Annotated in this window: 48 protein-coding genes, 1 tRNA gene and 1 other RNA gene; 26 read left to right on the top strand and 24 right to left on the bottom strand. The window is 52.6% G+C overall.

Translation table 11 applies throughout. The annotated features are described in order from the left end of the window. Positions 1 to 101: 101 nt before the first annotated feature. On the bottom strand, positions 102 to 1559 hold the full coding sequence (locus THS27_RS16620; protein ID WP_246832996.1) for a TrkH family potassium uptake protein: 1458 nt from the start codon (positions 1557 to 1559) through the stop codon (positions 102 to 104). A 404-nt stretch (positions 1560 to 1963) separates the two neighbouring features. Between THS27_RS16620 and THS27_RS16610 the strand changes: the two genes are divergently transcribed. Continuing rightward, the gene (locus THS27_RS16610) at positions 1964 to 2770 is read left to right on the top strand and encodes a thermonuclease family protein (protein ID WP_085592848.1); all 807 of its coding nucleotides are present in this window, start codon (positions 1964 to 1966) and stop codon (positions 2768 to 2770) included. 37 nt (positions 2771 to 2807) lie between these two features. On the opposite strand, the gene THS27_RS16605 is transcribed toward THS27_RS16610, so the two are convergent. From THS27_RS16605 to THS27_RS16555, 11 genes are all read right to left on the bottom strand, one after another. Further along, complete coding sequence (locus tag THS27_RS16605) at positions 2808 to 4175, bottom strand: PepSY domain-containing protein (RefSeq protein ID WP_085592846.1); 1368 nt, start codon at positions 4173 to 4175, stop codon at positions 2808 to 2810. After that, the gene (locus THS27_RS16600) at positions 4165 to 6558 is read right to left on the bottom strand and encodes a TonB-dependent receptor (RefSeq protein ID WP_085592844.1); all 2394 of its coding nucleotides are present in this window, start codon (positions 6556 to 6558) and stop codon (positions 4165 to 4167) included. Before THS27_RS16600 ends, THS27_RS16605 begins: the two co-directional genes overlap by 11 nt. Positions 6559 to 6802: 244 nt before the next feature. Then, a complete protein-coding gene (locus THS27_RS16595) occupies positions 6803 to 7846 on the bottom strand; it encodes a FecR family protein (RefSeq protein ID WP_085592842.1) in 1044 nt (347 codons plus the stop codon). A 157-nt stretch (positions 7847 to 8003) separates the two neighbouring features. Next, positions 8004 to 8573 (bottom strand): RNA polymerase sigma factor, encoded by a 570-nt coding sequence (locus tag THS27_RS16590; RefSeq protein ID WP_246832995.1) that lies wholly within the window; start codon positions 8571 to 8573, stop codon positions 8004 to 8006. Positions 8574 to 8738: 165 nt separating this feature from the next. Next, positions 8739 to 8812: transfer RNA gene (locus tag THS27_RS16585), tRNA-Gly, on the bottom strand. An 81-nt stretch (positions 8813 to 8893) separates the two neighbouring features. Beyond that, positions 8894 to 10135: a sorbosone dehydrogenase family protein gene (locus THS27_RS16580; RefSeq protein WP_085592840.1), complete on the bottom strand. Its 1242-nt coding sequence runs from the start codon at positions 10133 to 10135 to the stop codon at positions 8894 to 8896. A 55-nt stretch (positions 10136 to 10190) separates the two neighbouring features. After that, positions 10191 to 10670 (bottom strand): xanthine phosphoribosyltransferase, encoded by a 480-nt coding sequence (gene gpt, locus THS27_RS16575; RefSeq protein WP_085592838.1) that lies wholly within the window; start codon positions 10668 to 10670, stop codon positions 10191 to 10193. Between the two features lie 220 nt (positions 10671 to 10890). After that, positions 10891 to 12810: a CHASE2 domain-containing protein gene (locus THS27_RS16570; RefSeq protein WP_168184923.1), complete on the bottom strand. Its 1920-nt coding sequence runs from the start codon at positions 12808 to 12810 to the stop codon at positions 10891 to 10893. Positions 12811 to 12968: 158 nt separating this feature from the next. Beyond that, the gene (locus THS27_RS16565; RefSeq protein WP_085592834.1) at positions 12969 to 14438 is read right to left on the bottom strand and encodes a M48 family metallopeptidase; all 1470 of its coding nucleotides are present in this window, start codon (positions 14436 to 14438) and stop codon (positions 12969 to 12971) included. An 18-nt stretch (positions 14439 to 14456) separates the two neighbouring features. Then, positions 14457 to 14915, bottom strand: coding sequence for a hypothetical protein (locus THS27_RS16560; RefSeq protein WP_168184922.1), 459 nt, complete (start codon positions 14913 to 14915; stop codon positions 14457 to 14459). A 179-nt stretch (positions 14916 to 15094) separates the two neighbouring features. Beyond that, positions 15095 to 16486 carry a tetratricopeptide repeat protein gene (locus tag THS27_RS16555; RefSeq protein ID WP_246832994.1) on the bottom strand — a complete coding sequence of 464 codons (1392 nt, stop codon included), beginning with the start codon at positions 16484 to 16486 and terminating at the stop codon, positions 15095 to 15097. Between THS27_RS16555 and THS27_RS26680 the strand changes: the two genes are divergently transcribed. Next, the gene (locus THS27_RS26680; protein ID WP_139835615.1) at positions 16485 to 16919 is read left to right on the top strand and encodes a hypothetical protein; all 435 of its coding nucleotides are present in this window, start codon (positions 16485 to 16487) and stop codon (positions 16917 to 16919) included. The two genes, THS27_RS16555 and THS27_RS26680, sit on opposite strands and share 2 nt — an antisense overlap. A gap of 349 nt (positions 16920 to 17268) precedes the next feature. Next, entirely contained in the window at positions 17269 to 18927 is a 1659-nt protein-coding gene (locus THS27_RS16545) for a methyl-accepting chemotaxis protein (protein WP_085592826.1), read from the top strand. Between the two features lie 293 nt (positions 18928 to 19220). On the opposite strand, the gene THS27_RS16540 is transcribed toward THS27_RS16545, so the two are convergent. Continuing rightward, the gene (locus THS27_RS16540; RefSeq protein ID WP_085592824.1) at positions 19221 to 20012 is read right to left on the bottom strand and encodes an alpha/beta fold hydrolase; all 792 of its coding nucleotides are present in this window, start codon (positions 20010 to 20012) and stop codon (positions 19221 to 19223) included. A gap of 125 nt (positions 20013 to 20137) precedes the next feature. Here THS27_RS16540 and THS27_RS16535 point away from each other — a divergent pair, with 125 nt between their 5' ends. After that, positions 20138 to 21061 (top strand): LysR family transcriptional regulator, encoded by a 924-nt coding sequence (locus THS27_RS16535; RefSeq protein WP_085592822.1) that lies wholly within the window; start codon positions 20138 to 20140, stop codon positions 21059 to 21061. A 23-nt stretch (positions 21062 to 21084) separates the two neighbouring features. Here the strand turns inward: THS27_RS16535 and THS27_RS16530 are convergent, their stop codons facing one another. The 3 genes from THS27_RS16530 to ubiE form a co-directional block, all read right to left on the bottom strand. Further along, entirely contained in the window at positions 21085 to 21522 is a 438-nt protein-coding gene (locus THS27_RS16530) for a GNAT family N-acetyltransferase (RefSeq protein WP_085592895.1), read from the bottom strand. A gap of 68 nt (positions 21523 to 21590) precedes the next feature. Then, on the bottom strand, positions 21591 to 23147 hold the full coding sequence (ubiB, locus tag THS27_RS16525) for a 2-polyprenylphenol 6-hydroxylase (protein ID WP_085592820.1): 1557 nt from the start codon (positions 23145 to 23147) through the stop codon (positions 21591 to 21593). A 12-nt stretch (positions 23148 to 23159) separates the two neighbouring features. After that, the gene (ubiE, locus tag THS27_RS16520) at positions 23160 to 23933 is read right to left on the bottom strand and encodes a bifunctional demethylmenaquinone methyltransferase/2-methoxy-6-polyprenyl-1,4-benzoquinol methylase UbiE (protein ID WP_085592893.1); all 774 of its coding nucleotides are present in this window, start codon (positions 23931 to 23933) and stop codon (positions 23160 to 23162) included. A gap of 141 nt (positions 23934 to 24074) precedes the next feature. Between ubiE and THS27_RS16515 the strand changes: the two genes are divergently transcribed. From THS27_RS16515 to THS27_RS16505, 3 genes are all read left to right on the top strand, one after another. Beyond that, positions 24075 to 24719, top strand: coding sequence for a phosphoribosylanthranilate isomerase (locus THS27_RS16515; protein WP_085592818.1), 645 nt, complete (start codon positions 24075 to 24077; stop codon positions 24717 to 24719). A 183-nt stretch (positions 24720 to 24902) separates the two neighbouring features. Then, positions 24903 to 25886 carry an ion transporter gene (locus tag THS27_RS16510; RefSeq protein ID WP_085592816.1) on the top strand — a complete coding sequence of 328 codons (984 nt, stop codon included), beginning with the start codon at positions 24903 to 24905 and terminating at the stop codon, positions 25884 to 25886. Between the two features lie 265 nt (positions 25887 to 26151). Then, a complete protein-coding gene (locus THS27_RS16505) occupies positions 26152 to 28428 on the top strand; it encodes an anthranilate synthase component I (RefSeq protein ID WP_085592814.1) in 2277 nt (758 codons plus the stop codon). 167 nt (positions 28429 to 28595) lie between these two features. On the opposite strand, the gene THS27_RS16500 is transcribed toward THS27_RS16505, so the two are convergent. Next, entirely contained in the window at positions 28596 to 29222 is a 627-nt protein-coding gene (locus THS27_RS16500) for an RNA methyltransferase (RefSeq protein WP_085592812.1), read from the bottom strand. 445 nt (positions 29223 to 29667) lie between these two features. Here THS27_RS16500 and THS27_RS16495 point away from each other — a divergent pair, with 445 nt between their 5' ends. Both THS27_RS16495 and THS27_RS16490 read left to right on the top strand, forming a co-directional pair. Beyond that, a complete protein-coding gene (locus tag THS27_RS16495; RefSeq protein WP_085584542.1) occupies positions 29668 to 29865 on the top strand; it encodes a CsbD family protein in 198 nt (65 codons plus the stop codon). Positions 29866 to 30091: 226 nt separating this feature from the next. Then, entirely contained in the window at positions 30092 to 30277 is a 186-nt protein-coding gene (locus THS27_RS16490; RefSeq protein ID WP_085592811.1) for a DUF1289 domain-containing protein, read from the top strand. 83 nt (positions 30278 to 30360) lie between these two features. Here the strand turns inward: THS27_RS16490 and THS27_RS16485 are convergent, their stop codons facing one another. From THS27_RS16485 to THS27_RS16475, 3 genes are read right to left on the bottom strand one after another with little or no spacing between them, the layout of a single operon-like run. Next, positions 30361 to 30828 (bottom strand): sensor histidine kinase, encoded by a 468-nt coding sequence (locus THS27_RS16485; RefSeq protein ID WP_085592809.1) that lies wholly within the window; start codon positions 30826 to 30828, stop codon positions 30361 to 30363. Continuing rightward, positions 30829 to 32280, bottom strand: coding sequence for a histidine kinase dimerization/phospho-acceptor domain-containing protein (locus THS27_RS16480; protein ID WP_085592807.1), 1452 nt, complete (start codon positions 32278 to 32280; stop codon positions 30829 to 30831). After that, the gene (locus tag THS27_RS16475; RefSeq protein WP_085592805.1) at positions 32277 to 34544 is read right to left on the bottom strand and encodes a bifunctional diguanylate cyclase/phosphodiesterase; all 2268 of its coding nucleotides are present in this window, start codon (positions 34542 to 34544) and stop codon (positions 32277 to 32279) included. Before THS27_RS16475 ends, THS27_RS16480 begins: the two co-directional genes overlap by 4 nt. Before the next feature lie 387 nt (positions 34545 to 34931). Between THS27_RS16475 and THS27_RS16470 the strand changes: the two genes are divergently transcribed. The 3 genes from THS27_RS16470 (at position 34932) to THS27_RS16460 (ending at position 38556) form a co-directional block, all read left to right on the top strand. Continuing rightward, positions 34932 to 35756: a HugZ family protein gene (locus THS27_RS16470; RefSeq protein WP_246832993.1), complete on the top strand. Its 825-nt coding sequence runs from the start codon at positions 34932 to 34934 to the stop codon at positions 35754 to 35756. 211 nt (positions 35757 to 35967) lie between these two features. Further along, the gene (locus THS27_RS16465) at positions 35968 to 37593 is read left to right on the top strand and encodes a phosphoenolpyruvate carboxykinase (RefSeq protein ID WP_085592803.1); all 1626 of its coding nucleotides are present in this window, start codon (positions 35968 to 35970) and stop codon (positions 37591 to 37593) included. A gap of 165 nt (positions 37594 to 37758) precedes the next feature. After that, positions 37759 to 38556 carry an ABC transporter substrate-binding protein gene (locus THS27_RS16460; RefSeq protein WP_085592801.1) on the top strand — a complete coding sequence of 266 codons (798 nt, stop codon included), beginning with the start codon at positions 37759 to 37761 and terminating at the stop codon, positions 38554 to 38556. A 269-nt stretch (positions 38557 to 38825) separates the two neighbouring features. Here the strand turns inward: THS27_RS16460 and THS27_RS16450 are convergent, their stop codons facing one another. Further along, positions 38826 to 40520 (bottom strand): EAL domain-containing protein, encoded by a 1695-nt coding sequence (locus tag THS27_RS16450; protein WP_085592797.1) that lies wholly within the window; start codon positions 40518 to 40520, stop codon positions 38826 to 38828. Positions 40521 to 40916: 396 nt separating this feature from the next. Between THS27_RS16450 and THS27_RS16445 the strand changes: the two genes are divergently transcribed. The 4 genes from THS27_RS16445 to THS27_RS16425 all read left to right on the top strand — a co-directional run bounded on the left by THS27_RS16445 (position 40917) and on the right by THS27_RS16425 (position 45239). Beyond that, on the top strand, positions 40917 to 41624 hold the full coding sequence (locus THS27_RS16445; RefSeq protein WP_085592796.1) for a pyrimidine 5'-nucleotidase: 708 nt from the start codon (positions 40917 to 40919) through the stop codon (positions 41622 to 41624). A gap of 174 nt (positions 41625 to 41798) precedes the next feature. Further along, positions 41799 to 42656, top strand: coding sequence for a 2,3,4,5-tetrahydropyridine-2,6-dicarboxylate N-succinyltransferase (dapD, locus tag THS27_RS16440; RefSeq protein WP_085592794.1), 858 nt, complete (start codon positions 41799 to 41801; stop codon positions 42654 to 42656). Positions 42657 to 42781: 125 nt separating this feature from the next. Further along, positions 42782 to 43924 carry a succinyl-diaminopimelate desuccinylase gene (dapE, locus tag THS27_RS16435; RefSeq protein ID WP_085592792.1) on the top strand — a complete coding sequence of 381 codons (1143 nt, stop codon included), beginning with the start codon at positions 42782 to 42784 and terminating at the stop codon, positions 43922 to 43924. Between the two features lie 265 nt (positions 43925 to 44189). Then, positions 44190 to 45239, top strand: coding sequence for a 2OG-Fe(II) oxygenase (locus tag THS27_RS16425; protein ID WP_246832992.1), 1050 nt, complete (start codon positions 44190 to 44192; stop codon positions 45237 to 45239). Positions 45240 to 45329: 90 nt separating this feature from the next. Here the strand turns inward: THS27_RS16425 and THS27_RS16420 are convergent, their stop codons facing one another. Beyond that, positions 45330 to 45938: a glutathione S-transferase family protein gene (locus THS27_RS16420; protein WP_085592786.1), complete on the bottom strand. Its 609-nt coding sequence runs from the start codon at positions 45936 to 45938 to the stop codon at positions 45330 to 45332. Positions 45939 to 46137: 199 nt separating this feature from the next. Between THS27_RS16420 and THS27_RS16415 the strand changes: the two genes are divergently transcribed. Both THS27_RS16415 and THS27_RS16410 read left to right on the top strand, forming a co-directional pair. Further along, positions 46138 to 47016 carry a LysR family transcriptional regulator gene (locus THS27_RS16415; RefSeq protein ID WP_085592784.1) on the top strand — a complete coding sequence of 293 codons (879 nt, stop codon included), beginning with the start codon at positions 46138 to 46140 and terminating at the stop codon, positions 47014 to 47016. 26 nt (positions 47017 to 47042) lie between these two features. Next, positions 47043 to 47465, top strand: coding sequence for a DUF1636 domain-containing protein (locus THS27_RS16410; protein WP_085592782.1), 423 nt, complete (start codon positions 47043 to 47045; stop codon positions 47463 to 47465). Between the two features lie 16 nt (positions 47466 to 47481). Here THS27_RS16410 and THS27_RS16405 read toward each other — a convergent pair whose 3' ends face one another. Both THS27_RS16405 and nudC read right to left on the bottom strand, forming a co-directional pair. After that, complete coding sequence (locus tag THS27_RS16405; RefSeq protein WP_168184921.1) at positions 47482 to 48171, bottom strand: transporter substrate-binding domain-containing protein; 690 nt, start codon at positions 48169 to 48171, stop codon at positions 47482 to 47484. A 147-nt stretch (positions 48172 to 48318) separates the two neighbouring features. Further along, the gene (gene nudC / locus THS27_RS16400; protein ID WP_085592778.1) at positions 48319 to 49245 is read right to left on the bottom strand and encodes an NAD(+) diphosphatase; all 927 of its coding nucleotides are present in this window, start codon (positions 49243 to 49245) and stop codon (positions 48319 to 48321) included. Positions 49246 to 49416: 171 nt separating this feature from the next. Between nudC and ffs the strand changes: the two genes are divergently transcribed. From ffs to THS27_RS16360, 8 genes are all read left to right on the top strand, one after another. Next, positions 49417 to 49511, top strand: an RNA gene (gene ffs / locus THS27_RS16395) — signal recognition particle sRNA small type. 285 nt (positions 49512 to 49796) lie between these two features. Beyond that, positions 49797 to 51599, top strand: coding sequence for a DNA polymerase III subunit gamma/tau (locus THS27_RS16390; protein ID WP_085592776.1), 1803 nt, complete (start codon positions 49797 to 49799; stop codon positions 51597 to 51599). Next, on the top strand, positions 51596 to 51919 hold the full coding sequence (locus THS27_RS16385; protein WP_085592774.1) for a YbaB/EbfC family nucleoid-associated protein: 324 nt from the start codon (positions 51596 to 51598) through the stop codon (positions 51917 to 51919). The genes THS27_RS16390 and THS27_RS16385 overlap by 4 nt, the downstream gene beginning before the upstream one ends. Positions 51920 to 52037: 118 nt before the next feature. After that, positions 52038 to 52625, top strand: a complete 588-nt coding sequence (recR, locus tag THS27_RS16380; RefSeq protein WP_085592772.1) for a recombination mediator RecR — start codon at positions 52038 to 52040, stop codon at positions 52623 to 52625. Between the two features lie 392 nt (positions 52626 to 53017). After that, the gene (locus THS27_RS16375) at positions 53018 to 53746 is read left to right on the top strand and encodes a Crp/Fnr family transcriptional regulator (RefSeq protein WP_085592770.1); all 729 of its coding nucleotides are present in this window, start codon (positions 53018 to 53020) and stop codon (positions 53744 to 53746) included. After that, positions 53706 to 55118, top strand: a complete 1413-nt coding sequence (locus tag THS27_RS16370; protein WP_085592768.1) for an adenylate/guanylate cyclase domain-containing protein — start codon at positions 53706 to 53708, stop codon at positions 55116 to 55118. The genes THS27_RS16375 and THS27_RS16370 overlap by 41 nt, the downstream gene beginning before the upstream one ends. 264 nt (positions 55119 to 55382) lie before the next feature. Continuing rightward, positions 55383 to 55871 carry a flagellar assembly protein FliW gene (gene fliW, locus THS27_RS16365; RefSeq protein WP_085592767.1) on the top strand — a complete coding sequence of 163 codons (489 nt, stop codon included), beginning with the start codon at positions 55383 to 55385 and terminating at the stop codon, positions 55869 to 55871. A gap of 282 nt (positions 55872 to 56153) precedes the next feature. After that, the gene (locus THS27_RS16360) at positions 56154 to 57623 is read left to right on the top strand and encodes a DUF4139 domain-containing protein (RefSeq protein WP_085592765.1); all 1470 of its coding nucleotides are present in this window, start codon (positions 56154 to 56156) and stop codon (positions 57621 to 57623) included. Positions 57624 to 57671 lie beyond the last annotated feature (48 nt).

Raw genomic sequence — 57671 nt, 5'->3', positions numbered from 1 at the left:
TCGTCATCCTCCGTTCTGGTTATTCCTAACCTTAACGCTAAAACGACGATGGGGCGAAAACAGGGCAAAGACCTGTTGATCGCGCGGCAGCCAATCCGCGATCAATCACGCCAAAAGGCGGGCATCAACAATACCAGCAAGGTTTCAAATTCCAGCCGTCCCAGCACCATGGCAATATCCAGAACCCATTTCGCCCCGTCCGGCAGACTTTGAAAATTCCCCGCCGGGCCAATGATTGGCCCCATGCCGGGGCCGACATTGGCCAGGGCCGTGGCCGATGCGCTCATGGCGGTTATCAGATCCAGCCCGGTGAAGCCCAGGGCCACGGTAACGCCGATATAGCTGATGGTTAACAGGAAAACAAAAACCGTCACCGCGCTATAAATGTCGCTGGTGATTTCGTTGCGGTCAATATAGCTAACCGTAACGGCACTGGGGCTGCGCAGGCGCAGGAAATGCGCGCGCAGGCCGCTAAACACAACATAAAGGCGGAACATTTTAAACCCGCCCGCAGTAGACCCCGAACAGCCGCCAATAAAAGTGGCAAAGAAAAACAGCATAACCGCAACCGGGCCCCATTGCAGATAATCGCCCGAAGCAAAACCGGTGGTGGTAATGACCGACACCAGATTAAACGAAGCCAGGGTAAAGCTGGCCCATAAACCATCGTTTGAAACCTGCATCAGGCGGATGGTCAGCAAGATGGTAAAAAAGGTCGATACCAACAAAAACAGGCGAATTTGCTGGTTGTCAAACAGGGCGCGAATGCTGCGTTTACGCACCATCACCGCATAAGCGGTAAAGGGCAGCCCCCCGGCAAACATGAAAACAGTGCCGACCCAGTGCAAGGGCCAGTTTCCGGCAAATTTGCCAAAGGATTGATCGGTGGTGGAATACCCGCCAGTGGCCAGCGTCGTCATGGCGTGATTGATGGCTTCAAACCACGTCATACCGAAAATGCGATACAACACCATGCAGGTCAGCGACAGCATGGCATAAATCACCACGATTTGCAGGCACATGTCGCGCATACGCGGGCTGAGTTTTTCCGACCTGTCCGAACTTTCCATCTGAAACAGCTGCATACCGCCCACCCGCATCATCGGCAGCAGGGCAAGGGCCGTCACAATAATGCCAATCCCGCCCAGCCATTGCAGGATGGACCGCCACAAAAGCAGGCCCGGTGGCATGGTATCAAGCCCGGATAAAACCGTAGATCCGGTGGTGGTCAGCCCGGAAATGGTTTCAAAAACCGCATCGCAAAAGCTGATATCGAGAGAGGAAAACCACAATGGCAACGCACCGGTTACACTTACCGCGATCCAGGAAAACCCGGTCAGAACATAGCCTTGCCGGGCAGTTACCCGCGGCCCGATATCAGACCGGCAGGCAAGACAGGTCATACCGCCCAGACCAATGCTGGTAAACGATGCTTGGGTAAAAATCAGCCAGTCGGGATTTCCGAAATACAAATCGACACTTGCCGGAATCAACATCGCAGCACCGATGATAATTACCATCAGCCCAACAACAAAAAAGATCGGTTGCAGTCGTAACAAGGCGGCATCCATGCAAGTTTGTACAATCGGCATTAACCATGCCGGGGCGTTTGGTCCGGGAGACGATCTGATTTACCCGTTATCGCGTGGGCAACGCCTGCGCGGCCATTTTATACCACGCACCTTTCCCCGATCCCTGTTTATCCTATGCTCTATAACCGTAAATTGCTTCGGGTGCATCCCGTTATCGCATGGTTTTCGCAATCAGGGCCTTAAACTGGCATCTTTTCGCCGTGTTTTCGCATCATCAGTGCTATGGTCTGCTTTCCGGGGGTTTACCGGGCCTGTCCCTGCCCGTTAACCCCGAACCATCGTGCCTTTCCCGGTGCCTTCCTATGGTGGGTGCGAGACAGGCGTGATGAAACGATGCGGCCAAAGCAAAGATAAAAGCAAAGAGAACACCCATGATCCTGCCCGCTGCTTTCTGGCGAAAATTCCTGCAATCGCGTGTTTATGTTCCGGTTCTGGCTATCGGCCTGCTGGCCGCCCCGCTTGCTCTGGGCCAGCCTGCCAATGCCCAAAACGCGGAGACGGCGCAAACAGCACAAACCGCCAAACCGGCAACCCCACCCGATGTCAGTAACCAGACCGCCTTTGAGGCCGACGGGCACAAGGTTTTTGCCATTGATGGCGACACCATCCTGATTGACGGGCATGTGTTTGACATTGCCGGGATTGACGCACCCGAACTGGGCCAGCAATGCCTGCATGACGATAATTTGCAGGATTGTGGCCTCTCCGCCGGGATGCAGTTGCAGAAATATTTTATCATGTCCCCCTTCCCCGCCGAATGCGTGCTGGCCGATGACCAGCGCAATGATGGCAGCAAGGATAGCGGGCTGGATGGCAAAAACTGGCCCCGGGTGGAATGCTCGATTGGTGATCGCGACATTGGATCAGCCATGATCGCAGATGGCGAAGCCCTGCCGATTCCTGGTTTCTCGCTGGATTATGATGACCAGGCAAAACAGGCCGCCAATGCCGGCATCGGCCTTTATGGTGCCAAAATGGTGCCCCCTGCCGAATGGCGCGAGGGCAAACGTCTGAAGGGTGAAAAACAGCGCTGCCTGTTTGTGGGTGATGGCGAAGGCCATTATATCAGCCCGCTTGATTCGCGCTTTGTCAATTTCGTGCGCAAAGATGCCCCCGTCACCTCCTGCAGCGACGAAGAAGCCCGCAAATCCGGGCTGGAATATTTGCCGCGTGAATAAGCCATCTGTTTTTAGCGAAATGCTCTGGCGGCACCTTTCATTCCGGTGGCACCTTATTTAAACGATAACAAGACCACAGCCAGATCAGTTTGATACTGAATGTCGTCAAAAGCCAGATACCAACAAAGACCGTCACCCCGATTGGCAATTCAGCCAGTTGTCTGTGGCCGTCGATCTTCGGGCCAATGCGAACCAGATACACCCACATGATAGGCAAAGAAGCCAACGGCAACAGGGTGAAGACGCCCGCCAGCATCAATGTTCCACGCCGCTTTGGGCCGGTTTTGCGTGATCTTTGACGTTTTTTCATATGCAGCCAGGCACCGCTTAGAGCCAAACCAGATAGGGTCAGCCCAAAGACAAACCACAAAACTTTGGTTAGCAAACCGCCAAACGCGCCAAAATGCAGCGGATCGGCCATGTCCGACCACCGCCAATAAGGGGACAAGTCATCTGCGTGCTGATTAAAAACAACCTCGCCTGTGCCCGGATCGAGATAGATTTTGTTTGCGCGATCACGCACCAGAATATCATCGGCCTGCCCGATCACGTAAAAATACCCGCCGCGATTGGGGTAAATCCCGGTAATGCGCATATCTGGTCGTGTTGTTTGTGCACGAACCAGCAAATCCTGAAAGGGCAGGCGTTGGCCTGGCGGTGTTTGAAGTTTTGGCAAAACATTTACCGCCAACGGAAAGGAATCGACATAGGCAAACTTGCCATCGCCCAGCTTGTAGCGCCCTTCCTCAAACAAATACCAGCCACCGGTCAGGGATATCAGCACAACGAACCACAGGCTCCAAAGACCTGCCAGCTTGTGCAGGCTGCTCCAGAAGCTGACCGATGATTTCCCCGTTCGCAGCGCAAAAAACCGGCGCCACCAGCGCCGGTAAAACAATAATGCACTGATCATTGCCAGGATGAGCGGCACGGCACACGCCGTTATGATGAATTTTCCTGCACCGTAAAAGCCAAACAGGGCTTCATGGTATTCGCGAAAAAACCTTTCGATGGTGAAAATCGACTGACTGCCGGTAACCTGCAGCGTTGCCGGGTCAACGTGAACAATCCGCCGCTCCCCCTGCTCCGTAATGATATCAACCGTAGCGGCAAAAACCGAATAAAGCGGTTGTTGCAGAAACTCGATCCGGGCATTTGGAAACTGCTGTTTAACCGCGGCAAAAATGCCCGAAAAATCGACATCCCCGGCAAAGGACGCAATGCGTGCCGAAGGCGTTACCAGCCAGTCGAATTCCTGCGAAAGAGCGGCGAAAGCGCCGCTCCAGCAAATGGTAAACAGCATCAGACCAAAGCAGACGCCAATCCAGCTATGCCAGTCAAACCACAAGGGTTTAATTGGCTTGCCTGCCTGCTTCGTGCCATAGCGCGCAGGATCAGAACTCAAACCGGATGCTCCCGAAGAACGTCCGCGGTGCGCCCACGCTCACGCGATATGTCCCACCAGAGGCAACATAATATTGTTCGTCCGTCACGTTCTTGACCCCAAGGTCAAATCTTACCCGAGACTCGTTTCGGACCGGCAAGTAATACCACATGCCTAAATCCAGCAGCGTATAGTCCCCCAGTTCAAAACTGTGCGCACTGTCCCCATAACGATTGCCAACATGGTAAAGTCCGGCCCCAAACCCCAGGCCCTTCAAACTGCTTTTGGCTTTTTGAAACTCATAGCTGGCCCACAGGCTGGTCGTAATATCTGGTGTATTGGTTGGTGTGTTGCCATTATTCGCATTCTCGCTGACAATTTCAGCATCCAGCAGCCCGACCCCGGCGCGCAAGTTCAACCCTTGAACCGGATTGGCGGTAATAACGGCTTCGGCCCCACGTGACCGAATACCACCTGTCATTTCAGGCGTCCCATTGACCGTTTCAACAACATTTTTCTGATGAATGTCAAAAAGCGCGCCGCTTAATAAAAGGCGATCGTTCAACCCTGACCATTTTGCACCAACTTCATATTGCCGACCTTTCTCGGGGGCAAACACGGCAGTGGTTTCGTTGCCGGAATAGATATTCTGAGACTGGAAAGTTTCGGCATAGGATGCATAAAGTGACAATTCCTCGACCGGTTTCCAAACCAGGGCCGCAGATTTGGTCAAATGTCCATCGGAGTCCGGATCAAAACCGCTGGCTGTATCGGTCAGGCGATCAACCTGATTATATTCGTTCGCGACAACTTCGTAACGCGCACCAAGTGTCATGGTGACCGCATCGGTCAGATGAATGTCGCCCTGGGCATAAGGACCATAGGAAAGCTGCTTGACCTCGGTATATCGACGCAGGATCGGATTGCTGTCGGTATTGTCAATCAGGGTAAAGGACGACGGGTTTGAAACGGTTCCGCCCGTTTGGTTCGCCCCGGCAAAGTTGGTCCAGCTTTCGTCCTGATGACGCAATTCAACACCTGAAACCAGATCCACAGGCAGCCCGGCGTCAAATTCACCGCGCAATTGCATCCGAACAAAGGCCGTGCTCAATTCGCGATCATCATTGCCCTGAACCCGGCGCGTCAAAATGCCCGTATTCGAAACATTAACAACTTCGTTGCGAATTTCATCAACTTGCTCGTAGGCATAAAACAGCTTGTTTTCAAACGTCCAGTCATCGTTGAAAACAGGTATCGCGGTATCGAGCTCCAAAATATGGGTCGATACGTCCCGATTATTCAAATTGGACTGATCAAACCGGGTCTCAACCGATGTGTTGACGATGTTGCGCTGCGTCCCGTTTCCCGGAACAGTAATAACACCGCGATCAATCGGACGCTCATCATGCGTATATTCGTAATTGAAGTTAACATTCGCACCATTATCGGCCTCCCAATAGAAAGAGGACGACAAGAACTGGCGATCAATGTCGGATTTGCGAAAATTGCGGCTGTTTTCTGCTGAAGTTGTCAAACGATAAGCAATTGTTTTTTCTTCATTAAGCGGCCCGGTGAAATCCGCCTGGACCTCGCGTTCACCATATTCATCAAAATCGGTCGCGATATGGTTTTCACGGATGAACTGGGGTTTTTTGGTAATGATATTAACCAAACCACCTGGTGTCATCTGCCCGATTTCGGCAACCGGCCCCTTTACAATCTGCACGCTATCGACCGTATCGGGGTTCACGCGGCCATTGGTTTTCAGGCGAACACCATTCCGGTAAATATCATCCCGGCGGCGAAACCCTCTGATCAGAAAATCCTCGCGGCTACCGCCATAACCGTCAACATTCACCACATTAGGTGACAACCGATAAACATCTTCCAGTTCGCGGGCATGCTGATCTAGCAAAAGCTGTTCGGGAATAACATCAACCGTCCTTGGAATGTCTGTCACATCCTTGGCAACCAACGTGCCCGTCTCGGAATAACGGCTGTCATAACGCGATTGGCGGGTGCCAATAACGGTAATTGCACCGACTTCAACTTCATCGTTAAGGCTTGAAGCCGCCGAGCGCTTTTCAATCGTAACAGAACGATCCGCTGTATAGCGAAACTGCAAATCGGTCCCACCCAACAAGGCCTGCAATCCGTCACTGGCCCCAAATTCGCTTTGCAGAGCCACAGAACGATAAGAATAAATCGATTTTTCGGTGTAAAGAACCTGAATACCGGTCATAGCTGAAAATGCCGCAAGCGCCTGAGGTAAAGGCTGCGACGCAATATTAAACTGATATTTTGTCTGATTTTCATCCGCGAACTGGTTTTTCTTTACCTCGTCGCCCCATGCCGTGTGGCTATTCATAAGTGCCGCAAACGACACCATAAGGCACATACTCATGCCTGTTTTTGATCTGCCCAGCGTTCCCAATTCAGTTCCCCAACTCTATACATCATCAAATTGCGAATACGGCGCATTCGCGACATATAAGTAAGACGGACCAGAAACGATTACCCCCTAGTCCAATACCTCTTTTTTAAGAAAACCTGATTTCCAACAAAAAAAATCCGTCAAAATCAACATAACCAACTGATTTACATATGTTTTTTCTGGAATCATCCGCAAGGCGTGTAGCCTTACGTGATCAGGCGTCGCCCCGCCAGACAAGAAAAACAAAATAATCCGTCAACCTGATCACACGCACGGGAAGCGTATTTTCAATCGCGCCAAGAACACGGCCTATATTGTCGGTTTGAAAAACGCCACTGATATGCAAATCGCGCAGACTACTGTTCGCAATAACAATTTTGCCCGGATAATAACGGTTCAGCTCGTTAACCACCTCGGAAACTGGTGAGTCATAGAAAACCATCTGATCATTTTGCCACGCGGTAGTCGCAAACACATCAAACGGGTGGGCGGCGGCAACGCCCTGACGCGTCAAGCTGGCCTCCATCCCTGGCGCCAGCACTGTTGTGCGAATGCGCGGCGCGGCATTGTCCCGCAATTCGACCCTGCCCTTTACCAGGCTGACAAAAACAGCATCCGCCGTTTTGCGAACGTTAAATCGCGTCCCCAAAACTGTAATATTTCCCAACGCGGTTTCCACCACAAACGGCTTTTGCGCATTGTGGGCCACATCAAACCACACTTCACCTTCCTGCAATTTCACCAGTCGCTTATCGGCGGAAAAAGCAACTTCCAACTGACTTTGCACATTCATCATGACCTTGGAACCATCCGGCAAGGTCCGGGTCATCGGCTGTTGGGTCGTGATATAAAGATCAGGGTTAAAATATTGTTCGACGTCATTTTTGACGTAACGCCCCATCACAACACACACCACTATGACCGCAGCAAGGGCCATAGCTCGCCGCCAGGAAAAATGCATTTGGCTGGCACCCTTTGATTTTCCGTCCTGTGTTATGAACTCGCCTTGCGAAACCTGCGTTTGCGCCCGCCAGATGCGTTTAATTGGTAATTCCAGCTTGCCCCATAAAAGCTCGACCTCGCAAAAAGCAGCCTGATGCAAAGAAGACTGTTCGCGCCAGCTTTCAAATTCAGCAACAACCATTTCATAACGCCCATAAGAGGCCGGTAAATCGCGCAGGCGTCCGTGCCAAAGAACGGCCTCCTGAAACAGTTCGTCCGAAATGTCTGCGGAAAAATCCGCATCGTGCTCATTCATCCCAATCTGCCCCAGCCATCGTTTTCCACGATAAAAACCGCGCCACCTTTTGCCCCAACATTAAATGCAAAGAACATCCGGGCGCCGTTCAACCTGTTCTCGCAATCACTAAAACATTGGGAAAACAAACGTATGATGCCATTTCGAGGGTGTTTAATCACAGGTCACGTCTTGCATCTTGCAGGCAACGGCGACATTCGACCATTGCCCGGGCGACATGATTTTCGACCGTCCTGATCGAAATATCCAACGTTTCGGCAATTTCCGACATTGAAAGTTCCTGACCGCGATACATCAAAAAAACCTGACGACATTTTTGCGGCAACCTTGCCACCACATCGGAAATCAACGCCAATTCCTGACGGGCCGACACCATATCTTCATGCGATGGCACAGCAAGATCATGCGAGTGCGACGGCGCATCCGGTTCCGTGCTTTCATAATCCTGTGGTTGTGAAAGTTCAACATGCTTGCGCACGGAATGACTGCGATGATGATCAACAACCAGATTACTGGCCATTCGGTACACATAAGCACGCGGATTGCCCGGCATTACCACCGTGGTTATGCAGGCCCGAATCCATGTTTCATGAACAATCTCTTCTGCCAGGGGGCGTGACCCGGTTCGACGGACGACAAAGGTCAGTAACTCGTCATAATATTCTTCAACGACTTGCGCCAAGCTGGTGAAACGTCGTCTGGTCATATAGACACGCTGTAAATCCATTCCTAAACACCTGCGGCCTCCGGGAAAACCAACCGCAAGGAATAGACACCATATAGATTATGATTATCATTCTCAATTTAATTATATGAGAATATCCCGCAAAGACAAATCACCTGTGACGGTTCACACAAGCTTTAGACTTAACCATATCTGATTGGGGAAAGCTGGAGCGGGTGAAGGGAATCGAACCCTCGTCGTAAGCTTGGGAAGCTTCTGCTCTACCATTGAGCTACACCCGCTTTGCGGCACGCTTTATAGCCTGACTGATCAGCCTGCGCAACAAATTCGCGCAAGAGATGCCGCAAATAATTTTCCAACCATCACGAACCCGGTGTTAACCGCCAGATCACCCCGGCATGATCATCGGAAACCAATATGCTGCCATCATCGCCATAGGGTTTGATATCGACCGGGCGGCCCAGAACGGCGCCATTCGTCAATAAAAACCCCGATAAAAACGGACTGGCGGAAACCGGTTTGCCATCGGTAAATTTTACCCGAACGACCTTATACCCATCGGGTACCGTACGGTTCCATGATCCATGCAGTGCCACCAGCGCATCGCCCTTATAAAAATGTATGCCTAACGGTGCATTATGGGCGTTAAAGGTGAAGGCTGGAAAAGTTACCTCGTGGGGGACAGCTTCATTTTTAAAATCTGGCGCGCGGGTTTTATTGCCGGCAAACCACGGGTAACCATAAAAATCTCCAGCACGGGTGGCGTGGTTCAACTCTTCACGCGGAACATCATCACCCAGCCCGTCACCGCCATTATCGGTAAACCACAAATCACCCCTATCGGGATCAAAAGTCAGCCCTACCGAATTGCGTAAACCCGATGCATAAATTTGCGGGGTTCCGCCTGTGACCGGAAGCGTAATGATGGTGCCTTCAAGGCCGGAAACCTTGCAAATATTACAAGGGGCGCCCACGGCAACAAACAGGGTTTCCCCGTCCGGGGACAGGGCAAGATAACGCCAGCCATGATGGCTTTTATCTGGCAGGCCATCAAACAAAACAGCCGCAGGCGCCGCCAGTTTTTTGCCATCAAACCCGGAAAGATCAAACGACACCACCCGGTCCTGATCAGCAACAAACAAAGTGCCGGGTTTATAAGCCACGCCATTGGCCGAGGTAAAATCCGACGATATTCGGGTGACTGTGGCCTTTGTGCCGTCTGCCCCCGGATCGGTCACGAAATATAAGCTGCTTTCACGCGTCCCAACAAAAATGCCACCCAGTTCCGGTGCCACAGCGATGGAACGGGCATTGGGCACAGCGGCAAAAACCGAAAGCGCGAACCCGTCAGCCACATTAAGCTGTGAGCGGGTTTTTTCCAGCATTGCCGATTTATCGGCAGCAAATGACGGGGTAACAGGTGCAATAACCGTCACCAGGGTCAGCACAACCAAACCGACATAAAGCCGGTGCCTGCTTTTTTGTATCGGGGCAAAACACCCCCGTAAAACGGATAACAACAAAAAACGCCCGCCCGCCCCAGGCGCACGAAACAGTGCGAACAGAAAGGCGAAAAGCGGGCGTAATTTACGGACTTTGGGCATCGTATACTCCCCTTGGTCACTGATGACCCTGGGAACATCACCGCCCCAAGGCAGATTAGCGTGCGCGTTCGGAAATCGGTGCGTTAACCGAAAGTTCCATATCCCACGGGAAATAGATCCAGGTGTCCTGGGATACTTCGGTTACAAAGCTGTCAACGACTTCACGGCCCAGCGGCTTGGCATAAACGGTGGCAAAATGTGCCTTGGGCAGTTTTTCGCGTACGGCTTTGGCAGTTTTGCCGGTATCAACCAGATCATCAATGATCAGCATACCTTCGCCGTCACCTTCCACGTCTTTCAACCATTCAAGATCGCCACGGCTTTTGTCAGAATAGCTGCGAACGCAGACCGTATCAATCAAACGAATATCAAGTTCGCGTGCAATGATCGCAGCAGGCACAAGACCACCACGGGTAATGGCAACAATGCCCTTATAAGGGCCTTTTTCCAACAGGCGCCATGCCAATGCGCGGGCATCGCGATGCATTTGTTCCCAGGACACCGGGAATCCCTTGTTATATGCGGCTTCGCTCACACCGTTTCTCCTGCAAAATCCACAGGGCCGATCCGCACAGAAAGGCGAAACAGGTACCCCAAAAATATCAAGGCGCTTTCCTACGCCTTGTCCGATTGAAACACAAGCCTTCGGACTTGAGGAGAGGTAATTGATGCGAAATTTTACTGCCCGGGCAATACAGGCCCCGACAAACCGCATGCGGCTTATATGATAATCCTTACATCATACACATGTACTGTCACAATGACGGAGACCTGACCGGAGACTCGTTTCCGGAACCTTCTTTGTTCACTACGTTTTCTGTGTCGGGTTGGGAAAAAAGTGCCCGGATGTAAAACGGATATGTCACCCCCGCCAGCCCCAGAATTGACAACCAGTTGGAAGGGGCAATCCGCAACACGCTAAATTCCAGCCAGAATGCGACGCCAAATACAAAAACCACGACACACATGAATTCAACAACCAGAAAAAAGCTGATCGGAAAACGATACTGGCGCAAGGCATTGGTGGTGTTCATAAACCCGATCCGCTGCCGACGAGGGAAATTGCCAAACCACACGATCAGATCGTAAAGACATTGGCGATAATACAGCACCATATCCCAACCAAGCTTGCATACAATCGGATCTGATGTTTGCCCGTCAGGCACTTCATTTGATTGCACCATGATGGGCGATTTTACCCCCCACTTCCGCACAAACAGCAAAAAAACCAGCCGCACAAGAAACAGCCCGGCCATGGTCAGCAATTCCAGATTATCCGACGTCAGAAAACCTGTAACCCGGGAAAGAACAGGCCCCGCCTGTCGTGACGTATCTGACAGATAATCCGGCCCGTAATGCAACAGGTTTTCCAACGCCATAGCATGAACATTGACCCCGGCAATATCGTCATCAAGAGTTGGCGGGTGAACCACATCCTGCAACCCCTGCAAATTGAAACTGTAAAATATTACCCGTCCACCAAGTTTGCTGATCAAGCTGTTTGCCGCATCGGGTGTTGATTTTACAGCCTGCCCGGCTGTCACCACGTCAAACGGGCCGCAATGATTAGCAACACCTTTATGGCCGATAAGGTGGGTCCCAAGGCGATGAAAAAAACCGACTAGAAACGAAAAGTCTTTTTCATCACTTGCCGGGCAGGCCGATGGAAAATGCCGTGTTGAAATTTCCCTGCCGTCCTCCGCCTTGTCCGTCGTAATCATGACCGGCCAACCGGAATAATCAGGCTGGCTATCGGGCCAAATCAGCGACATAGGCCGTTCCTGTGCATAACCCCGCCATAAATCGACTGTATCAAGCTGCCAGGCGTCGCGTTCATCAGGTTTGGGCACCGAGCCGCGAAGGGCCCCGTCGCAGTTCCAGTTTCGCCCGAAAAAGGGAGAATCTTCGATACGCCCGTCAGCCATGGCTTCCGCCCGGCGACGACACAGATCAAGATAAATCTGCAAAGCCGGCGCCGGATAATAATCGCGTGCACGCGCAGCCGTTTGTACCTGCCCGGCGATATTATTATTTGCCTCATCCTTGCCAGGACGATTGGGAAACAAACTGTAATTCAGGGCGCGAATATCAGCATTTGAAAGGGCATCCCCCCACCCTGCAACAAGTTTTACCTTGCCTTTCAATCGCGACAAAATCTCGGGAAAACGGTCATCGGTAAGTTTTCCCGCTGCCACATAAACCGGAATGCCAAGCTGGCCATAATTTTCGACGGTTTTAACCAATTCACCAAGTGTGTCATCACGCAACACAAACCGGGGGGACTTAGTCGCATCATCCTCAATCGTTACTTCGCTACTGCGTGCATCCTGCAAGGTAAAATCCATAAAAACAGCCAAAGGAAACGGACCCCTGGACCGCAAAACGGATTTTAAAACATTGCTGTGAATCAGAAAAAGCGGCGGCCAGCTGGCATCAAGATCATGCAATGATTTCTGATCAAACAGCACAATGCCGATATCGTCCTTGTTTGGCGCATCATATACAGCAGCCCCGAACAGGCGATTAAACAATTCGTAGCTATATTCGTCGACGGGTCGGGTAAATTCGTCGGGTTCAAAAATGATCACCAGCGCAGCCAACATAAACGTAATTAACGCCCAGTTAAAATAGGCCAGCCCTGGTCCGGCCTTCACCGGGCGGGGTCTTTTTTTCACCAATGCTTTATTCTTATCAGGCCCGGGTGCCCCCGACAGATCTGGTGCATCCGGCTGGTCATATTCAGACATAGGGAATTCGCCCCGATAATTGCCCCAAAAGTAATCGGCCTGTCAGCGCGGGTGCAGTGACAGGCCGATTGCTCGTTTCGACATGTTTATTGCGGCGTAGCACACAATTCCCGCTGCTGCGGATACCGGGCAACACAACCGATCTTTAGCTCGTTGACACGTCCTTTGTCTCCTTGCCCCGCAAGCATCGGTATCAAAAAATGATAGGCTTCCACTGGCCAGTCATAATGGGCCGCAGCAACTTCCATCTGCTTTATCGCAAGCTTGCTGTTCCCCGTGCTTTGTTGCAATTCGGCTCGTTCCAGCGATATTTGAAAGGGTAAAACATCGTCGCCATCCTGGCCGGCGATAAGATCGATATTTTTAAGGGCCAGGCTGTATTTTCCCTGATAGGTCCGCAACTTGGAAAAAGCATACCGGGTGTAGGCGTGATCCGATGTCTTGCCACTCACCGCCCTGCGAGCCAGACCTTCCAGCTTGCCAATGTTGATTTTTTTACCCGATTCAAATTCTGCTTCCTGCAAGGCAGCAATCACTTTGTGGGCATCAAGGTAATGGTCGAGAACATCGGCATTCTGATCAACCGTTTTAACATAGATCGCATTATTAATCGGGCGGCGTCGCTCCATGGCATATTCACGCTTCATATATCCCAGCAATGCCACCATGCGGTCCTTCGCGTCTTCGTGGCGGCTGGAAATCTGTTCCTGAATTGTGCCAATGGCGTCGCGAAATTCACTGGTGAACCTGTTCCAAAGCGGGCTGTCAGTTGTTGTTGCCAGTTGAGCATCAAGCTGTTTTTCCAGTTGATTACGCGTGGCAAGATGAAGCCGCTCGAAACTGTCGTCATATTTGCCGACAATCGCAAGAAAACGAAGCGATTCGGACGGGTTGTAACCCGCCTTTGTCATCAGATCCAGGCCAAGAAAGTCGGCTTGTTTTTCGGCTGACCGATCCCAAACAGGTAATAACACGTCACGCGATAAAATATCGCTGCCGTATAACTGCAATGATTTGCGAAGTTTGCTATCGCTGCTTGCGCGCGAAACGGCAAAATCCATCGCCGTAACGAGGTATGGCCGCAAACTGCGCAACAGGTTTTCAGGTGAATGCTGCAAGGCTACATGGCTGTATTCATGCCCCAGTAAAAACGCCAACTGGTCTTCTGATTGCAAATATTGAAACGCAGAAAAATGAATATAAATTGCCCCTTCAGGCACGGCCATCGCGCCAGGGCCAACATTGGCCAGCAAATAAACTTTTGCATCAGGTGCGCCCGCAGGGGCCGTTGCAATGATCCGGTCCAACACCGATTGGGCATAGGATTGTAATTGCGGAAAATCGGCAAGTCCCACCGAAGATGTCAGCACTTTGGTCCGGGCCTTTTTTAAACCTTCGGCCTTTTCAAGGGTAGTTGTCGGCAATTTGACCGTTTCAATATATTTCGCATCGTCTGGAATGGGTGACAGGAATGGAATTGGCACCCCCGTCTGATTGGTTACACACCCGGCCAGCATCAGCATGGCAGCTGGCAGTGACCATTTTAAAAACTTCATGATTATGCCCCCCGGCAATTATTTTTTGCGGCAGGTAGAACGCCCGCCAGCCCCCCGGCCGGTATTCCCCAACGCACGGCTTTGATCCGCATCGCAAAAAACTTCAATCACGCCATCATAGGCGGTTATCCAGACTTCGTTGCCATCCACCCAATAATCACGGCTTTCCCCATCCAGCCGAATATGATGCATTCGGCCTGCCGCCATTTCGGTCTCGATATATTCCACTTCTGCCGGAAATTCCGTTCCTGGAATAGATTTGACTGATTTTCGCGTTTGCCCTGGCGTATCGAACAACTCGACATCAAGCATTGGCAACTGAACTTCCACCGTAGAACGTACGCCACCAGAAGCGTGAACCTGCGATGGTAATATGATGAGAGTAGACATCGTCACACATACAAATGCAGCCCCAAGCAGCATCTTTAGGTATGACGGCCCCCTACCGCGTGCCAAAACGGCAATCTTGATTTTCATGCAAACCCCTTATCTAAAGGTTGCAGCCCCTTGCAACCTATTTCAATTTTTGCATGAATTTCGTACTATTTAATACTGTCCGTTGGCATTATAAAACCTAACCAATGGAGGGTTTTAAACATCATCCACCCACCCGAATTGCCCAGGAAGGCGATGTTCGGGGGCACCATTTTGACCTGTCAAGCCTTGCGCGCAGCCACCAGATTATCGAAATCGTGTTTCAGGGCTGCAAACGGGGCATCCCAGCTTGCTGGTTCCTGTTGGCGATAAATGCGCATGGTCGGGTACCAGGGGCTATCGCTGCGATCCACCATCCAGCGCCAGTCGGTGGTGTAAAGTTGCAGCATCCAGACCGGCAGGCCAAGCGCACCAGCCAGATGGGCCGGGGCACTGTCGATGGTAATAATCAGGTCCATTTCACACATCAGGCCGGCACTGTCGCCAAAATCACCGATCCGGTCGCCAAGATCATGGATAAAGGCCGATGCGCCAAGACGGGCAATGTCAGCCCGGCGGTCATCAACCTGAAAACTGAAAAAAGCCACGCCCGGTGCCCCCATCAGGCCCATGAACTTTTCCAGCGGGCATGACCGGTCACGCGGGTTTAATTTACCGGCCCATACCAGCCCGACCTTCAAAACAACATCCCCGGCAATACCGGCCAGTGCCATTTGTTTGGGTGCCCGCATATAGGGGCTGGCCGATGCCCGCTGCAGTTCCCTTGCCCCGATGTCCAGCAAATGCGGCAGGCTTAACAAAGGTGCATGAATATCGAACGGGGGGGGTGTTGCCCCCTTGGCAATCACCTGGCCAACACCGGCCACAGTTTGCATTACGCCCAGCATTTCCTTTCGGCATTCAACAATGACATGGGCTGCCTTTTGCGCCACCAGGGGAATAAACCGGGCAAACTGGATCATGTCGCCAAAGCCCTGTTCGGCGCGTAGCAGCAAGGTTTTACCGCGTAAATCAGCTTTGCCATCCCATTCGGGAACACCGGGCAGCGGGCGAATGGGGTTATCGGCCAGGCGGCGGCGCACCTCATAAGCCTTCCAGCCCGCGTCATATTGCCCCAGTGCCAGAAGAGCCAATGACCGGTCCCATAGGGCTTCGATATAATCGGGGTCGCGCGCAAGGGCCTTGTTAAAATACGCGACCGCCTGATCAAAGCGATTCATATCGCGATATACCAGCCCGGCATTAAAAAGATGCGATTTATCATCCGGGCTGCGTGCAAGGGATTGTTCATGCGCGGCAATGGCATCGTCAAACCGCATCATTTCGCGCAGACAATTACCCATATTGGACCACAAACCGGCATTTTCCGGGCGCAAAGCCGCCGACCGGCGATAGGAGACCAATGCAGCATCAAACTGTTTGCGGCGACGAAGCGCCACACCAAGGTTGTTTAAAATATCTGGCTGATCCGGGCTGGCCCGCAAAATGGCGCCATACAGGGTAATGGCGTCGTCCAGCTTGCCGGCCTGATGGGCGGCAACGGCGCGCGAAAACAGGCTTTCACTTGGCACGCCGGCCCGGTGAACGGTCAATTTGCGCGGCGGCGTTGGCATGTTGGCAGTCATCCCTTCAGGTGCTGAATTATCGTTGCGCCGGGTGATATCGGGTGCAGGTACCGCTGTTTCCCGTGATAAGGGCGGGGGCGTTAAGTGCGACGCAATCACGGCTTTACTGCCCGGAACGGGTGCCGGTATCGTGGTGTCGCTGTTGGTCATGACATCGGAAACTTTTGCATTCCGGTCGGTTCTTGCAGCATCTCCTGCGGGTGTTCTCACCCTGGCGACCGGCCGTTTTCCGGCTTTTGTTTTCGATTTTGCCACACCATCGTCCCCCAAGCTGGCAATATACCCTTCGCGCGCACATGCAGTTCGCAATCGCGCCCTTAAAATACCCTCTCATGGCGTAACCGCAAACCAGATAAAGCTGTCGGTAAACTGTCATACCGATTCGCATCCCCCAATGATAGTAGCAAGCCGGGCCGAATAAACCTCGGTATAAAAGATCATTTTCAGCGTAAAATTACCCAAACGCTGCCTTTCAAACAATTTTTCCCACGTTTGCTTTAAACGTTTCAGTTATTCGCAACCATCGGCTAGCCTTTCATATAAGGGCGGTAGAATACGCAAGAAGCCGGACGCTTTGGCGGCGAGTTTCTTGTGTTAAACAGGGAACTGCCGACCAAACAGAACGACCAAATGCCCCGGAAAAAAGGGGCAGGCATAAAATGCTAACCCGGACGACGGATATATCCCGGCACACTTAATGAACGGGCAATATCGGGAACCGACCGGGAGGAAACAAAACAGGCAAGGCTTAAATGGACCGGGAGACATCTATGGCCGCAAAGGGAAAGTCCGGCGCATCAGTCGGACGTAAAGTGATTGTGGTGCTTGTGGCATTGCTGGTGGTGGGTTTCGCCGCAATGATGAGCATTCAGGCGGTATCGCAACGCGACGCCATGATTGATTTGATGTATCGCGAATCGGTCAAAAAAACAGAAATGCTATCAACCGCCGTACAGGCCGGTTTCATTGCAATGGATGCCAATTCGATTGAAAAGGAATTTCGCAAACTGACCGACCGGTCAGACACCGAACTTGCCACCTTGCAAACCAATATGCCCGATGGCACCAATATTGCCGAATTTCAGGCCGAAACCATGAAGGCCTATGACCTTAAAACACTGGTTGAACCTTATATGGCCCAACTGGAAAACAAGGAACTGGTCAGCTTTGTTGCCAATGGTGCGGTTATTGTCGCCGCCCCGATTACCAAATATTCCAAGCGCAAGGACGAAGACGTTTACCGCGGCATGCTTTTAACAGCCTGGAGCCTGGAAAACGTCAATGCATCGGTCGTCAACGCCGTGATCATGCAGCTGGCTTTGGCTGCGGCGATCCTGGTCGTGCTGCTGGGTGCGACCTGGTATGTGCTGCGTAGCCAGATATTAATCCCGCTTCGCAAGATCAACGGTGTCATGACCGAGCTTGCAACAGGTGACCTTGACGTCACTATTCCGGGCCTGCAACGGCGCGATGAAATTGGCGAAATGGCCGGATCGGTACAGGTCTTTAAAGACAATGCCATCCGGGTAAGCCAGTTGGGCCGCGAACGTGAAAAAGAACGCGAACAGGCAGAAAAGCAACGTCACGATGCCATGCAAAACCTTGCCGGACGGTTTGAACGCACGGTTATGGGGGTTGTTGACGGTGTTTCCGGGGCATCAGGCGAAATGCAGCAAGTGGCCCAAAGCATGGTTGCCGCAGTTCACCAGAACGAATCGGGTTCGCAGGCCGTTGTTGCGGCCATGGATCAGGCCAATAGCAGCGTTGAAACCGTTGCCAGCGCCGCCGAAGAACTGGCAATGTCGATTCAGGAAATCAGCGCGCGGGTGAATGACACATCAAACATCACCGAACGGGCAGCCACCGAAGCCAACCGCGCCAATGAAATGGTTCAGGGACTGGATGTTTCCGCCCAGAAAGTTGGCGAAGTGGTGCAGATCATTCAGGCCATTGCCGAGCAAACCAACCTTTTGGCCCTGAATGCCACCATCGAAGCCGCCCGCGCCGGAGACGCAGGCAAGGGTTTTGCCGTGGTTGCCAACGAGGTTAAAAACCTTGCCAATCAAACGGCCCGCGCAACCGAGGATATTTCAGCACAAATTTCCGGCATTCAGGGATCCACCCAGGATGCGGTAGGCGCAATTGATGGCATTACCCGGATAATCAACGACCTGAATTCGATTTCGGCCGAGGTTGCCGCCGCGGTCCGCCAGCAAGGAACTGCTACCAGCGAAATTTCGCATTCGGTACAACAGGCAGTTAGCAGTACCCAGCAGGTATCCACCCACATTCAGGAAATGCAGGATGCAGCCGGTCAAACCGGCCTTGCGGCCCGGCAAGTTCTTGATGCGTCAGAAAAACTGGGCAAACAGTCGGGCACATTGCGCAATGAAGTGAGCAACTTTTTGCAAGATGTGCGCGAAAGCTGATTGAAGCCCCACCCCCGACAGACCGGTCACATCAAAGGCACCCCGCATCACACGGGGTGCCTTTTAAGTTAAGATCGTAAATGCGCCCAATTTTATCAGCGACAATACATCCGGATCACAGACCATCTCTTTACGAGCAAGGAACCTGAATAGGTGCGACGTCGCGACGAGCTTGTCGGCAATAAGTCAGTGTGACAGGTTTCATGAACCGCCGACCAACCAGGGACAGGTGCATTTCACGCTGAAGGGCACAAAGATATTCCCGGGGTGAATTGCCAAATCAAAACCCGGCGTTAACCAGCCAATTCAACAAGTTGTTTGCAAAAGCAACGCACAAGGCCCACGACTTCACCCGGCGATTCCAGCATTGAAAGGTGCCCGGTACCTTTTAAAATATGCAAATCAGCCCGCGGCAAACGCGCCTTTAGTTCGCCTTTTAAAATCTCGGGGGTATCGACCTGGTCCAATTCCCCGGCAATGACAAGTGTCGGAACATCTATATTCCCGACATGTCGGCTAATATCCTCCTGACTGGTGTTGCGTGGCCACGAAATTTTCGCAGCGGGGGCGCCTTTCAGACTATCTTCTATGACCTGTTCACGATCCGCCCGGCAAAGAGGCTTTGCAACCAGTACATTATCGATTGTTGCCTCGATTGTCGCCCGGCTGTCATATGCGCCTGCCATTGCCTCGCGGGCTGGCACGGGAAGGGCCATAGGTGTCGGCGGCGACGGCGCAACAAGAACCAGCCCCGCCAAACCGGCAGGACGACGCGATGCCATCAACTGCGCAACCTTGCCCCCCATTGAATGACCAACCAGAACATAACGGCGCACATTTAGCGCGTTTATCACGCCTGCAATATCGGCGGAAAGGGTTGCAAGGTCATAGCCATCATTGGCTGCAGCAGATTGGCCCCACCCCCGTTGATCAATGGCAATTGTGCGGTGATCGGTCGCCAGTTCAGAAGTTACATATTTCCACGTTCGCGACGAACCGCCCCAGTAATGCAGAAAAATCAGTGCGACATCCCCTGCTCCCTGATCTTCAACATGTAACGTTATCCCGTTCGATTGAACTTTCATTGACCTGCCTTTCAATTAAGCAGCCTTTCGCGGCTGATGCAGGCACTTTAAATTCAATCCTCTTGCGATATAATTCCGTTATTTTTATCATCATCTGATAGTTTGGTGATTATATGGATTGAAATATGGATCGATTAACAGGCATGGCTGTGTTTGTTGCCGCAATTGAGGAAGGCAGCCTTGTCGGCGCGGCCCGTCGCTTCGGGCTTTCGCAATCCATGGCAGGCAAGCATGTTTCGGCAATTGAAGAACAGTTGCAGGTTCGCTTGCTACAACGAAGTACGCGCACGTTAAACCTGACCGAGGCGGGAACGGCCTACTATCTGCGTTGCAAGCAAATCCTTGAAACAGTGGAGGATGCAAATCATGAGGCGCAGCAAGCCCAAACCACTGTGCGTGGAACATTGCGTATTACCGCACCAACAACGTTCGGCGCGATGCATCTTGGCCCCGTGATAGCCAGCTTCCTTGAAACCTATCCCGATGTCTCCGTCGAAACGCTGTTAAGCGATCACTATATCGACGTAATAGAAAAAGGCCTGGATCTGGCAATTCGGATCGGCAACCTTCAGGATTCCGACCTTATCGCCAAGCGCCTTGCGCCGTGCAAAATGGTTTACTGCGCCGCCCCCTCCTATCTGAAGCGATTTGGTATCCCCAGAACCATAGAAGATTTACAACATGCGCCGAGGCTGGCTTTCACAGACGCCATTTCGCCGGGCGACTGGAATATTACGGACCCAGGCGGCCAAACACATGTCATCAGCGGTGTTGTCCGTTTAGCAGCAAACAACATGCAAATGTTACTGGCATCTGCCTTGGCAGGTGCAGGCATTGCATATGGCCCGGATTTTGTGTTTGGCGCATCTATCGCAAGCGGTGCGCTTCATTCTGTGCTGGACGACCATAAAACAGCGGAATTGGCAATTCATGCTGTATATCCAACAAAACGTCACACCTCGCTAAAGCTCCGGCGATTTGTCGAACACCTAAATTCGCAATTTGGGAAAAATCAGGCCCGGGGAGCAGCACTTAAAACGCAAGAATAGGCGACATTTATCTTCAAACAGGCCTATTTCAGGGGCGGATGCGATATGGCGTCTTCGTTGATGCGCATCATCATCAAGTCGTCAATTTCGCGATACCCCAGGGTGCGGTAAACCGCGTGCATGTCGCGGGTTGCCAGCATCCAGCGTTTAACCCGCCGCATATCGGCATGATCATGCAGGGCATTCAGCAATTCTGCCGCAATGCCGCGACGGCGAAAGGCTTCATCAACAAAAACATCGGCGATATAGGCAATGGAAATATGATCGGTCACAACGCGGGCAAAACCAACCTGTTGTCCCGCACAATAGGCACCGGCACATAACGATTTTTCAACCGACTTTTCAAACTCGGCCCGTGACCGGTTCATCGACCAATAGGACTGGCCAATAAACCCGTAACAATAATCAAGGTCGATGCGGTTTTGATCGCAACTGATGTCAATCTGACTTTGATTTTGCATGACCGTTTCCATCCTGTGTTTCAGCGTAAAATCGGCACCGAAAACCAAAAAACAAAAGCCCGGTGGCACTATTTTAAAACAACCGCCACCGTCAGGGCGATAATGGCCAGCCACAGCAACACGCCATTCTTAAAAATGCCGCCACCGCCGCCCTTGCCATTACGGCCCCGCATGGCAGCCACGGTATCAGGGTGCAATTTAAGGCCCTGTTCGGTTAGCACGCCCGATGCCCGTTCGGCCGCTTCAATCACGCGGGGCAACCGGCGCAACATCGAACCGGCCTGACGGGTGGCTTCGGCAATTTTGGCTTCGGGGCCCAGGTTTTCGCGCATCCATTCTTCAATCAACGGGCGCGACAGGTTCCACATGTTTTCATTCGGGCTTAATATGCGCGACAGGCCTTCGGCCACAATCATGGTTTTTTGCAGCATCAACAGCTGGGGCTGGGTTTCCATGCCAAATGTTTCGGTCACCTGAAACAACTGCCCCAACAAGCGCCCAACCGAGATATCGGCCAGTTCCTTGCCCAAAATCGGCTCGCCGATAGAGCGGCACACCTGCTGGAAATTTTCCAGCGACTGGTTGCGCGGCACATAACCGGCTTCAAAATGAATTTCGGCGACCCGGCGATAATCGCGGGTCAAAAAGCCCAACAGCATTTCGGCCAGATACAGCCGCGTTTGCCGGTCTACCCGGCCCATAATGCCAAAATCAACCACACTGACACGGCCATTGGCATCGACAAATAAATTACCAGGGTGCATGTCGGCATGGAAAAAGCCATCGCGGAAAACCTGCTGGAAAAAGGCTGCCGCCGCCTTTGCCAGCAATTCGGTACGGTTGATGCCCATTTGTTCAAGGGCTTCCACATTATCAATGCGAACCCCTTTTACGCGCTCCATCGTCACAACATGTTGTGCTGTGCGTTCCCAGTCAATTTCCGGGATATAATAGGTTGGGTCGTCCTTGAAATTCTCGCGAAACTCCGACGCAGCTGATGCCTCGAACCGGAAATCCATTTCCAGTTTAACGCTGTCTTCCAGGGTCTTAATGGTTTCAACCGGCTTTAACCGGCGCAAGCGCGGCTGGGTCCATTCAACAATTTCGGCCGCCCAGTAAAACAGGTCCAGATCACGGGCAAAGCGCACGGCAATATCGGGACGCAGCACCTTAACTGCAACTTCCCGGCCATCGGGTGTTTTGGCGAAATGCACCTGGGCAATCGATGCCGCCGCCACTGGCGTTTCATCAAATTCAATAAACAGGTCGTCAAACGGCGCGGCAAGCTGGGTTGAAATCACCCGCTTGGCGATACTGGCTGGAAACGGCGGCAACCTGTCCTGCAAGGATGACAAATCCGCCGCAACGTCATCGCCAATCAGATCGGCACGGGTAGCCAGGGTTTGCCCCAGCTTGATAAAAGCCGGGCCAAGCTCCTCAAGCGCGCGCGCCAGCCTGCGCCCCTTGGGCAGGGTTGACCCACCCGAAAACGGCGCCGTCAATCGGGCAAGAATGGCCAGTGCCTTGCCACCTGGCACCAGATCCAACGGAAACAGGGCATCATGGCGTGCCAAAGTGCGCGCCATGGTGATCAGGCGGAAACTGTTACGAACAAAGCGGATCATGTGAAATCGCCCTCAGATTCGCCAGCCGGAATGAATAGCGGCGATCCCGCCAGACAGGTTGCGATACCGCACCCGGCCAAACCCGGCATCACGGATCATCTGGGCGAATGTTTCCTGATCGGGGAACTGACGGATGCTTTCGGCCAGATACTGATAAGCCTCGCGGTTACCCGCAACAAACCGGCCAATTTCAGGCAGCAGCTTGAAGGAATACATATCGTAAATCTTGTCAAAACCCGGCACGACGACTTTGGAAAATTCCAGGCACAAAAACCGGCCACCGGGCTTAAGAACGCGGTACGCCTCGCGCAAAGCCTCGTCCACGCGGGTGACATTGCGAATGCCAAAGGCAATGGTGTAGGCATCCATCGACTGATCGGGCAGCGGTAATTTTTGCGCATCGCCCACCATCCAGTCGATATTTTTCAACAGCCCGTGATTGGCCGCGCGGTCCCGTCCGACATGCAACATTTCATAGTTGATGTCACATACCGTTACCGCCCCGCCGCCACGTTTTAAAAAACGAAAGGCGATGTCGCCCGTGCCCCCGGCAACGTCGATCAGACGCATGTCAGGGCGCGGTTTAAGGTCGTTGATGAAACTGTCCTTCCACAGGCGATGGATACCACCGCTCATCAGGTCGTTCATCACATCATATTTGGACGCGACCGTGTCAAACACCTCGCGCACCATGGATGCTTTCTGGTTTTCCGGCACATCGCGGAAGCCAAAGTGGGTTGTTTTATCGCCGGTTTCGCCCGCGGCTGGGCCTTGATGCTTGCTCATGGCCGGAAAATAGCGCAGCAACCGCCTGCCCGCCAGTGTAAAGCAGCAGTTTTTAGAAATATCCTGTTGAACGCAGCAGGTTTCTGATAATTAAAAATAGCAACTCGCCTTTACGTCAAATCATTACAAACAGGATCTGCCATGAGCTGTATGGTTAAAATTTGCGGTATCAACAGCGAAGATGCTGTTCTTGCAGCCATGAGCGCGGGTGCAGATGCCCTTGGCTATGTGTTTTTCCCGCCCAGCCCGCGTCACATTTCGCTAAACGGGGCCGCAACCCTGACCGAACGTGTCCCCGACAGCATTTTGAAAGTCGGCCTGTTTGTCGATGCCGGAAACGAGGCCATCGCCAACGCGGTGAAAGCCGGAAACCTTGATTTGATCCAGCTTCATGGCCGCGAAACACCGGACCGGGTGAAAGAAGTGCAGGATGTTTTTGGCCTGCGCGCAATGAAGGCCATTTCTGTTAGCACGGCAAAAGACCTGGATCAGGCCGCTGCCACCTATGACGGCATTGCCGACTTTTTGCTGTTCGATGCCAAGCCCCCCAAAGACAGTGCCCTTCCTGGTGGCAATGCCGTCAGCTTTGACTGGACCTTGCTGGCCGGACGTAATTGGAAAAGCAACTGGATGCTGGCCGGTGGCCTTGACCCCGACAACATCGCCGAAGCCGTTGAAATTTCCAAGGCCCCCTGGGTCGATGTGTCATCCGGGGTAGAACGTACGCGCGGTGTCAAAGACGCCCGCAAAATCAATGCCTTTATTCGCGCGGCCAAGGGTTATTAACCCGTTACACGAACAATATACCGTGCGCTGGCCCGATGAGGCCGTTGCACGGTTTTTTATTGAGATGCAACAAGGGTCATTGCCATCATCAATAAATTACTGTTTTCTGAAATAGCGATACGCACTATGACCACCTGACCGCATTTTGGTGCGACATAAAAGTCATAGACGGAGCCTTTCTTCATGAGCCAAACCCTGCGCCAACGCTGTTCGGATATTTTGCGCGCCAAGGAGCGCCGCGAACCGGTAACGATGGCCGTGCATGGGGCATTGTCGCTGCTGATTGTGATCAATGTTGCATCAGTGGTGATGGACACCGTCGAACCCTTTGCCCGCAACCATATCGACTGGTTCTGGGCCATTGAAATTGTTTGTAGTTCGGCCTTTACCCTGGAATATCTGCTGCGCATCTGGAGCGCGCCGGATGACGAACGGTTTGCCGGTCGGTTCGGCCGGTTGCGCTATATTGCAAGCCCGATGGCCCTTGTGGATCTGGTATCGATTTTACCGGTTTTTCTGTTGTTACTGACCAGTATCGATTTGCGCTTCATCCGCATCATGCGGTTGCTGCGTTTGTTGAAATTTACCCGCTATTCCCACGGGATGGATCTGCTGACAACGGTTCTGCGCCAACAAACCGGCATGTTGGGGGCGGCCAGCACCGGACTGGCGTGCTTTCTGATTTTCAGTTCAGGCGCGATTTATCTGCTCGAACACCAGATACAGCCTGAAACATTCGGCAATTTGCCCAAAACCCTGTACTGGTCTATCATTACCCTCTCGACGGTAGGGTATGGCGATGTGGTGCCTGTTACGGTCGGCGGCAAAATTCTCGCGGCCTTCATCGCACTTAGCGGCATTGTCATGGTTGCCGTACCTGCCGGTATTCTGGCTTCGGCCTTTAGCAGTGAATTGCGCCGCCGCGAAGAAACCTATCGCCAGACCGCCGCACAACATTTGCAAGGCGGGGCACATTTAACCGATGCCATGCGCACCCGTTTGCAATCGCATCAGGAAGAACTGGGCCTGACCGATGAACAGGCCGAACTGATTATCAATGATGTGCGCGAGGTTCATCGTGGCCATATTGTCGATGATACCCTGTTTTGCCCCCACTGCCGTAAGGCCCTGCGGATCGAGGTTTCCGACCGCGTCCGTGGCCGATAATGCCACCAAAATCGCTGATCCGATCAAAAGGCTTGACGTCACCCGATAGCCCGCGCATATTTTACCCATGAAAACACAAGACATGACCCCGATCCGCATTGCAAATCGTTGGTGGTGGCGCGCTTAAAGCGGGCGGCCAACCCCATGTCTTGACCATATTCCGGCCGCCTGATTTTGCAGGCGGTTTTTTGTTTTCAGGCACTCCCTTTATCTAGCTGAAAAACATTCTCCGTCTGTGGCTGTGCCCCACAACAGGAGACTTCCCGTGACCACCCCGTTCCAGACTTCGCCAAACAGTGCCACAAACGACGACACCCCCACCGGTGAATACCGATATGTCAGCGATGGTGGCGTTGCCATTTTGCGCCGCCAGATCGACATTGATTATGAAAATGCCACCGCCGGGCTGATTGATAGTCTGGATACGGCAAAGGGTGTTTTGCTGTCATCGTCCTATGAATTTCCGGGGCGATATTCGCGCTGGGATATGGGGTTTGCCCAGCCGCCACTGGAATTTACCGGGCGGGATCGCGGATTTGCCATTCATGCGTTAAATGACCGGGGCCGGGTATTATTACCCGTTATCATTCCGGTTTTGGAAAACCATCCGCATATCGAAGGCGTTACCGCAGGCGACGATGGCATTTATGGCACGGTAGGGCAGCCCGCCAAATGGTTTGCCGAAGAAGAACGCAGCCAGCAGCCCAGCCTGTTTTCAGTCGTGCGTGCCTTGCGCGACCTGTTTGCCCATAAAGGCGATGAACGACTGGGGCTATATGGCAGTTTTGGCTATGATCTGGCCCTGCAATTTGAACAGATTACCTTAAAACAGGACCGCCCGGCAGATCATAAGGACATCCACCTGTATTTGCCCGACAGCATCATCACCGTTGACCACGCCGCGCACCACGCCATGCGGTTCGATTATGAATTTAGCACCCCGAATGGCGACACAACGGATGGAATAGCACGCATCGGTGCCGCACACCCGCCGTCACGCGGCAGTAACCAGCTGGCTGAAAATGATATGCCCGAGGGGGATTACGCCAAAATCGTTGATGATGCAAAACCGCGTTTTGCCCGCGGCGAATTATTTGAAGTCGTGCCATCGCGGGTTTTTCGCACCGAGTGCACAACTGCCCCGTCCGAAATTTTCCGCCGCTTAAAACGGCGCAACCCGGCGCCTTATGGCTTTTTGATCAATCTGGGCCACGGTGAACATCTGATTGGTGCCTCGCCCGAAATGTATGTGCGCGTCAGCGGCAAACGGGTGGAAACCTGCCCCATTTCAGGCACCATTGCCCGCGGACGCGATGCCATCGAGGATGCCGAAAACATTCGAACCCTGTTAAATTCGGCCAAGGAAGAATCCGAACTTACGATGTGCACCGATGTGGATCGTAATGATAAGGCACGGGTATGCAACCCCGGTTCGATCCGCATTATTGGCCGTCGCCAAATCGAAATGTATTCACGCCTGATCCATACTGTGGACCATGTAGAAGGCCGCCTGCGCGCCGGGTTTGATGCCCTTGATGCATTTTTAACCCATTGTTGGGCCGTTACCGTAACCGGTGCGCCCAAACGGGCCGCCATGACCCATATTGAAAATGTCGAACGCAGCCCGCGTGCCTGGTATGGCGGGGCGATTGGCGCGGTTTTGTGCAATGGCGATCTTAATACCGGCCTGACTTTGCGCACCGTGCGCCTGAAACAGGGCATTGCCGAAGTCCGCGCCGGAGCAACATTGCTATATGATTCAGAATCCGCCGCCGAGGAAGCTGAAACCGTGCTGAAGGCATCGGCAATGATTGATGCCATCACCCGGCCCGATAGCGATATTGTGGTCGATGACCCGACCCGGTCGGGCATTGGCAAGCGGGTGCTGCTGATCGACCATGAAGACAGCTTTGTGCAAAACCTTGCCAGCTATATTCGCGCCACCGGTGCCGAAACCCTGACCATGCGGCCCGGCTTCCCCGATGCCGTATTTGACGATTACAAACCCGATCTGGTGTTTTTATCGCCCGGTCCGGGCCGCCCCGATGATTACAATTTAAAGGGCAATATCGAACGTGCGCTGGCACATGGCCTGCCGGTTTTTGGCGTTTGCCTTGGCCTTCAGGGCATTGTTGAATTTTTCGGCGGTGACCTGGGGCAACTGGCAACCCCCATGCACGGCAAACCGTCGAAAGTACGGCTTGATGCCAATGACCCGCTATTTACCGGCCTGCCCGAAGACATTGTGGTGGGGCGGTATCATTCGCTGTTTGCCAACCCTGACAGCCTGCCCAAGGACCTGATTGTGACAGCCCAAAGCAGTGACGGGGTGATTATGGGCATTCGCCACGCGTCATTGCCGATCAGTGCGGTGCAGTTTCACCCCGAAAGCCTGTTAACCCTTCAAGGCGATGCCGGGATGCACATGATTGCCAATTTGCTGCGCAACCCGCAAGGCAGCCCCAGTGGCAAAGATAAAGGTGAAATTCAAAGCGAAAGCGACACCGAAACAAGCACAGCAGGCAGCAGCAAAGCTGCCTGACCCGGTCATTACAGCATCGCGCATATTTCCGCCTGCGCGGTGCCTTTTACCCCAACCACCGGCATCCCCTGATACCCGGTGGTTCCTTACAACGACCATGTTGCCTCCCGCATGGTCGTTGTTTTTTTATGTCACCCACCCAAAAGGCAGGCCGAAACAACGATCAATCAATCGTCGTCATCATTTTCAACAAGCGCACCATCAACCACACTGTAATCAGGCGGCGGGGCACGGCGGAACGTTTCGGGGTTGGCTTTCTTTTTGTCTTTCAAGGTGCGAAACAGTTGGCGGCCATGAAACGGCACCGGTTTTTCCTCGGTCGGGCCGCCGGCGCGGATGGGCCGCGGGGCAAAACGGCCCAGCGTAATCAACCGGTCATACATCACGATATTGGCGGCAATCGCCACATTGATGCAAAATTTCATCGGGATTTTCAGGATAAAGTCGCAATGTTCCTGGGTTTCCGGCGACAAATCACCGCGTTCGGGGCCAAAAACATAGGCCGCACGCGACGGATGTTTGAAACTGGGCAACTCGATCGCATCGGGGGTCAGTTCCACCCCCACCAGCGAACAGCCGGTGGGCAGCATCATATTGTCAAGATCAGGGAAATGATAATACGGCATCTGTTCGGATGCCTTTGAGGTATCGGTGGCATTGTTGGTTTCGTCTTCAAAATCCGCATCAACGGTGAAGGCAAAACTGGCACCAAAGGCATGGGCCGACCGAAACAGGGTGCCGACATTCAAGGGTTTGCTGGCCCCCTCGATCCCGATCCCGAAATAACCGCGCATCATTTTCCTCCGTGCTGCACGCCTTGTGCGCTTTCACACACTCCAAAATATAATTTGTTGTCCGGCTATAGCCCGAAGGGGCGACCGGATCAAGCCGGGGCGCAGTTATGTCTACCTAACCGCCAATTTCGACCTTCCTGGCAGGGGGCGATCAAGGCCTTTTCCCATCTTTCTGCCAAACGGCTTAAACGCGAAAACCGGGTAAAATAACCCGCCTTTGCTAGCCCGTTATCCCTGTGAGGGACAACGATAATTTGGCATTTTCACCAAAACACCCCTGACTGGCACAAGGAGCGTGCCAGCCCAGATGCGGAACATCTGCCCCGCCCAACCGTTCTATTACCAGTTAGCCCGGTGGGAAAAGATGCTCTTGCCCGACGCAAAATTCCCTGCGGTCTGACGCCTAAAAACGCATAATCCTAAATGACAGGACAGGAGATCCACAATGAATTGGGATCAAATTGAAGGCAAATGGAAGCAATTGCGCGGCAGCGTCAAACAGCAATGGGGCCAACTGACCGATGACGACATTGATCGCGTCGATGGTAGCCGCGACAAACTTGTCGGAAAAATTCAGGAAGCCTATGGGATCGAACGCGAAGAAGCCGACCGGCAGGTCAGCCAATGGTTTGATCGCCTGTAACAGGCCCGACCCTGGTGTTGATACGGGGTCGTAAAACAAAACTGCACTGACATCACAGTTTTAAGCCCCCTTTTGCGTGTTTCCTCATGCGTAAAAGGGGGTTTTTACGCATTCGGGCATTTACAGCATGTTTTACATGCCCGATAAAACCCGTGCTACCGGTCTGCGTGACGACGATAAAATCAACGCTCTCCGGTTCATATCCTAAAGTCAGGCGTCATCAAAAATGTCGGTATCATCCCCATGTGTTGGCATTTGCCAGCTAGACACAAATGGCAAGGTTTGCACCGGTTGTTTTCGCACGATTGATGAAATCGGCCAATGGCGCACCGCCAGCGACGGCTTGAAAAAACGCATCTTGAAAACGGCACGGGACCGCCAGGCCAAAACCGGATCCGGCAAAAAAGCCTGATCACCTGACATCGGAACAAGGCACCCCGCCGGGCGACGGTAACGCCAATGGCTAAAGTATATTTCCTTTAAAAGGCCTGACCTTTAATCCGCATTATATTGCACATCGGTGGCAATGCTGGCCTGGCTTGCGGTTATCGGCACAACAATTCGAAATGTTGTTCCTTCATCCAGCACGCTGTTAACCGTGATTTCGCCCATCAACACGCGATTAACCACATTTGCCACCACGCTTAACCCCAAACCACTGCCCCCACTGTTCCATCTGGTTGACCAGAATGGTTCAAAAATGCGCTCGCGGAATTCTTCGGGAATGCCAACGCCATCGTCGGCCACTTCAATGCAAATCGTTTTTTCTGACAGTTTAAAAGCCCGAACCGATATCGTTCCTGATTTACGCCCGGCAAAAGCATGAATTTTGGCATTTTGCAGCAGGTTTAAAATAATCTGATCAATCGCACTGGGATAACTTTCCATTTGCAAACCAGCCGGGCAATCCTTGCGCACCACAATGCTGGCTTTGCGAAATTCCGGGCGTACTGTTTCAAGCAACTAATTTAGCACATTTCTCAAATCAAACTGCCGCCGTTTTTGCGTGCTTTGGTCGGTGGCCGTCCGTTTAAAATGGCCAATCAGGGCGATGGCACGTTCAATATTGGACTGAACAATCTTGCATCCGTCTTTAAGGTCGGCCAGATGCTGATCCAGTGTACTGCGTTTTATTTCCGACGATTTAAACGCTGCCGTCAGGTCATCGACATCTTCGGACAGGGCAGAAACCGTGGTCAGGGCATTGCCAATTGGCGTACGCAATTCATGCGCCACCCCCGCCACAATGCGTCCCAATGATGCCATACGTTGTACTTCCTGCAATTGCACGTCTACGCGTTGCTGAATTTCGCGGGATTGCTCGCGTTTTATAACGTGATAGGCCAATATCCATGACAAGGCCCCGCTAAGCAAAAACCAGATTCCGATAAAAATAAAATCGCGTGTTTCGGGGGAGAACAAACGGCTTTCCACCCTGGTACTGCCCAAAATAATCAGGTTTTTATCTTCAACCCTGCGACTGGTTAATCCACCGCCCGCAACAATACCCGCCAGCGGTAGACGCCGAACGGTAAGAAGCTGGCCGTCATACTCAAAAACGCCTTCACTTTTCTCTTTTTGTAGCAGTTCCCACAAAGCAGGATCATCGGTTGCCAATGACCTGCCGCTGCCTGTCATAAACCCCCAAAGTTCGCTGGTTTCTTTTCCTGCAAGCCAGTATCCGTCGTTGTCAAGAAGAGCGGTGTCAATATTACGCGGCGCAAAATGCCCAAACTCGGTCAGCATATCCGCAGCATCAATATTGAAAATCAGGTAACCTTCTGTATCACCGTTTTTATCAGAAATCTGTGTGACCAGCCGAACAGTCGGTCGCCAGGGCAGTTCAATCGTGCCATTTTCAACATTCAGGTCCAGAGGCGAGATATAAATCTCGTTTGCCATAAGTTTGCGGGCACGCTTAAAATAATAACGGTCAGATTTATTTTGTAATTTGTTTGCCGGGATATTGGCAGCACGATTACCAATGCGATCAACCCGAATAACTTCCATGCCATCCTTCGAAAGGATGCGCGCCTGAAAAATATTTGGCAGCTGATTGACAATAACCGACAAATGGAACGCAGCACTGTTTTCCTCTGTCCGGAACTTTCGAATGTCATCTGTTTCTGCAGCAATCAGCAATTGTTGTTCGAAACTGATAAACGCATTGAAAAGCCCGTTTTCGCGGCGGTTGGTAACACGCTCAAGTACCAGTTCCCTATCCTCGCGCAGGGAATTTTGCTCTGCCTGTGTCCAAAAGAAAACGCCCGCGACCATTATCACGGAACATAATGTGAAAATAAGGCTGAACAGCCACCAGAAATGCAGTGACAGAAGCAACGAATGAAAGCTGACCGCCCTTGACAGAACACCTTCCTGGGCGCGTCTGATCATTCCCCGACGGGCGGTTGTCATTGATTAACAACCTTTGCCATATCCCAATTTTGTTCCCAGGTCATAAAATCGGCCTCCGGCATGGGGCGCCCATACAGAAACCCCTGCACAAACTTTACACCGATGAACCGCAATATCTGGTGCTGTTCAACCGTTTCCACACCTTCAGCCAAAACCTCCAGCCCCAGATTATCGGCAATTGTCTGGGTCGATGCGGCAATACTTTGCCGTGCTGTCACAACCTGAAGCGGGCTGACAAAAGACCGGTCAATTTTCACTTCATCAATCGGCAAATGATCAAGATAGCTAAGCGATGAAAAACCGGTACCAAAGTCATCGAGCGACAACCGGAAACCGGCATCTTTTAGCTTGTTTATCGCCACCAGCGCATCGCTGGCCCCTTGCACTGCGAAACTTTCGGTGATTTCAAACTGCAATGTCGCGGGCGTTAAATCCGCGTCGCGCACATTTTTCAACAATTGCGGAATAAATTCTTTCTGATTGATATCGGATACCGACAGGTTCAGGGAAACGCGAATTTCGGGCAATGCCTGCGCCTTGCGTTTGGCCACAAACAGCCCTGCCACCCGTAATGCCTGAAATGTCAGCTCGGAAATCAGCCCGCTTTTTTCCGCCACCGGAATAAAATAGGCCGGCGAAACCGGAGCCCCCTTAAAAGTCCATCGCGCCAGCACCTCGGCCCCGATCAGGGCACCATTGCCCAGCGCCAACTGGGGCTGAAAATGAAATGCGATATCGCCATTTTGCAAAGCATCATGAAGTCCGGCCCGTAACTGAACAGAACGGGCAATGTTATCTTCAAGATCGGGGGTATAAAGCATGGCCCGGCCCGGTGTTTTTTGCGTCGCACGCAACAATGTGGTGCGAACGGCCCGATCCACAGCAACCGATTCACGGTTTTTCACCCCTTCGCGGACCACGCCAATGGTGGCCGACAAAGTAATGTTATTGTCTTCGATCATAAATGCGTGATCAAACACCGACGACAAAATCGCTTCGCCAATCACACAGTTTTCATCGATAACTGCAAGGCGGAACTCCCCCAGACGGGCAACAAAAATGTCCTTGCCAATCATGCCTTTCATCCGGGAATGAACCGCCAGAATCAACCGGTCGATAAATTCCATCCCGAAAGCCACGGCAAATTGCGGGGCTTCATCAATCGAGACAAGGGCGACATGGCAATCCTTGTTATGAATATCGATGATATCGGAAAGTTTGCGGAAATAGGCATTATGGTTGGGAATGCCAAGTTTCTGATCGACAAAGGCCAGTTCATCAAGCCGCTTGATCAGGGCCAGATTTTCAAAGCACAGGGCCAGATTGCCTGAAAACAGCCGCAACAGGGAAATCGCATCTTTTTCAATGCCACCGGCATGTTCAAAATACACCAGTAATTCCCGGTCCCTGTTAGCGGCAAACCGCATGGCAATGCTTTTGCCAATCAGCACCGGTTCATGATGATTAAACGGAAGACGGCTCAGGGCATCAATATCAATCCCGGGCAAACTGGCAATATCAAGGCCGATCTGCTCGCTAAACCGCCCAAGACCGGCAATAATCGGCAAGGCATGAATGGAATTGTTTTCATCCGGGGACGGACCGATAGCACAAATCGCCCCCTCCGGTTCCAGACGCAACAGCGCTGCCAGTTGGACCAGCACCCCTTGGGCAAACAGATCAAAGCTGCGACGATGATAAAGATCGCGCGTGCTTTCAATAATCAGTTCCAGCCCGGAACGGGTTTTTTCCAGCATGTTGATGTAATCATAGGCACGAATAGAGGCCGTCAGGGTTGTAATCAGGCGGGTGCGGGTTAGCTCGTCCTTGGTGCGGTAATCATTGATGTCGTAATCGCGGATAATGCGGCTTTCAGGGGCATAACCAGGGTGCCCTGTTCGCAAAATAATGCGCGGTTTATGATGGCCCTGCTCACGCAACTGGCGTACCAGTTGCAAACCGGCATGTTCTTCTTCCATCACCACATCAAGCAGCAACACGGCAATGTCGCTGTTTGCATTAAAAACGCGGCTGCCTTCCTCGCCCGAATAGGCGTGTATCAGCTCCAGTTTGCGGCCCAGAATTGTAATCTTGCGCAGGGCAAATTCAGTCGCCTCATGAACATCAACATCATCATCCACAACCAGAATTTTCCAGGGCGCCGCAGATACACTTGCAGGATAAACAACCATGTCCTCCTGCAAGACGCCTTCCTCACCCGGTTCATCTAAAATGTGAATAACATCGTAGTGTTCGCTGGTCACTTATCCCGTTCCCCTTCAAGCCACCAACACACTGCCATCGGCAGTCTGTCAAACATTCAACTCAAACAGGCGCGTGTGCATTGTCGGTGCCTGTCTAAATACATTGTAATCCGTAGTATCCCCTATGTTCTATACTATGCCGGGAAAAGAGGGATGCAAAACATCTTTAAGCTAGCGAAAACCAACCTTGCGTATAATTTATCTGCAATCCCTATACTTTTTACGACATTTCAGCTGCGAATATTCCCCTTAAACCCAGTATAAAAATTTACTTATATGGAGATCGGGACGCATCAACGGTTTAACAACCATTCGATAGATTAAAATTTTAAATAAACGCTTTAAAATTGCGCATACCTTTTGCCACCGTAACCGGGAAAGCAAGCCGTGAAACAGCCATCCGACCAGCCTGGAAATGACACAACCAGTTTACGCCGCCTGATGCGTAATGCGCCCGGGGCAACCCTTGCCACCCTGGCTTGCGAGCATGGCCAGGTTGAAAATGGCTGGCCCGTCGCATCCATGGTGCATCCGGTAATTTATATCGACGGGTCCCCGATCATCCTGATTTCGGAACTGGCTGATCACACCCGCCATATTCATAACGATCCAAGGGTTTCACTGTTATTCAGGCCCGCAGACCCCGTGGCCTCTGCATCGCCCGTTAACCCGGGCACGGCATCTTCGCCAACGCCGCCTGCACCCTGCCCGCCATCCCCGCCCCTGACCGATACCCAACGATTAACCGTATTTGGCACCGCCACACGTACTGACGACGATTTTTTGCGACGTTATTATCTGGCCTCTCAGCCCGATGCCGCCCTTTATGCCGGTTTCGATGATTTCGGATTTTACCGGGTCAATGTCGTGGCGGCATATTGGGTGGGCGGTTTTGGCAAACAGCGGCGGTTACGGGGCGACCAGCTGGTTTTTGGTAACGCCCGGGAGCTTGCCCGACACCACGACGCCCTGGTTCAGCACCTTAATACCAGCCAGCAAGGCCTGATTGACAAAATTGCAATGCAAAAAGCCCCCGCCAGCGACGACTCCGCCACCGGCTGGAAAGTGATCACAATCGACTGTGACGGCATGAATTTGACCTGTAACGATACAGTCTTGCGAATCGATTTTCCTCATACAATAAGCAGCATGATCGAGGGGCAAAAGATTCTGGTAGAAATGGGTCAGAAACAGCACAAAAAACCGACATAAAACGGCAGATTTCCGGCCTTTTTTGCATATACGAACATGGCATTTTCACATTCGGAAAACGGGGGGCAAAATGCGGGTTATTTGCCCAAAGCAGCGGTTGCTTTTGCCATGTCATTGTAACAATATGTCGCAATGTCAGGGACCCACCCCACGGGACCCTTGCATATCAAGACATAAACCCCAGACTTCTTGATCCCACTAGGAGAGATCTGTGCTGCAATCAGGACCCGTTGTCAGCCGTGTAGGCCTTGAAAAACATGGCCTCAAAAATCTTGGCGCCGTTCACTGGAATTTGGACGCTGCCGGACTTTATGAACACGCCATCCGTCGTTCGGAAGGCAAAATTGCCAAGGGTGGTGCCTTTGTCGCCCTGACCGGCGAACATACCGGCCGTTCCCCACAGGACCGCTATATCGTCGAAGAAGATTCTGTCAAAGCCGATATTGACTGGGGCGATGTAAACCGCCCGGTTTCCCCGGAAGTATTTGAGCGCATGTATCAAAAAATGCGCGCATATTTTCAGGGTACCGAACTGTTCGTACAGGATTGTTACGCCGGTTCCGACCCGCAGTTCCGCCTGCCGGTGCGCATCATCAATGAAAATGCCTGGCACAACCTGTTTGTGCGCAACATGTTCATTCAGCCACCCAAAGAAGACCTGCGCGATTTCGACCCCGGCTTTACCATCCTGCATGCACCTGGCCTTCAGTCTGACCCCGAAGTGGACGGCACCCGTTCCGAAATCTTCGTGATGGTCAGCTTTGAACGTAAAATGGTGCTAATCGGTGGTACCTGGTATGCGGGCGAGATGAAGAAATCGATTTTCTCGGTTCTTAATCACATTCTGCCAGCCAAAAACGTTCTGCCAATGCATTGTTCGGCCAATATTGGCCCGAACGGCGACACCGCCATTTTCTTTGGCCTGTCAGGTACGGGTAAAACTACCCTGTCGGCCGATGCATCGCGCACCCTGATCGGGGATGACGAACATGGCTGGGGCGAAGATGGCGTCTTTAACTTTGAAGGCGGCTGCTATGCCAAGGTGATCAAGCTTTCGCGCGAGGCCGAGCCGGAAATTTACGCCACCACCGAAACCTTTGGCACGGTTTTGGAAAACGTTGTCATGAACAAGCAAACCCGCGAGCTTGACCTTGACGACCAGCGCCACACCGAAAATACCCGTTCGTGCTATCCGATCGAATTTATCCCCAATGCGTCGGAAAATGGCCGTGGCGGCCACCCGAAAAACATTGTCATGCTGACCTGTGATGCCTTTGGCGTTTTACCGCCGATCGCAAAGCTTAGCTCGGCCCAGGCGATGTATCACTTCCTGTCGGGTTACACCGCCAAGGTTGCCGGCACCGAAAAAGGTGTCAAGGAACCGACTGCGGCATTTTCAGCCTGCTTTGGTGCGCCCTTCATGCCGCGTCATCCCTCGGTTTATGCCAAACTTCTGGGCGAGCTGATCGAAAAGCATGGTGCCGATTGCTGGCTGGTCAATACCGGCTGGTCCGGTGGTGGCTTTGGCGAAGGGGCGCGTATGAAAATCGGTTATACCCGCGCGCTGTTAAACGCAGCCCTGAACGGCGAACTGGGGAATGTTCCGTTTGCAACTGACCCGTATTTCGGCCTGTCCTACCCGACCGAATGTGGCGATGTGCCGGCCAATGTGTTGAACCCGCGTGAAAGCTGGTCCAACAAGGCAGCCTATGACAAAGCAGCAGCAAACCTGACCGCACGTTTTGAAAAGAACTTTGCCAAGTTCGAAGAACATGTAGATGATGCAGTTAAGGAAATTGCCATTCGGAATAGCGCTGAAATAAAAGCTGCCGAATAACGCCTGTTTCCATCTGTTTCCGAAAGGGTCGGCCCTGGTTCGGGTCGGCCCTTTTTTTATGCCGCCACAATAAACGAAAAAATGCCAAACGGTTCAGTAAGAAACCAGCAACCAGGGACTGGCTAAACAAAACGACCGACACGTTGAATCCGGGGGATCGGGAAAATGAAATTTGGGCCTTTCAGACTGGCAATTGCCATTTTGCTGGCAATTACCTGCTACATGTCTGTAAAACCGGCACGTGCGGAGGATGCGCGTCGCTCGGTTACATTGGCCTGCAACCCTTTCCCACCCTCTAAAATCGACGGAAATGTTCGCCTGCCTGGCTATGACGTCGAAATATTACGGGCTGCATTTGCCGTTAACAATTTAACCGTTAACACCCCGTTTTACCCGTGGAAGCGCGCCTATCTTCTGGCCGAAGAAGGCCGTGTTGACGGGCTTTGTTCATGTTCCTATACCCTCGAGCGCGAACGCGACATGTTGTATTCGGCAGAACTGGGGCGCGTTCGCATTGGCTTTTTTTCCATTGCCGGACATGTACCGCAAAACATTGCAAAACTTGCCGATGCGCGGGATTTACGGGTGGGCGTTGTTGCCGGCTATAACCTGGAAACTGCCGCCGTGAATGCCGGATTAAACGTGATAACGGCCAGCAGTGAACAAATTTTGCTGGGCATGCTGTATAACAACCGCATCGATGCCATCTATTCGTTTCGCGAACCGGTACTGGTGGCCCACAAACATCGCAGCACCCTGATTTTTCTGCAATATCATGAAATCAGCCAGGCCCCGTATTACAGCTGTATTTCCCGCAAGATTGACGACGCCCGCACTTTGCTTGACAGTTTAAATCAGGGCATCAAAACCATCCGCGCCAACGGTGTTTACAACAGTATTCTTGAAAAATATGGCGTTGCCGATGCGATGAATATCAAACAGCCAACTGCCTGGATAAATTAGCCTGGGCTATTTGATTGCCGGTTTGGGAAATTGAAGATTTGACCGTTTGGTGGTGCGTTGACCAGCAATTACGCAGCCAAAATGATATCACGGTAATATCAACACTGCCGCCATCACCAGGCTTAAGCCAGCCGGTACAGATATCCACGCGCGGGACAGGGAAAACTGGCGCAGTTTTTTTCAAAAAAAATGACGACCCTGAAAAAGGGTCGTCATTTGCACATCAAAACCGGCGCTAAGCCGTCATGCCAGGCGATTATCTTTTTCAATTATTTTTTGCGTCCGCGTCTTGAGCGCAACTTGCGCCAATAGCTGGTAATGTCTTTTTCCGGTTTGCCAAACAAATAGCCCTGGGCAAAATCAAACCCGGCTTTGGTCACCAGATCGCGCATGTCATCGGTTTCAATCATTTCGGCCACCACTTCAACACCAAGCTGATGGCACAACCCGACCAGCGAGCGCAAAAACGCCCGCCCTTTCTGGGTTTTTAACGACTGATGGATCGACGGACCGTCAATCTTGACGTAGTCAACCTCAAGCGCGCTAAGATAATTGAAATTTCCCGCTCCGGTACCAAAATCATCCAGACAGATTTCAACGCCATACTGGCGAAACCGTGCCAGCCAGGTTGCGGCATGATCAAGGTCGGTAATTTCGGCGGTTTCAGTAATTTCGATCATAAGCTGCGGCAGCGATTCCTTGCTGCGTTCAAACAGAGCAATCACAGAACGACAAAAATCGGGGTTGGCCAGGCTGCGCCCCGAAACATTCACCGCCACCCGGGCATCAATACCTTCGTCAAGCTGCTGGCGAATCCATTTCAGGGTTCGGCGCATCATCGCCAGGTCCAGCCGGTGAATCATATTAACCTGTTCGGCAAACATGATCAGCTGATCGGTCGGGATCAATTCACCATCTTCACGGTAAAATCGCACCAGCACTTCAAAATGATGAATTTCGGCCGATGGCAGCCTGACAATCGGTTGATAAACCGCGTCAAATTCCAGACGGTCCACGCGCTGACCAAAATCGCGCATCGCACCAAAGGTATCATTGACCAGATTGGGCATATGCCCTGTCAGCCGTGAAAAGGTAAAATTATGTTCCTGTTTGTCGCAAAAACGACGAATGGAATAAAGCACACCGCGCGCCAGATCGCCCGGCGGCATGGCATGGGCGGTAAAATCGGTTTCGGATGTGCGAACAATAATGCCTTTACCCTGCGGGTCGGCATCCAGGGCGCATTCGGCAATACGCTGTTCCAGATCGCCAATGCGCACTTCGGGATTATGCAACATACCAAACTGGTTGGCATTAATACGCCCCGCCGTATCCCCCGCAATCGAATGGGCCCGGAAAAACGACCCGATGGTTGCCAGCATTTCATCGCGGGCCACATGTTCCATGCGGTCACATAATGGTTCAAACGCATTTAAGGTAAACAGCGAAAATTTCTGATTCTGTCCGGTTTCGCGCTGCGCCATCAACCGTTCGGTTACCACGCGCGACAGGCTTTCTTCATCAAGCAGGCCGGTGGGGCCATCGCGACGAATGGATTGCAACACATCATGAGGCAACGAATTAACCGTGACCCGCAAGGCCACAAAAAAATGCCCCCCCAGATCGGGCAGGAAATATCCGGTCATGGATACCGGCGGGCTAATACGTTCGTCCGGGCGGTTAAATCGCACCAGCACATTGTCCATCCGGCCACGACGCCGCGCAACACGTAACATCTCGCTGACCAGCGGCCGAAAGTTGGAGGCCAGAAAATCCACAAACCGGATACCTTCGATCTGCTCTGTGCCAAGGCCCAATATGCCCTCGGATGCCCCTGATGCAAAAACGATTCGGAACTCTTCATCAAGTTCCAGCAACAGATCACCCCACACAAACGCCAGCGCCGCAAAACGGTTCCGTTCATTGCGCAAGGACGATGCGTGTTTCTTAAGGCTGTTATTCAATTGCCCCTCGCATGCCTGAAAGGCACTGTCATTTCGCTTAATTCGTAGAAATATGCCTCTCTACGAAAGCCCCCGTCATGGCGGTCTTTGCATTCCTGCAACGGTTTAATCCCTGACCGTCAATCTGACAATTAAAACCGGCTTTAGGCCTATTTGTCGAATTTTATCTGCAATAGCCAAATGAAAACCTTATTTTATGCAATTATGCAGACATAAAATCGTCCTGCCACCAGACATTTAAGGGCATCTTGCCACCTTTTGCCCAATCCTGATTGGGTCTTCTTCATCGGGCCAGGTCGCGCTATGTATGTTTTATGGGTCCAAACCCGCATATCTTCGCCTATGATCTGATGCTACACCCTCAGGATCCGGACCTGTTAATATGGAACATATTTGATGAATAAAGCTGTCTTGCCGATTGATCCTGCCACATTGCCGGTTGTCACCGAAGAAAGCGTCTTGATCTTTGACCTCGACAACACATTGTATCCGTCAAGCTGCGACCTTTTTTCGCAGGTTTCCGTGCTGATCGGCAAATATGTCAGCGATTATCTTGGTCTGCCACCCGAGCAGGCATATCTGATCCAGAAAACCTATTTTCGTCAATATGGCACCACCCTGCGCGGGTTGATGCTGGAACATAAAATCGACCCGGCCGATTACCTCAACAAGGTCCATGACATTGACCTGTCAGTGGTTGCACCTGCGCCGGTTTTGTCCAATGCCCTAAACGCGCTTCCCTGCCGCAAGGTTATTTTCACAAATGCATCACGCAACCACGCCCAGCGGGTCATGGAACGCCTTGGCATTGCCGATCATTTTGAAACCATCTTTGATATTGTCGATGCCGACTATATTCCCAAACCCGAACAACAACCCTATGACCGCATGCTGGCGCGCGATGGCATTAACCCCAAAAACGCGATCTATTTTGAGGATATGGCCAAAAACCTGTTGCCAGCCAAGGACATGGGCATGACCACTGTTTGGGTGCATAGCGATTCCGACTGGGCACATGAAGGCCGCGACGACCCGCGCATCGACCATGAAACAGATGACCTGCCCGCATTTCTGGAAATGCTGGTGGCAAAATCGGCCCGCTGATCGGGCAGGAAAACCACCATCGCCATAATTATTTCACCTTCCTGCACTGACGCAGGAACGGTTGAAAGATATAATCAGTCAAAATACGCAGACAGGCAGAGTTGACTTGACGGTCTGCTTTGCCCATTCTCCGCCGCGAAGAAAAAACCAGCCACACCGCAAGGACGACCATAGATGGACAAGATGGAACTTGAAGGCGTGATCAATGTCGCATGGGAAAACCGCGACCAGATCACCTCGGCCACCAAGGGCGAAACCCGCAAAGCTGTCGAGCAGACCCTGGCTGCCCTTGATAGCGGTACATTGCGCGTGGCTGAAAAATCACCCGAAAAAAACGACGGCCAGTGGACCGTGAACCAGTGGGCGAAAAAGGCGGTTTTGCTGTCTTTCCGCCTTAACGACATGACCACCATTCCCGGTGGTCCTGGCGAAAACACCAACTGGTGGGACAAGGTTCCGTCGAAATTTGCCGGTTGGGGTGATGAAGAATTTAAAGCCGCCGGTTTTCGTGCCGTTCCGGGCAGCATTGTGCGCCGCTCGGCCTATATCGCGCCGGGCACGGTTTTAATGCCCAGCTTTGTCAATCTGGGTGCCTATGTTGATAGCGGCGTGATGGTTGATACCTGGGCCACCGTTGGGTCCTGTGCCCAGATCGGCAAAAACGTGCATCTTTCGGGCGGTGCCGGTATTGGTGGCGTGCTGGAACCCCTGCAGGCCGGCCCGGTCATTATTGAAGACAATGCCTTTATTGGCGCACGTTCGGAAATTGTTGAAGGCGTGATTGTCGAAGAAGGTGCCGTCATTTCGATGGGTGTTTTCATTGGTGCCTCCACCAAGATCATCGACCGTGAAACCGGTGAAATCTTTGTCGGCCGTGTTCCGGCCTATTCGGTCGTGGTTCCGGGCTCACTTCCTGGCAAGCCGCTGCCCAATGGCAAGCCTGGCCCCAGCCTGTATTGTGCTGTGATCATTAAGCGGGTTGATGAAAAAACCCGTTCCAAAACCTCGATCAACGAATTGCTGCGCGATTGATCGCTGTCAGCCGATGATGTGATTGATTATAAAGGGACGAAAGCGCACATCGCGTTTTCGTCCCTTGCCATGTTTATGCCCTGCATGTTTGTTCCCCGCCCCTCCCCCGCAAAAGAGATTGCCCCATGTCCTCCGCCGCCCTGTCCCTTGCCCAGTCGCTGATCCGTTGCCCGTCTGTTACCCCGGCTGATGCCGGTGCATTGGATGTTTTGCAAACCGCCCTTGAACAGCGCGGGTTCGAGGTTAAACGCAAACTGTTTGAAGAAGACGGCTGGGACAGCATCGATAATCTTTATGCCCGCCGGGGCAGCAAAGGCCGTAATTTTTGCTTTGCCGGACATACGGATGTCGTACCTGCCGGCGATGAAGCAGCATGGACAGTTGCACCTTTTGGTGGCGAAATCGTTGACGGGCGCCTTTTTGGCCGCGGTGCGGTGGACATGAAAACAGGTATTGCCTGTTTTGTCGGTGCGCTGGACCGTTTTTTGGAAGCCAACCCCGATTTTGACGAAAGCATCAGCCTGCTGATTACCGGCGACGAAGAAGCCGATGCAGTGAATGGTACCATCAAACTTCTTGAATGGTGTGACGCGCACGGCGAAAATTTTGATGCCTGTCTGGTCGGCGAGCCAACCAACCCCAAATATCTGGGCCAGATGATGAAGGTTGGCCGGCGCGGATCTATCACCGGTTGGGTCACGGTTTATGGTGCGCAAGGGCATGTGGCCTATCCCCATTTGGCCGATAACCCGGTCCCGCGCCTGATCCGCGTGCTAGATGCCCTGACATCGCGCGAACTTGATACCGGCACCGATCATTTCCAGCCCAGCAACCTGGAAATCACCACCATTGATGCCAACAACCCGGCAACCAATATCGTACCAGCCAAGGTCAGTGCCGCGTTTAACATCCGCTTTAACGACACCCATCAGGGCTATGAGCTGGAAAAATGGATCCGTGATACCTGTGCCGCACACGCAGGGGCACATGACCTGAAGGTTAAAATATCGGGCGAAGCCTTTTTGTCCGAGCCGGGCAAACTGGCCGAGCTGATTGCCGATGCATCCGAAAAAATCACCGGCCACCGCCCTGAAATGTCAACCACAGGGGGCACATCCGATGCCCGCTTTATTCACAAATATTGCGAAGTGGCCGAATTTGGCCTGGTCGGGCAAAGCATGCACAAAGTCGACGAACATGCCATGGTCGAGGATATCGACAATCTGGTTCTGATCTATGACGAATTACTAACCCGGTTTTTCGACTGAAATCTGTTGATATGCCCGGCACACGCCAAAAGCAGAAAACGTGTGATTAAGCGATATTTTGCTGTCGCTTGCCAATAACGCGCCGACACCGCTATGATCAGGTCGGGCATAAATTTATGATGCCCGACCTGTAATGCCTTTTGTCCCGCCTGTTTTTGCCGGATTCCCCAAATCATGAAAAAACCCGTTCCTGCCGCTGCATCGGCTGCCCCGGCGGGCCAAGGCCACCCCTCAAACCGTTCTTGCCTGTTATAAAGGCGACCCGGTGCCGCGTATTTCCCTGCCCGGCCTGGATGGCAAACCGGTTGACCTGACCGATCAGCGCATCGCAGGCGACAGCCTGGTTTTATGGGTGGGGCCGGAGCTGCCGTCGCACGATGATTTTAAAATCGCCCGTGGCTTTGCCGAACAAATGTCTGACGCCCATATTCGGTTATATCGGATAATTGTCGGCACAAAAGCCAGCTTAAGCGACGATTTTCTGGCAGAAATCCCCGATTTTGTGACCATCCTGTTTGATCCCGAAAACCGCCTGATGCCGGTATTTGATATCACCAAAACCAGCTTTATTGTTATTCGGCCCGATGGGCGTCTGGGCGGCGTTTTTACATCGCACACACCGATGAACGGCTTTGAAATGGCGATGGGCTATTGCCAGGCCAACCACGACATAACACCCTTTACAATTATTCAGCGTCAGGCCCCGGTTCTGGTCATCGATAATGTGCTGGAACCGGCATTGTGTGACCAGTTACTGGCGTATTGGCGCACAGGCGACAAACAGGCCAATGGCGTTTCCAAAGGTGGGGAAACCAACCAAAGCGGCGATGCCGCCATCAAGGTGCGCAACGATGTCGTATTGCTTGATGAAAAACTGTTTACTGCGGTCAAAAACCGCATCGTCAAACGGGTACTGCCCGAAATTTTCAAGGCATTCCAGTTTCAGACCGCCAGCATGGAAGCCCTGCGCATTGGTAATTATCATAGCAATGACAAAGGTTTTTTTGGCCGCCACCGCGATAATAAAACCACCTTTACTGCCCATCGCCGTTTTGCCGTGTCGCTTAATTTAAACCCGCTGACCTACGAAGGCGGGCAGGTCAATTTCCCCGAATATGGCCAGGCGCTTTATGCGCCGCCCCAGGGGGGGGCCTTGATTTTTTCATGCTCGTTATTGCACGAAGCCATGCCGGTTACCAAAGGCGAACGTTTTGGTATTTTCACTTTTCTGACCGATGCAGCCGGGGCACGTCACGAACAGGAAATGATTGCCAAACATCGCGGTACGGTTCAGCCGCTCAGCATGAAAAAATAACCGCCAAAATCAGCCTTTTACCCACGCGCACATCAAGACAGGCCGGGAAATACTGTTAGCACCCGGCCTGTTTTCACTCACAGGCCAATATCACGGTTTCCACGTGATCGGCACATAGTCCGGCAAGGCTGCAAACCGCGCAATCCAGCGATTAATTCCGGGAAACCGGCTCATATCAATTCCGCCTTCGTCCGCAACATGGGTATAGGCATAAAGGGAAATATCGGCGATCGAACATTGCGCGCCCACCAGCCAGTCATGGTCCTTCAGGCGGTTTTCCATCACATCGAGTGCATTTTGTGCCCCGGCCTGCTTAAATGGCAACATGACCTGCCCGTATTCAGGCATGCCCTTCACACTCATCCAGGACCGCAACACAGCAACATTGGGTTCGTGTTCGTATTGCTCAAAAAACAGCCATTGAATGGCCGCTGCACGTTGCCATTTATCTTCAGGCAACCATTGCGTACCTTCAGCCAGGAAAAGCAAAACAGAATTGCTTTCCACCAATACGTGCCCATCCTCGAATTCCAGTGCCGGAATACGCCCAACCGGATTAATGCGGGTTAAAAAGTCCCCGGTGCGGGTTTCACCCTTTGTCAGGTCGTATTCGGTCAGGGAAAAATTCTGGCCCAAAAAACGTAAAAGCAGCCGGATCTTATAGCCGTTACCCGACGGCAAAAAATCATGCAAAATCATGGTTTCATTCCTGAATATCTATCTGTTTTCATGAACTCTGGCGATCGGGCCGGCCCCGCCTGGCTATATTTGCCACTGGTGCCGTGGCAAACAATCGAATAGTTTTGATGTTATTGGTCAATTTTATTGATGATTATTTCTGATCGATCTACCGCTATCATATCCGGACAGCCCCAATTGACAGACAGGACATTGTCTTATGGATGCCGACCTTTTGCGCAGTTTTGTTTCCTTTGCCGAATGCGGCAGTTTTAACCGGGCAGCTGACCGCGTGGGCAGAACGCCATCGGCCTTTTCCATGCAAATGAAACGGCTGGAAGAAACCATGGGCCAAAAACTGTTTAGCCGCGAAGGGCGCAATGTCACCCTGACCAACGAAGGCATTACCCTGGTAGGTTATGCCAGGCGTATTCTTTCGTTACAGGATGAAGCACGGGAAAGTATCCGGGGTGAAACCATATCACGCCCCGTTCGTATCGGCTGCCCCGATGATTATGCAGAAAAAATCCTGCCTGTGGTGATGCGTGCCATTCGTGACATTCACCCGGCTGTACAGTTTTTCATCTCGATCAACCCGACCATCATTTTGCGCCGGATGCTTGATCAGGGCGAACTGGATTTAACCATTATCAGCCGGTCGGAAAAAGGCGAGGAAGGATACTTTTTACGTCGCGAGGCCGGTGTCTGGGCCACATCGGCACAACATCAACAGCACCTCAAAAATCCGCTACCGTTGGTTCTGCCTGCCGAAGATTGCAAATTTCACGCCTGGGCAATTGACGCAATTTCAAAATCAGGCCGGGCGTTTCAATTGCTGGCAACGACCCGGCAGGCCGCATCGCTTTTGCATCTGGTGCGCGACGGGCTTGGTGTGGCGGCCCTGGCCGCGATTACAGTGAATGACAGCTTGCAAATCCTTGACCATAGCGACGGTTTCCCCCCCCTCCCAGCGGTCGGCATTGCCTTGCTGATCAACGAGGCCGCCCACCCGATGATCAACCGCCAACTTGCAAGCAACGTTCAACTTCGTGTAAGTGACGCATTCGAACCGGCCAAAACCATCCGCCAGACTGCATGACCCCCAACCCGGATAGACACCGCATAATGACTGCCAATACCGCCAATTCGCCCAAGGCCCGACTTAATATTTGTATTACCTGCCGTGCCAGCGCCGGTGCTTCTGATACCGCCGGCAACGGCGAAACAGACGCAACCCGCCACCGTGATGGCAAACGGCTTTATGATGCCTTATCGCACGAAATGGCAACCCGCACCGACCCGGCATCGTTCGATATTGTGCCAGTTGAATGCCTGAGCAATTGCAAATCGGGATGTTCTGTCGCCCTGAGCGCAGCGGGAAAATGGGGGTATGTTTACGGCAACCTGACAATCGAAGATCATGCCGCCGATATTTTAAAACTGGCCGAGGCCTATGCCAATGCGGAAGCCGGCCTTGTTGCATGGCGCGAACGCCCTGAAACCGTTCGGCGCAATGTTATCGCCCGCATCCCGCCAATCGGGAATTAGCAATTCGCCATCCGCATCAGGGTAACACACCGCGATGCCACCGCGACCAAACCGGGGCAATGGCATTTTCGGCCCGCAAATCATTAAGGTAACTGTTATATCGTTCAACCGTAATCGGGGCATTGCGCGATATAACCGATGCAAGCTGATAGCTGTTATCGGCACGCGGCCCCATCGCAATGCGGTCGGCCAAATCGGCAATATGGCTAAATTTGCGCGACATAAACCCGGCGGACACCACACCAATTTCAGCATCACCACGAATCACGGCTTCAAGCACTTCGGGTTCATTATACAGCAATGAAATATCAAGCAGCCGGGTCAGCTGTTTGGGGTCGTCGCGAAAATCGGCGAATTTATAATGAAACCCCAATACCCCGGCAATGGAACGCTCCAGCACATTATTGAAATATGAGGGACCGGGTACCAGCGCACGACCGGCCACCAGAATATCGTATTCCCAAACAATCGGTGTCGAAAACCCGACATCGCGACCACGCCAGTTCCAGTCCGGATTTTGGAGCAGGATCATATCGATCCGTCCCGACGCCAGATCGTTATAACGACGACGGGAAGATGTTTCGACGGTCACAAAATGATAATCGCCCTGCACTTCATTCAGGCGGCGGACCAGATCGTGGGCAAACCCTGTTTCCTTGTCGTGCAGGTAAAAATGCACCACGCTGTATTCATAAACCCCAACCATAACATCGGTTCTGTGTTGGGCAACAGCCGGACTTGAGGCAAAGACCACGGCTAAAAAACATAATAGCCGGCATATCATCCTGTCCATTTTCCTCACATATAAGGTCAGTTTATTTTGGTGATCTGACTATATTTGGGAAAGTTAAATTCAAATACGACCCTGCGTCCAGTTTTCCAGCAAATAACGTGCAATCGAGATTTCGCGCGGTAACTTGATACCCCGGTTGCCCAGATCATGCACATCATTGCGATGCACCCACATCGCATATTCAATTTCGTTATTATCGATTGTGATGTTGGTATCTTCGGCTTCACACACAAAACCCAACATCAAAGAACCCGGAAAAGGCCAGGGTTGAGACGCAATATAACGCGGCATTTTTGTGCGAATGCCTACTTCTTCAAACACTTCTCGCTGCACCGCCTGCTCCAGGGTTTCGCCCGGCTCGACAAAACCCGCAAGCACCGACACCATATCGGGTAGAAATTGCGGCGAACGTGCCAGCAAAACATGGTCATCATGATGCACCAGCATGATCACCGCCGGGTCGGTCCGCGGAAAATGCGCAGTGCCACAGGCCTGATTGGAACATTGCAACCGATAGCCCGCCTCGGCGATATGATTAGGATGGCCGCACACCCCGCAAAACCGGTGCCGTGCCTGCCATAAAAACAAAGCACGCGCCTGTGCGGCAAGGGCGGCTTCCTCGTGGGGCAAGGCCGCCATGCGGGTGCGCATATCGCCAAAGGCCCCGTTAAGCGCGCTGGCTGCCTGTTCGCGATCGGTTTCAAGTGGCGATACATCAAGGGCGACGACCGGCCCGCTGGCATGGCGCCCAAGATAGGCCCAGTTTGCTGCTTCGTGATCAAAATCAAGCTGCAACAGCCGGGCCGCATCAAGCATGACAATATCATGTTCGCCGCTTTCCTCGGGCTGGACAAATAACGGGTCACCGCCATGGCATATCAGAATACGTACATCGGATTCGCGCAAAACCTGTTGCCGCCACCGCGATGAACCGCGAATTTCTGCGTCGCGATCAAACCCGACAGACGCATAAAACAACTGTTCCATTTCCTACCTGCAAATAATGACCGCCGCAGCCCATGTTGTGCGCCAGCCGTACATTTAAATTTGCCAGAGATTAGACCGCCAACCCCGCCCAGGCAAAGGCCGAACATGGACTTTATAAAAATTCCCAATCGGCCCTTGCGTTTTTAAACGCCCTGCGCGATATAGGGGGCGAGAGGCTGGTCGTGGACGGACCGCTCGCCAACCCGGTCAGGACCGGAAGGTAGCAGCCGTAACGAGTTTTTCCGGGTCGCGGTCCAGTCTCTCACCCTTGCAACAACGGTCCATTCCGGTTGCGTTTCTCCATATTCACATATTGGTTTGTCTTATTTATCGCTGGCGTTGTCATGCGTTGGGTAAATTTATGTGCAAATGCAAGTGGCTGGCACCCGGAATCGCCCCATATATTGACAGGAAACAGATCGATATATGGGCTGACGGGCGCAAATGCTGCATCAATGCAGAGATCGGCCTTTGCCCGTGATGCCCGATGCTGTTAAAACACAATCGCGCACCATATCATGCGCGTACCACAAACATGCCGGACCGGATGAATGACGGATCAGACCCAGACCGCCAGCCCAGATACGCCCAAAAGCGAATATCAGGTACTGGCCCGCAAATATCGGCCCAAATCGTTCGACGAACTGATCGGGCACGGGCCGATGGTCAAAACCCTTTCCAATGCGCTGGAAAGCGGGCGGCTGGCCCATGCCTTTATTCTGACCGGGGTGCGCGGCATTGGTAAAACCACCACGGCACGTATTATTGCGCGCGCACTTAACTGCGTTGGCCCCGATGGGACTGGTGGCCCCACCATTGAACCCTGCGGGGTTTGCCAGCATTGCCGCGCCATTGCCGAAGACCGCGATGTCGATGTTATGGAAATGGACGCCGCGTCGCGCACGGGTGTTGATGACATTCGCGAGTTGATTGAAGGGGTGCGCTATCGCCCGACATCGGCACGTTACAAGATTTACATCATCGACGAAGTGCACATGCTGTCGAAAAGTGCGTTTAACGCGCTTCTGAAAACGCTGGAAGAACCGCCAGAGCATGTGAAATTCATTTTCGCAACCACCGAAATTCGCAAAATTCCCATCACGGTGCTGTCGCGTTGCCAGCGGTTTGATTTGCGCCGGGTGCAAACCGACGAACTGGTCGCCCATTACAAGCGCATCGCCGGGCTGGAAAATGCCGAGATTGAAGACGAAGCTCTGGCGTTAATTGCACGTGCCGCCGATGGTTCGGTCCGCGATGGCATGAGCCTGCTCGACCAGGCGATTTCGCATGGCGCGGGCAAGGTCACCACCCAGCAGGTGCGTGACATGCTGGGCCTTTCCGACCGGTCCCGCATTTTCGATTTGTTTGATCTGACCATGAAAGGCGAGATCAACGAAGCCCTGGAATTACTCGGCGCGCAATATGCACTGGGCGGTGACCCGGCCGTGATGTTGCAGGATTTGCTGGACCTGACCCATTGGTTAACCCGGGTAAAACTGGCACCTGATGCCGCAAACGACCCCGGCGTTTCACAAATTGAACGTGAACGGGGCCGCGAAATCGCCGCCAAGCTGGCAATGCCGCAATTGACCCGCGCGTGGCAGATGCTCCTTAAAGGGCTGGAAGAAACCCGGATTGCCCCATCGCCGATTCAGGCTGCCGAAATGATTTTGATCCGCCTGGCCTATGCCGCGGAAATGCCATCACCAGGTGATTTGATTAAAAAGCTGAAATCGGGCCTGAATGGCCCGGCAGCAGGCAATAACGGCCCCGCCGGCGGCGGCAATGGCGGTGGTGGTGGACCACGGATGCAGGTTGTAAATGGTGGCGGCAATGCCGCACGGGCCATTTCACACCAACATGCCCCGGCTCCCCAGCAGGCCGACCAGCCTGTTTATGCCAAAATGCCCGAAAGCCTTGAAGACGTGGTGGCCTTGCTATCAGCAGACCGGGAAACCACAGGTCTGGCAATTCAGGTTAAAAACTATCTTCATCTGGTGAAATTTGAGAAAGGCCGAATTGATTTTCGGCCCGCGCGCGGCGCAAATGCCGATTTATCAAGCCAACTGATCAAGGCGCTTAACGGCCTGACCGGGCAGCGCTGGATTGTATCGGTTTCCGAGCGCGAACAGGGTGCCGCTACCCTGAAAGAACAGGAACTTGAAGAACTTGAACAGCGCAAGGCGGATGCGTCACTTGATCCGCTGGTGAAGGCTGTTCTTGAAGGATTTCCATCGTCAAAAATCGTCGCGGTGCATTTACCGGTAAATCAAACCCCGGAACTGGCCGAAGGCGATGACAGTGGGTCGGTTTATGATGATGCGTTTTATCTCGAAGGAGACGACGAGCTATGAAGAACCTTGCAGGGATGATGAAACAAGCCCAGCAGATGCAGTCCAAAATGCAGGAAATGCAGGAAAAACTGGTTGAGCTGGAAGTTGAAGGCCAGTCCGGTGCCGGCATGGTCAAGGTAATGTTGAATGGCAAAGGCGAAATGCGCGGCCTTAGCATCGATAAAACCATTGTCGATCCGGATGACGTCGAAGTCCTCGAAGACCTGATCGTTGCGGCCTATAACGATGCCAAGGTTAAGGTCGAAGCCACGGTTTCGGAAAAAATGAAAGACGTAACCGGGGGCATGAACCTGCCCGAAGGCTTCAAACTGCCATTTTAAAACGGGCCGTTACCGGTGCGAATGACACCGGGAAACGACGCCATATAAGGGCGGCATTGCGCCGCCCTTTATTTTTGTGCCAGAAATGACGCATTGCCATCTGTGATACAGGAAAATCATGACAGGACGGGAAATAGACAATCTGATCAAATTGCTGGCCCGGTTACCCGGCCTTGGCCCACGTTCGGCCCGACGCGCGGTATTGCAGATGTTGAAAAAACCCGAAACCCTGATGATACCGCTGGCCCACGCCCTTGAAGAAACAGCACGTGCCATGACCAACTGCGCCGTTTGCGGCAATGTCGATGTGACCGATCCCTGTCATATCTGCGCAAGCCACAATCGCCAGCGCGACATGATTTGCGTGGTCGAGGAAGTGCAGGATTTATGGGCGCTGGAACGCGGATCATCGTTTAAGGGGTTGTATCATGTTTTGGGCGGCACATTATCCCCGCTTGATGGCATCGGCCCCGAAGATTTGCGCATTGACCAGCTTGTATCACGTGTGGTCGAAACCGGCGTCAATGAGGTGATTCTAGCCACAAACCTGACCGTCGATGGACAAACCACTGCCCATTATATTACCGAACGTCTGCTTGAAACCGGGGTTAAAGTCACCCGGCTGGCGCATGGCGTACCCGTTGGTGGTGAACTCGATTATCTTGATGACGGCACCCTTACTGCCGCCCTGCGTGCGCGCAGCTAACAAGTCAATATCGCCGCATAAATAACGGTATTTTATCCGTTGCGCCCTGGTGCAATAACCTGCCATCAAAAAAAAATCCGGCCCCACTGCGAACAGCGAGACCGGAAAAAGCAAGATTGATAACATCGAGCTTACCGGAACGATATTTATGCCAATCACATCTCGGGGAAAACGCAACTGGCAACGATATTCCGGCATGGCGACAATCCGGGGAGTCCGATTGCCGCCAAAAGACACCAGTATCCGGGTGAATATCACGCAAAAAGCACACTTTTTTGTGCAAGCCACAGAAAGACCGGGCAAAAGGCTTGCCGCTTATGTACCTTTTCGTGATACGTTGGAACTTCGGTAGTCTCCGATCCTTACGTTACGCCTTCTCCCCTGAGGACGCAGTGAACAGTTTCACAACACCACCACAGTTTGCAAAAGTCGCCTCGCGCATTCTCGCAGGTAGCTTTTTATTCGAAGACCTTGATCCGGCCCTGCTGGAGCAATTATCAGAATCCGCCACCATCAAACGGTTGGCGGACGGTGATTTATTGTTTGAAAAAGGTGACCCTGCCGATGGGCTTTATGCCGTTGAGGCAGGCAAAATCCGTATTTCCAGCCTGTCAGGTTCGGGCAAGGAAATTGTCCTTAACGTGCTGGCACCCGGCGCTGTTTTTGGCGAAATCGCCTTGCTTGACAGCGAACCACGCACGGCAAGTGCGCGTGCGGTTGGCCCTACGCGGCTGCTTTATATTTCGCGGGATAATTTCTTCGAGATTTTTGACCGCGAAACCGAATTGCGCCGCCACATCACGGCCCTTTTGTGCCGTCGCCTGCGCTGGGTCAGTGCACTGCTGGAAGATGCCAATTTCCTGGACTTAACCGCCCGTTTGATCAAACGCCTGCTATGGCTGGCCGAACGTCATGGCGGGCCGGACCCGGAAGGCATTCGCATTGCGCTGCCACTTTCACAACAGGAACTCGGCTATATGCTGGGCGTCACCCGCGAGGCCGTAAACAAAAAGCTGCGGGAACTGGAAAAAGCCGGCCTGATTACACGCCGCGATGGTCGTTTGGTCATACGTGACAAGGATGGCCTGGCTGAATTACTGGCCAATGCAAGCAAGTCCTGAAAAACCAACCCTGTTTGACCGCCTGGTCGACCGTGAAGAACGGCGGGGGTTGTTTGTCGTTGCGTTTTTGCGCATCGCCATGCTGGCTTTCATCCTGTTGCTGTTTAGCAAATCCAACACCCCCAGCGGCGAGCTGTATTCGCTGCTGGAGGTGTTGACGTGGTTTATTCCCGGCGTTGCCATTCAAATATTTGTCGCCTATCGCGGGCATAACTGGCGCTGGCTGCTCTATGTGCTGGCCATCACCGATGCCTTGCTGATTGTGTATGTCTCGGTCGTGCCAGACCCGCGCCACCCGCTGATCGACCACGAAGCATGGGTATACAGTTTTGTTGCGCGTGATCGTGGCATCGTCTTTTCCATGATCATGATGGCGCTGGTTATTCTGACCTTTTCACCACGCCTGATTTTATGGTTCGGCCTATGGTTGTTCAATGCCTGGGTCATCGGCATTATCTGGCTGGTTAATCGGCCCGGCATCCTGATTTCGCAGCATTTTGGCGACCAATGGAGCCCCGGTGAAAACGGCCAGGTGCCGCTTTATAACCGGCCGGAATATCTGGATGTATCGGCACTTGCCGAACAGGTGGTGATTGTTGTTGTCTTTACCCTGGCCTGTGCTGTGATGGTGGCAAGGCTGCGTATTCTGATCCGCCAGTTTGCCGCCGCCGAACGCGCACATGGCAATCTTGCGCGCTATTTCCCTGCGGCCCTGGCCGACCAGCTGGCTGAACGCGACGAACCGATCCGCATTGGTGAACGGCGCGAATGTGTGGTGCTGTTTGCCGATATTATCGGCTTTTCCAGCTATGCCGAAAACCGTGACCCGCAAGATGTCATGCGCCTTCTTAACCGGTTTCATGGCACCATGACCACACAGGTTGCGTCCTATGGCGGGATTGTCGAAAAATATATCGGCGATGCCATGATGGCCAGCTTTGGTGCCTTTGATGCCATGTCGTGCCCCACCGCCAATGCCCTGTCGGCGGCCCAGGCGATGATTGAACGTATTCGCGACTGGCACGCACAGGACCCCGCCGATAGCACCTTGCCATTGCGCATTGGCGTAGGTTTGCATTATGGCCCGGCGGTGGTTGGCGATATTGGCGAAGGCGAATCGGTTACGCCTGCGGTAATTGGCGCAACGGTTAACCTTGCCAGCCGACTGGAACGGGCAACCCGCACCCTCAATGCCGAACTTGTCATGAGCGAGGATTTCGCCCGCCAGCTTGAAAAAGAGTTACCCCGCACCGGTCACATGTTTCTAAATGCCCTGCCAAGCCGGGATACCATTCGCGTCAAAGGGTTTTCCGCCCCGATCCCTGTCCGGTTTCAATCGCGTAAACGCACAAAATCAACCCTCGCCGTGTGATATAAGCATCTGCCCAGGAATTTCATCTCAAAACAGGGCCTGGTTGGCCGAACCTGCAATAGCGGGTCGTTGTGGTTAAGCCCATGAGCCCGCCCAAGGGCGCTACCACCTTGCCCTGTTTAAGGGCACACCCGGTTTTGGTGCAATTTCACATTTTATTTTCATAAAAATTCATCTGGTTGCTTTACCTGCACGCACCGCACGCCAATATATGCTTGAATAGCTGCCACGAAAAGACAGCAGGAAACGGTATTGGAGCGAGGCATGTTAGAAAATATCATCCGCGATGAATTGAACGAAAACAATATACCGCAGACAATTACCATCTCGACCCTGATGGGGGATCGCGAATTTCGCTGGGACAAAGCAATTTACATGCCTGCCGGGCTAAGCGGTTTTTCTGATAACAACGTATTTGCCCTTGCAAATTTCCCAAGCGAAATATCCAATTCGTTCAAACTGTTACAATGCCTGACCGATCCGGAACTTGCCTTTATCGTTGCGCCCTATAATGCCGAAAGCAGCCTGATTGCGCATGAAGATATTGATCCGCTTGCCGCGTCCCATGGCATTGCGCAGGAAAATCTGGCCATTATCCTGATCATAACCCTGCAAAAAGCCGAAGGGGCGCAAGACGTGGAAATGACCGTTAATTTGCGCGCGCCTATCCTGATCGACACGAACCGCCAAACAGCCTTTCAGGTGCGACTAAACCAGCCACAATATGATTTCCGCCATCCGTTAACGGTGTAAATCCACTTTTGCCGCCCATCACAATCGCACACGGCCACAACCAGGCGATATGTCGCCCCAAAAGGAAGATCCAGCCCGGGATCTTCCTTTTTTGTGATAAATGGAAATTCGTTTTTTAATCGTATCAACACCAATTGCCGCAAACATTTCAAAAACTTGTTACCGGGTATCAGGCAAAATAAATGCTGTTTTCCTTTTTGATGCCATGTTTGCCCGCCACACTGCCTGTTATTAAAACCCATTCAGGCCCAAACGGCTGTCATACGTCAAAAGGACCCTTTCATGGCATCAGAACTGCGCAATCGTCTTGTTCTTGCAACCATTCTGGGCGCAACCCTGTTCGGGGCGCCCGATTTGTCCATTTCCGATGCCCAGGCTGCCGATGCAGCCGACAATGCCGAAACCTCGGTGCCGTTGGCTGCGTCCGATCGTACAAAATTGCGCATGACGGTTTACCCCGGCAATCTGACCATGATCGCCGAACAACGCCAGGCATCACTTTCGGCAGGTCGTCAGACCCTTAAAATCATGGATTTGCCAGAAACCCTGCTTGATGATTCCTTGCTGATCGGGGCAGATAAAACTGCCAATCTGCAACTCATCACCACAACCGAGCCAACCGGCCCCCGCGGCGGGTATGCCCTGTTGCAGCAGTTTATTGGCAAGGATATTAAAATCCGCCGGGATGATGACCTGATTAGCGCAACACTGGTCGCTCTTAATGGTCAGGCATTGGTTAAAACCGCCGATGGCATTGAATATGTGCCAACGCAAAACATCGTCATGCCTGCCCTTCCCGATGATTATACAACCCGCCCGTCCCTTGATGCCACCATTCGCACATCAGCCGCGACCGACCATGTATCGCTGGCCTATCTGATTGGCGGCATTAGCTGGCAAACCGCCTATGTCGGGCATTATGACAGCAAAACCGGCACACTGGACCTTGGCGCACGCGCGCGCATCGTTAATAACAGCGGCGGTGACATTAAAAATGCCAACCTGCAACTGATCGCCGGTGACCCCAACCAGAATTCACCCCGGCCAATGGCGAAAGCCATGCGTACCGAAATGCTGATGTCGGCCAGCGCCGACAGCATGGGCGGGCAAGCCGACCGCAGCAAATTTGAAAACCTGCATGTTTATGGCCCCTATAACGGCCTGAACATGAAAAACGGCGATGCCGTTACCCTGCCGCTGCTTGATAACCGCCAGATCAAGGCACAGCGCGAAATGACCTTTTATGGCAACACATCCATTTATTACAGCGGCAAAGACACAAGTCAGGATTTTATCCGGCCAGAATTGCAGTTAACCATCGAAAATGATGGCGGAACGGACAAACAAAGCCCGTGGCCGGCAGGACAAATTCGCATTTATGCCAATGATACCGATGGCATTGCGACATTTTTGGGCGAAGACCAGATCAACCTGACCCCGGCGGGCGAAAAAGCCCACCTGACACTGGGCCAGGCAAGCGACATTACCGGCAGCCGCCATGTGGTTTCCTATGACCGCCAGGCACGTAAAAACCTGCCCGACGAAGTTGCCGCAACCCTGGAATGGACCTTAAAAAACAGTGGTCCGCGTGATGAAACGGTGAGTGTTGAAGAAACGCTGCCTGCCAACTGGAAAATTATCGACGAAAACAACCCGCATCAGAATCTTGAGGCAGGGCAGGTTAAATGGCAAATCACCCTGCCTGCGGGCAAGGAAACCACTCTGCGCTGGTCTGTTCACAGTGACGAATAAAACCAGGTTCGGCATCCGCACCCGATAGCTAGGCTCAGGACTCATTAA

The organism is Thalassospira sp. MCCC 1A01428 (assembly GCF_002115825.1).
Taxonomy (GTDB): Bacteria; Pseudomonadota; Alphaproteobacteria; order Rhodospirillales; family Thalassospiraceae; genus Thalassospira.
The sequence above is the reverse complement of the archived record's forward strand: the minus strand, read 5'-3'. Positions and strand labels throughout refer to the sequence as shown.

Coding starts and splice junctions, on each gene's coding strand:
- dapE (WP_085592792.1), top strand. CDS start 42,782: ATGTCCTCCGCCGCCCTGTCCCTTGCCCAGTCGCTGATCCGTTGCCCG.
- nudC (WP_085592778.1), bottom strand. CDS start 49,245: ATGGAACAGTTGTTTTATGCGTCTGTCGGGTTTGATCGCGACGCAGAA.
- THS27_RS16420 (WP_085592786.1), bottom strand. CDS start 45,938: ATGATTTTGCATGATTTTTTGCCGTCGGGTAACGGCTATAAGATCCGG.
- THS27_RS16590 (WP_246832995.1), bottom strand. CDS start 8,573: ATGGATTTACAGCGTGTCTATATGACCAGACGACGTTTCACCAGCTTG.
- THS27_RS26680 (WP_139835615.1), top strand. CDS start 16,485: ATGTTGGCAGTCATCCCTTCAGGTGCTGAATTATCGTTGCGCCGGGTG.
- recR (WP_085592772.1), top strand. CDS start 52,038: ATGACAGGACGGGAAATAGACAATCTGATCAAATTGCTGGCCCGGTTA.
- THS27_RS16480 (WP_085592807.1), bottom strand. CDS start 32,280: ATGACAACCGCCCGTCGGGGAATGATCAGACGCGCCCAGGAAGGTGTT.
- THS27_RS16370 (WP_085592768.1), top strand. CDS start 53,706: ATGGCCTGGCTGAATTACTGGCCAATGCAAGCAAGTCCTGAAAAACCA.
- THS27_RS16410 (WP_085592782.1), top strand. CDS start 47,043: ATGACTGCCAATACCGCCAATTCGCCCAAGGCCCGACTTAATATTTGT.
- THS27_RS16495 (WP_085584542.1), top strand. CDS start 29,668: ATGAATTGGGATCAAATTGAAGGCAAATGGAAGCAATTGCGCGGCAGC.
- THS27_RS16405 (WP_168184921.1), bottom strand. CDS start 48,171: ATGGTTGGGGTTTATGAATACAGCGTGGTGCATTTTTACCTGCACGAC.
- THS27_RS16610 (WP_085592848.1), top strand. CDS start 1,964: ATGATCCTGCCCGCTGCTTTCTGGCGAAAATTCCTGCAATCGCGTGTT.
- THS27_RS16460 (WP_085592801.1), top strand. CDS start 37,759: ATGAAATTTGGGCCTTTCAGACTGGCAATTGCCATTTTGCTGGCAATT.
- THS27_RS16560 (WP_168184922.1), bottom strand. CDS start 14,915: ATGAAAATCAAGATTGCCGTTTTGGCACGCGGTAGGGGGCCGTCATAC.
- ubiB (WP_085592820.1), bottom strand. CDS start 23,147: ATGATCCGCTTTGTTCGTAACAGTTTCCGCCTGATCACCATGGCGCGC.
- THS27_RS16580 (WP_085592840.1), bottom strand. CDS start 10,135: ATGCCCAAAGTCCGTAAATTACGCCCGCTTTTCGCCTTTCTGTTCGCA.
- fliW (WP_085592767.1), top strand. CDS start 55,383: ATGTTAGAAAATATCATCCGCGATGAATTGAACGAAAACAATATACCG.
- THS27_RS16600 (WP_085592844.1), bottom strand. CDS start 6,558: ATGAGTATGTGCCTTATGGTGTCGTTTGCGGCACTTATGAATAGCCAC.
- THS27_RS16490 (WP_085592811.1), top strand. CDS start 30,092: ATGTCGGTATCATCCCCATGTGTTGGCATTTGCCAGCTAGACACAAAT.
- THS27_RS16565 (WP_085592834.1), bottom strand. CDS start 14,438: ATGAAGTTTTTAAAATGGTCACTGCCAGCTGCCATGCTGATGCTGGCC.
- THS27_RS16500 (WP_085592812.1), bottom strand. CDS start 29,222: ATGCGCGGTTATTTCGGGATCGGGATCGAGGGGGCCAGCAAACCCTTG.
- THS27_RS16415 (WP_085592784.1), top strand. CDS start 46,138: ATGGATGCCGACCTTTTGCGCAGTTTTGTTTCCTTTGCCGAATGCGGC.
- THS27_RS16390 (WP_085592776.1), top strand. CDS start 49,797: ATGACGGATCAGACCCAGACCGCCAGCCCAGATACGCCCAAAAGCGAA.
- THS27_RS16540 (WP_085592824.1), bottom strand. CDS start 20,012: ATGAAAGTTCAATCGAACGGGATAACGTTACATGTTGAAGATCAGGGA.
- THS27_RS16555 (WP_246832994.1), bottom strand. CDS start 16,486: ATGCCAACGCCGCCGCGCAAATTGACCGTTCACCGGGCCGGCGTGCCA.
- THS27_RS16385 (WP_085592774.1), top strand. CDS start 51,596: ATGAAGAACCTTGCAGGGATGATGAAACAAGCCCAGCAGATGCAGTCC.
- THS27_RS16360 (WP_085592765.1), top strand. CDS start 56,154: ATGGCATCAGAACTGCGCAATCGTCTTGTTCTTGCAACCATTCTGGGC.
- THS27_RS16445 (WP_085592796.1), top strand. CDS start 40,917: ATGAATAAAGCTGTCTTGCCGATTGATCCTGCCACATTGCCGGTTGTC.
- THS27_RS16510 (WP_085592816.1), top strand. CDS start 24,903: ATGAGCCAAACCCTGCGCCAACGCTGTTCGGATATTTTGCGCGCCAAG.
- dapD (WP_085592794.1), top strand. CDS start 41,799: ATGGACAAGATGGAACTTGAAGGCGTGATCAATGTCGCATGGGAAAAC.
- THS27_RS16515 (WP_085592818.1), top strand. CDS start 24,075: ATGAGCTGTATGGTTAAAATTTGCGGTATCAACAGCGAAGATGCTGTT.
- ubiE (WP_085592893.1), bottom strand. CDS start 23,933: ATGAGCAAGCATCAAGGCCCAGCCGCGGGCGAAACCGGCGATAAAACA.
- THS27_RS16545 (WP_085592826.1), top strand. CDS start 17,269: ATGGCCGCAAAGGGAAAGTCCGGCGCATCAGTCGGACGTAAAGTGATT.
- THS27_RS16535 (WP_085592822.1), top strand. CDS start 20,138: ATGGATCGATTAACAGGCATGGCTGTGTTTGTTGCCGCAATTGAGGAA.
- THS27_RS16530 (WP_085592895.1), bottom strand. CDS start 21,522: ATGCAAAATCAAAGTCAGATTGACATCAGTTGCGATCAAAACCGCATC.
- THS27_RS16595 (WP_085592842.1), bottom strand. CDS start 7,846: ATGAATGAGCACGATGCGGATTTTTCCGCAGACATTTCGGACGAACTG.